Annotated in this window: 56 protein-coding genes and 1 riboswitch (1 of these 57 cut by a window edge); of the genes, 29 read left to right on the top strand and 27 right to left on the bottom strand. The window is 73.5% G+C overall.

Translation table 11 applies throughout. The annotated features are described in order from the left end of the window. Positions 1 to 155: the end of a FadR/GntR family transcriptional regulator gene (locus IG74_RS0131340; protein ID WP_030684232.1), read on the top strand. Its footprint begins 538 nt before the window's first position; the window shows 155 of its 693 coding nt (coding positions 539–693); its start codon lies off the left edge, out of view; its stop codon occupies positions 153 to 155. A gap of 12 nt (positions 156 to 167) precedes the next feature. Here IG74_RS0131340 and IG74_RS0131335 read toward each other — a convergent pair whose 3' ends face one another. The 3 genes from IG74_RS0131335 to fabG form a co-directional block, all read right to left on the bottom strand. Beyond that, positions 168 to 575 (bottom strand): hypothetical protein, encoded by a 408-nt coding sequence (locus tag IG74_RS0131335; RefSeq protein WP_030684231.1) that lies wholly within the window; start codon positions 573 to 575, stop codon positions 168 to 170. Between the two features lie 119 nt (positions 576 to 694). Beyond that, positions 695 to 1,468, bottom strand: a complete 774-nt coding sequence (fabI, locus tag IG74_RS0131330) for an enoyl-ACP reductase FabI (protein ID WP_030684230.1) — start codon at positions 1,466 to 1,468, stop codon at positions 695 to 697. Positions 1,469 to 1,473: 5 nt separating this feature from the next. Then, a complete protein-coding gene (gene fabG, locus IG74_RS0131325; protein ID WP_030684228.1) occupies positions 1,474 to 2,193 on the bottom strand; it encodes a 3-oxoacyl-[acyl-carrier-protein] reductase in 720 nt (239 codons plus the stop codon). Between the two features lie 242 nt (positions 2,194 to 2,435). On the opposite strand from fabG, the gene IG74_RS0131320 reads away from it, so the two are divergent. The 3 genes from IG74_RS0131320 to tyrS all read left to right on the top strand — a co-directional run bounded on the left by IG74_RS0131320 (position 2,436) and on the right by tyrS (position 6,772). Beyond that, positions 2,436 to 3,959, top strand: coding sequence for a TldD/PmbA family protein (locus tag IG74_RS0131320; protein WP_030684227.1), 1,524 nt, complete (start codon positions 2,436 to 2,438; stop codon positions 3,957 to 3,959). Between the two features lie 88 nt (positions 3,960 to 4,047). Beyond that, complete coding sequence (locus tag IG74_RS0131315; protein WP_030684225.1) at positions 4,048 to 5,442, top strand: TldD/PmbA family protein; 1,395 nt, start codon at positions 4,048 to 4,050, stop codon at positions 5,440 to 5,442. 61 nt (positions 5,443 to 5,503) lie between these two features. After that, positions 5,504 to 6,772, top strand: a complete 1,269-nt coding sequence (gene tyrS, locus IG74_RS0131310; protein ID WP_030684224.1) for a tyrosine--tRNA ligase — start codon at positions 5,504 to 5,506, stop codon at positions 6,770 to 6,772. Positions 6,773 to 6,887: 115 nt separating this feature from the next. Here tyrS and IG74_RS0131305 read toward each other — a convergent pair whose 3' ends face one another. Then, positions 6,888 to 7,163 carry a GlsB/YeaQ/YmgE family stress response membrane protein gene (locus tag IG74_RS0131305; protein WP_030684223.1) on the bottom strand — a complete coding sequence of 92 codons (276 nt, stop codon included), beginning with the start codon at positions 7,161 to 7,163 and terminating at the stop codon, positions 6,888 to 6,890. A 214-nt stretch (positions 7,164 to 7,377) separates the two neighbouring features. Here IG74_RS0131305 and IG74_RS0131300 point away from each other — a divergent pair, with 214 nt between their 5' ends. Together IG74_RS0131300 and IG74_RS0131295 are read left to right on the top strand one after the other, a co-directional pair. Then, positions 7,378 to 7,767 carry a DUF3099 domain-containing protein gene (locus IG74_RS0131300; protein WP_037826336.1) on the top strand — a complete coding sequence of 130 codons (390 nt, stop codon included), beginning with the start codon at positions 7,378 to 7,380 and terminating at the stop codon, positions 7,765 to 7,767. A gap of 179 nt (positions 7,768 to 7,946) precedes the next feature. Continuing rightward, positions 7,947 to 8,183, top strand: coding sequence for a hypothetical protein (locus IG74_RS0131295; RefSeq protein ID WP_030684221.1), 237 nt, complete (start codon positions 7,947 to 7,949; stop codon positions 8,181 to 8,183). A gap of 16 nt (positions 8,184 to 8,199) precedes the next feature. Here IG74_RS0131295 and moaA read toward each other — a convergent pair whose 3' ends face one another. The 3 genes from moaA to IG74_RS0131280 all read right to left on the bottom strand — a co-directional run bounded on the left by moaA (position 8,200) and on the right by IG74_RS0131280 (position 11,378). After that, positions 8,200 to 9,192 (bottom strand): GTP 3',8-cyclase MoaA, encoded by a 993-nt coding sequence (gene moaA, locus IG74_RS0131290; RefSeq protein ID WP_030684219.1) that lies wholly within the window; start codon positions 9,190 to 9,192, stop codon positions 8,200 to 8,202. A 159-nt stretch (positions 9,193 to 9,351) separates the two neighbouring features. Beyond that, positions 9,352 to 10,980, bottom strand: a complete 1,629-nt coding sequence (locus IG74_RS0131285) for a cation acetate symporter (RefSeq protein WP_030684218.1) — start codon at positions 10,978 to 10,980, stop codon at positions 9,352 to 9,354. Between the two features lie 29 nt (positions 10,981 to 11,009). Beyond that, complete coding sequence (locus IG74_RS0131280; protein ID WP_030684217.1) at positions 11,010 to 11,378, bottom strand: DUF485 domain-containing protein; 369 nt, start codon at positions 11,376 to 11,378, stop codon at positions 11,010 to 11,012. A 359-nt stretch (positions 11,379 to 11,737) separates the two neighbouring features. Here IG74_RS0131280 and IG74_RS0131275 point away from each other — a divergent pair, with 359 nt between their 5' ends. From IG74_RS0131275 to IG74_RS0131255, 5 genes are all read left to right on the top strand, one after another. After that, positions 11,738 to 13,321 carry a S8 family peptidase gene (locus tag IG74_RS0131275; protein WP_030684215.1) on the top strand — a complete coding sequence of 528 codons (1,584 nt, stop codon included), beginning with the start codon at positions 11,738 to 11,740 and terminating at the stop codon, positions 13,319 to 13,321. A 14-nt stretch (positions 13,322 to 13,335) separates the two neighbouring features. Further along, positions 13,336 to 14,886, top strand: coding sequence for a S8 family peptidase (locus IG74_RS0131270; RefSeq protein WP_030684213.1), 1,551 nt, complete (start codon positions 13,336 to 13,338; stop codon positions 14,884 to 14,886). Positions 14,887 to 14,982: 96 nt separating this feature from the next. After that, positions 14,983 to 15,549 carry a hypothetical protein gene (locus IG74_RS0131265; protein ID WP_030684212.1) on the top strand — a complete coding sequence of 189 codons (567 nt, stop codon included), beginning with the start codon at positions 14,983 to 14,985 and terminating at the stop codon, positions 15,547 to 15,549. Continuing rightward, positions 15,549 to 16,982 (top strand): CoA transferase, encoded by a 1,434-nt coding sequence (locus tag IG74_RS0131260; protein WP_030684211.1) that lies wholly within the window; start codon positions 15,549 to 15,551, stop codon positions 16,980 to 16,982. Before IG74_RS0131265 ends, IG74_RS0131260 begins: the two co-directional genes overlap by 1 nt. 90 nt (positions 16,983 to 17,072) lie before the next feature. Continuing rightward, positions 17,073 to 18,161, top strand: coding sequence for a CopD family protein (locus tag IG74_RS0131255; RefSeq protein ID WP_420709967.1), 1,089 nt, complete (start codon positions 17,073 to 17,075; stop codon positions 18,159 to 18,161). On the opposite strand, the gene IG74_RS0131250 is transcribed toward IG74_RS0131255, so the two are convergent. From IG74_RS0131250 to IG74_RS0131220, 7 genes are all read right to left on the bottom strand, one after another. After that, positions 18,130 to 18,867 carry a lysoplasmalogenase gene (locus IG74_RS0131250; RefSeq protein WP_199818908.1) on the bottom strand — a complete coding sequence of 246 codons (738 nt, stop codon included), beginning with the start codon at positions 18,865 to 18,867 and terminating at the stop codon, positions 18,130 to 18,132. The genes IG74_RS0131255 and IG74_RS0131250 overlap by 32 nt on opposite strands. Positions 18,868 to 18,917: 50 nt before the next feature. Further along, positions 18,918 to 19,817 (bottom strand): sterol desaturase family protein, encoded by a 900-nt coding sequence (locus tag IG74_RS0131245; protein WP_030684205.1) that lies wholly within the window; start codon positions 19,815 to 19,817, stop codon positions 18,918 to 18,920. Positions 19,818 to 19,931: 114 nt separating this feature from the next. Beyond that, positions 19,932 to 20,642 carry a VIT1/CCC1 transporter family protein gene (locus IG74_RS0131240; RefSeq protein WP_030684204.1) on the bottom strand — a complete coding sequence of 237 codons (711 nt, stop codon included), beginning with the start codon at positions 20,640 to 20,642 and terminating at the stop codon, positions 19,932 to 19,934. A gap of 24 nt (positions 20,643 to 20,666) precedes the next feature. Then, positions 20,667 to 21,899, bottom strand: coding sequence for an amidohydrolase family protein (locus tag IG74_RS0131235; RefSeq protein ID WP_030684202.1), 1,233 nt, complete (start codon positions 21,897 to 21,899; stop codon positions 20,667 to 20,669). Further along, the gene (locus tag IG74_RS0131230) at positions 21,896 to 23,182 is read right to left on the bottom strand and encodes an amidohydrolase family protein (RefSeq protein WP_030684201.1); all 1,287 of its coding nucleotides are present in this window, start codon (positions 23,180 to 23,182) and stop codon (positions 21,896 to 21,898) included. The genes IG74_RS0131235 and IG74_RS0131230 overlap by 4 nt, the downstream gene beginning before the upstream one ends. A gap of 11 nt (positions 23,183 to 23,193) precedes the next feature. Further along, on the bottom strand, positions 23,194 to 24,078 hold the full coding sequence (locus tag IG74_RS0131225) for an SDR family NAD(P)-dependent oxidoreductase (protein ID WP_030684200.1): 885 nt from the start codon (positions 24,076 to 24,078) through the stop codon (positions 23,194 to 23,196). Beyond that, complete coding sequence (locus IG74_RS0131220; RefSeq protein ID WP_030684198.1) at positions 24,078 to 24,875, bottom strand: acetoacetate decarboxylase family protein; 798 nt, start codon at positions 24,873 to 24,875, stop codon at positions 24,078 to 24,080. The genes IG74_RS0131225 and IG74_RS0131220 overlap by 1 nt, the downstream gene beginning before the upstream one ends. Positions 24,876 to 24,957: 82 nt before the next feature. Here IG74_RS0131220 and IG74_RS0131215 point away from each other — a divergent pair, with 82 nt between their 5' ends. The 4 genes from IG74_RS0131215 to IG74_RS0131200 all read left to right on the top strand — a co-directional run bounded on the left by IG74_RS0131215 (position 24,958) and on the right by IG74_RS0131200 (position 27,958). Next, positions 24,958 to 25,593, top strand: a complete 636-nt coding sequence (locus IG74_RS0131215) for a TetR/AcrR family transcriptional regulator (RefSeq protein ID WP_030684194.1) — start codon at positions 24,958 to 24,960, stop codon at positions 25,591 to 25,593. Positions 25,594 to 25,671: 78 nt separating this feature from the next. Continuing rightward, the gene (locus tag IG74_RS0131210) at positions 25,672 to 26,715 is read left to right on the top strand and encodes a DEDDh family exonuclease (RefSeq protein WP_051855715.1); all 1,044 of its coding nucleotides are present in this window, start codon (positions 25,672 to 25,674) and stop codon (positions 26,713 to 26,715) included. A 64-nt stretch (positions 26,716 to 26,779) separates the two neighbouring features. Next, complete coding sequence (locus IG74_RS0131205; protein ID WP_078869160.1) at positions 26,780 to 27,013, top strand: hypothetical protein; 234 nt, start codon at positions 26,780 to 26,782, stop codon at positions 27,011 to 27,013. A gap of 150 nt (positions 27,014 to 27,163) precedes the next feature. Further along, the gene (locus IG74_RS0131200) at positions 27,164 to 27,958 is read left to right on the top strand and encodes an SURF1 family protein (RefSeq protein WP_030684190.1); all 795 of its coding nucleotides are present in this window, start codon (positions 27,164 to 27,166) and stop codon (positions 27,956 to 27,958) included. A 51-nt stretch (positions 27,959 to 28,009) separates the two neighbouring features. Here the strand turns inward: IG74_RS0131200 and IG74_RS52300 are convergent, their stop codons facing one another. After that, positions 28,010 to 28,294 (bottom strand): hypothetical protein, encoded by a 285-nt coding sequence (locus tag IG74_RS52300; RefSeq protein ID WP_158857840.1) that lies wholly within the window; start codon positions 28,292 to 28,294, stop codon positions 28,010 to 28,012. 142 nt (positions 28,295 to 28,436) lie between these two features. Here IG74_RS52300 and IG74_RS0131190 point away from each other — a divergent pair, with 142 nt between their 5' ends. Both IG74_RS0131190 and IG74_RS0131185 read left to right on the top strand, forming a co-directional pair. Beyond that, the gene (locus tag IG74_RS0131190; protein WP_030684189.1) at positions 28,437 to 30,230 is read left to right on the top strand and encodes a glycoside hydrolase family 15 protein; all 1,794 of its coding nucleotides are present in this window, start codon (positions 28,437 to 28,439) and stop codon (positions 30,228 to 30,230) included. Positions 30,231 to 30,235: 5 nt separating this feature from the next. Next, a complete protein-coding gene (locus IG74_RS0131185) occupies positions 30,236 to 30,991 on the top strand; it encodes an SDR family oxidoreductase (protein WP_030684188.1) in 756 nt (251 codons plus the stop codon). A 245-nt stretch (positions 30,992 to 31,236) separates the two neighbouring features. Here the strand turns inward: IG74_RS0131185 and amaP are convergent, their stop codons facing one another. From amaP to IG74_RS0131160, 5 genes are all read right to left on the bottom strand, one after another. Further along, positions 31,237 to 31,815 carry an alkaline shock response membrane anchor protein AmaP gene (gene amaP / locus IG74_RS0131180; RefSeq protein ID WP_030684186.1) on the bottom strand — a complete coding sequence of 193 codons (579 nt, stop codon included), beginning with the start codon at positions 31,813 to 31,815 and terminating at the stop codon, positions 31,237 to 31,239. Between the two features lie 7 nt (positions 31,816 to 31,822). Then, positions 31,823 to 32,533, bottom strand: coding sequence for a DUF6286 domain-containing protein (locus tag IG74_RS0131175; RefSeq protein WP_030684185.1), 711 nt, complete (start codon positions 32,531 to 32,533; stop codon positions 31,823 to 31,825). Beyond that, positions 32,530 to 32,925: an Asp23/Gls24 family envelope stress response protein gene (locus IG74_RS0131170; protein WP_030684184.1), complete on the bottom strand. Its 396-nt coding sequence runs from the start codon at positions 32,923 to 32,925 to the stop codon at positions 32,530 to 32,532. Before IG74_RS0131170 ends, IG74_RS0131175 begins: the two co-directional genes overlap by 4 nt. A 3-nt stretch (positions 32,926 to 32,928) precedes the next feature. Beyond that, positions 32,929 to 33,114 (bottom strand): hypothetical protein, encoded by a 186-nt coding sequence (locus tag IG74_RS0131165; protein WP_030684182.1) that lies wholly within the window; start codon positions 33,112 to 33,114, stop codon positions 32,929 to 32,931. Positions 33,115 to 33,252: 138 nt separating this feature from the next. Beyond that, positions 33,253 to 33,747 (bottom strand): Asp23/Gls24 family envelope stress response protein, encoded by a 495-nt coding sequence (locus IG74_RS0131160; RefSeq protein ID WP_030684181.1) that lies wholly within the window; start codon positions 33,745 to 33,747, stop codon positions 33,253 to 33,255. 92 nt (positions 33,748 to 33,839) lie between these two features. Here IG74_RS0131160 and IG74_RS52295 point away from each other — a divergent pair, with 92 nt between their 5' ends. Next, positions 33,840 to 34,700, top strand: coding sequence for a hypothetical protein (locus tag IG74_RS52295; protein ID WP_030684179.1), 861 nt, complete (start codon positions 33,840 to 33,842; stop codon positions 34,698 to 34,700). A 33-nt stretch (positions 34,701 to 34,733) separates the two neighbouring features. Here the strand turns inward: IG74_RS52295 and IG74_RS0131150 are convergent, their stop codons facing one another. From IG74_RS0131150 to IG74_RS0131140, 3 genes are all read right to left on the bottom strand, one after another. Continuing rightward, complete coding sequence (locus IG74_RS0131150) at positions 34,734 to 35,546, bottom strand: enoyl-CoA hydratase/isomerase family protein (RefSeq protein WP_030684177.1); 813 nt, start codon at positions 35,544 to 35,546, stop codon at positions 34,734 to 34,736. Positions 35,547 to 35,685: 139 nt separating this feature from the next. Beyond that, positions 35,686 to 35,907: a helix-turn-helix domain-containing protein gene (locus IG74_RS0131145; RefSeq protein WP_030684175.1), complete on the bottom strand. Its 222-nt coding sequence runs from the start codon at positions 35,905 to 35,907 to the stop codon at positions 35,686 to 35,688. A 416-nt stretch (positions 35,908 to 36,323) separates the two neighbouring features. Further along, positions 36,324 to 37,922 (bottom strand): ABC-F family ATP-binding cassette domain-containing protein, encoded by a 1,599-nt coding sequence (locus IG74_RS0131140; RefSeq protein WP_030684174.1) that lies wholly within the window; start codon positions 37,920 to 37,922, stop codon positions 36,324 to 36,326. Between the two features lie 503 nt (positions 37,923 to 38,425). Between IG74_RS0131140 and IG74_RS0131135 the strand changes: the two genes are divergently transcribed. Together IG74_RS0131135 and IG74_RS0131130 are read left to right on the top strand one after the other, a co-directional pair. After that, positions 38,426 to 39,316, top strand: a complete 891-nt coding sequence (locus tag IG74_RS0131135; protein WP_030684173.1) for a neutral zinc metallopeptidase — start codon at positions 38,426 to 38,428, stop codon at positions 39,314 to 39,316. Positions 39,317 to 39,417: 101 nt separating this feature from the next. After that, on the top strand, positions 39,418 to 39,831 hold the full coding sequence (locus IG74_RS0131130) for a VOC family protein (protein ID WP_030684170.1): 414 nt from the start codon (positions 39,418 to 39,420) through the stop codon (positions 39,829 to 39,831). A gap of 37 nt (positions 39,832 to 39,868) precedes the next feature. On the opposite strand, the gene IG74_RS0131125 is transcribed toward IG74_RS0131130, so the two are convergent. From IG74_RS0131125 to IG74_RS0131115, 3 genes are all read right to left on the bottom strand, one after another. Further along, positions 39,869 to 41,380 (bottom strand): hypothetical protein, encoded by a 1,512-nt coding sequence (locus tag IG74_RS0131125; RefSeq protein WP_078869156.1) that lies wholly within the window; start codon positions 41,378 to 41,380, stop codon positions 39,869 to 39,871. An 88-nt stretch (positions 41,381 to 41,468) separates the two neighbouring features. Beyond that, a complete protein-coding gene (locus tag IG74_RS0131120; protein WP_030684168.1) occupies positions 41,469 to 42,596 on the bottom strand; it encodes an alpha/beta hydrolase in 1,128 nt (375 codons plus the stop codon). A 126-nt stretch (positions 42,597 to 42,722) separates the two neighbouring features. Continuing rightward, positions 42,723 to 43,448 (bottom strand): class II aldolase/adducin family protein, encoded by a 726-nt coding sequence (locus IG74_RS0131115; RefSeq protein WP_030684166.1) that lies wholly within the window; start codon positions 43,446 to 43,448, stop codon positions 42,723 to 42,725. 196 nt (positions 43,449 to 43,644) lie between these two features. Between IG74_RS0131115 and IG74_RS0131110 the strand changes: the two genes are divergently transcribed. From IG74_RS0131110 to IG74_RS0131075, 8 genes are all read left to right on the top strand, one after another. Next, positions 43,645 to 44,382 (top strand): lysozyme, encoded by a 738-nt coding sequence (locus tag IG74_RS0131110; protein WP_030684164.1) that lies wholly within the window; start codon positions 43,645 to 43,647, stop codon positions 44,380 to 44,382. A 213-nt stretch (positions 44,383 to 44,595) separates the two neighbouring features. Then, positions 44,596 to 45,858 carry an inorganic phosphate transporter gene (locus tag IG74_RS0131105; RefSeq protein ID WP_030684162.1) on the top strand — a complete coding sequence of 421 codons (1,263 nt, stop codon included), beginning with the start codon at positions 44,596 to 44,598 and terminating at the stop codon, positions 45,856 to 45,858. Between the two features lie 12 nt (positions 45,859 to 45,870). Continuing rightward, positions 45,871 to 46,098 (top strand): hypothetical protein, encoded by a 228-nt coding sequence (locus IG74_RS0131100; RefSeq protein WP_030684161.1) that lies wholly within the window; start codon positions 45,871 to 45,873, stop codon positions 46,096 to 46,098. A gap of 206 nt (positions 46,099 to 46,304) precedes the next feature. Then, positions 46,305 to 46,389, top strand: a riboswitch (cobalamin riboswitch). Positions 46,390 to 46,533: 144 nt separating this feature from the next. Continuing rightward, on the top strand, positions 46,534 to 47,493 hold the full coding sequence (locus tag IG74_RS0131095) for a cobalamin biosynthesis protein (RefSeq protein ID WP_030684160.1): 960 nt from the start codon (positions 46,534 to 46,536) through the stop codon (positions 47,491 to 47,493). After that, on the top strand, positions 47,490 to 48,998 hold the full coding sequence (locus IG74_RS0131090; protein ID WP_030684158.1) for a cobyric acid synthase: 1,509 nt from the start codon (positions 47,490 to 47,492) through the stop codon (positions 48,996 to 48,998). The genes IG74_RS0131095 and IG74_RS0131090 overlap by 4 nt, the downstream gene beginning before the upstream one ends. Positions 48,999 to 49,122: 124 nt before the next feature. After that, a complete protein-coding gene (locus IG74_RS0131085) occupies positions 49,123 to 51,144 on the top strand; it encodes a putative cobaltochelatase (RefSeq protein ID WP_030684157.1) in 2,022 nt (673 codons plus the stop codon). Next, positions 51,144 to 51,752 carry a cob(I)yrinic acid a,c-diamide adenosyltransferase gene (gene cobO, locus IG74_RS0131080; protein ID WP_030684156.1) on the top strand — a complete coding sequence of 203 codons (609 nt, stop codon included), beginning with the start codon at positions 51,144 to 51,146 and terminating at the stop codon, positions 51,750 to 51,752. The genes IG74_RS0131085 and cobO overlap by 1 nt, the downstream gene beginning before the upstream one ends. Continuing rightward, positions 51,746 to 53,101 (top strand): cobyrinate a,c-diamide synthase, encoded by a 1,356-nt coding sequence (locus tag IG74_RS0131075; protein ID WP_030684154.1) that lies wholly within the window; start codon positions 51,746 to 51,748, stop codon positions 53,099 to 53,101. Before cobO ends, IG74_RS0131075 begins: the two co-directional genes overlap by 7 nt. Before the next feature lie 56 nt (positions 53,102 to 53,157). Here the strand turns inward: IG74_RS0131075 and IG74_RS0131070 are convergent, their stop codons facing one another. Continuing rightward, on the bottom strand, positions 53,158 to 53,886 hold the full coding sequence (locus IG74_RS0131070; protein WP_030684152.1) for a ZIP family metal transporter: 729 nt from the start codon (positions 53,884 to 53,886) through the stop codon (positions 53,158 to 53,160). Positions 53,887 to 53,983: 97 nt separating this feature from the next. Between IG74_RS0131070 and cobC the strand changes: the two genes are divergently transcribed. After that, the gene (cobC, locus tag IG74_RS0131065; RefSeq protein WP_078869155.1) at positions 53,984 to 55,549 is read left to right on the top strand and encodes an Rv2231c family pyridoxal phosphate-dependent protein CobC; all 1,566 of its coding nucleotides are present in this window, start codon (positions 53,984 to 53,986) and stop codon (positions 55,547 to 55,549) included. Positions 55,550 to 55,570 lie beyond the last annotated feature (21 nt).

Below are 55,570 nucleotides of genomic sequence, written 5' to 3'. Positions count from 1 at the left end.
ACATCGGCAAGGAGCTGACGCCCGCGGCGTACATGGACCACGGCCGGCTGGTCGAGGCGATCCGCGCGCGGGACGGGGACGCGGCGGCCGCCGAGGCGGCCAGCTACCCCTACCTGTGCCACCCGGAGCGGCTCACCGACGGCACCGACGGCTGAGCGCCTCCGGCCTCAGCGCTGGTGGCTGATCCACACCGAGCGGACCTCTTTCCAGCAGCGGCCGGTGAGCCGCACCGTCCTGGCGGGCCCGGCCGTGACCGGTCGGCTGTCGCTGTCGATGTCCCACCACCGGTCGCACTCGATGTGCAGCCGCAGCCGGTCGGCCTCGGGGTACGGGTTGTGGCAGTACGCGACGACCTGGGAACGGACGACGTTGCTGCGGCACTCCGCGCCGAACGGCCGGTCCGCCGCGGCCGGACGCGGGGACGAGGCAGGGACAGCGCTCTCCGCGCTTTCCGCGCTCTCCGCGGCATCCGCTTGCTCCCGCGCACGCTGCGCGGACGCGTGGGACACGGCGTCGTACGGCAGGGTGATCAGGAGGGCGAGAGCGGCGAGCGCCGCACCGGGTGACCAGCGCACACTCCAGGGTGCGCGGCCCCACCCCGGCGCCGCCCGGCCAGCGGGGCCGAACGGGCGACGCCCCGCCCCCGCGCACTGCGGGAACGGGGCGTCGACGCGTCAGGGGTGAGCAGGGGTGATCAGGCACCCATCATGTGCACGCCGCCGTCGACGTGGATGATCTCGCCCGTGGTCTTCGGGAAGAAGTCCGAGAGCAGCGCGACGATGCCGCGGCCCGCGGGCTCCGGGTCGGCCATGTCCCACTGGAGCGGGGAACGGCTGTCCCAGACCTTGGCCAGCTCGCCGAAGCCCGGGATGGACTTGGCGGCCATGGAGCCGATGGGGCCGGCGGAGACGAGGTTGCAGCGGATGTTCCGCGGGCCCAGGTCACGCGCCAGGTAGCGGTTGGTGGCCTCGAGGGCGGCCTTGGCCGGACCCATCCAGTCGTACTGCGGCCAGGCGAACTGCGCGTCGAAGGTCAGGCCGACGACCGCGCCGCCCTCCTCCTCCGGCATCAGCGGCAGCAGGGCCATGGTCAGCGACTTCAGGGAGAACGCCGAGACGTGCATGGCCGTGGCCACCGACTCGAACGGCGTGTTCAGGAAGTTGCCACCGAGCGCGTCCTGCGGGGCGAAGCCGATGGAGTGGACGACGCCGTCGAGGCCGCCGAGCTCCTCGCGGACCACGCCCTCGAGGCGGCCGAGGTGCTCCTCGTTGGTGACGTCGAGCTCGATGACCTTGGCGGGCTTGGGCAGCTTCTTGGCGATGCGCTCGGTGAGCGTGGGCCGCGGGAAGGCGGTCAGGATGACCTCGGCACCCTGCTCCTGCGCGACCTTGGCAGCGTGGAAGGCGATGGAGGACTCCATCAGCACACCCGTGATCAGGATCCGCTTGCCGTCGAGAATTCCGCTCATGGTGATCAGTGACCCATGCCCAATCCGCCGTCAACGGGGATGACGGCTCCAGTGATGTACGAGGCGTCGTCCGAGGTGAGGAACCGCACCGTGGCGGCGATCTCCTCGGGCTGCGCGTAACGGCCGAGCGGCACCTGCGCCACGATGCCCGCGCGCTGCTCGTCCGTGAGCGCCTGGGTCATGTCGGTGTCGACAAAACCGGGCGCGACGACGTTGAAGGTGATGTTGCGTGACCCCAGCTCGCGGGCGAGCGAGCGGGCGAAGCCGACCAGGCCCGCCTTGGAGGCGGCGTAGTTCGCCTGGCCCGCCGAGCCGTAGAGCCCGACGACGGAGGAGATGAGGACGACGCGGCCCTTCTTGGCGCGCAGCATGCCGCGGTTGGCCCGCTTCACGACACGGAAGGTGCCGGTGAGGTTGGTGTCGAGGACGGACGTGAAGTCGTCCTCGGACATGCGCATCAGAAGCTGGTCCTTGGTGATGCCCGCGTTCGCAACGAGGACCTCGACGGGGCCGTGCTTCTCCTCGATCTCCTTGTAGGCCTGCTCCACCTGCTCGGCGTCGGTGATGTCGCACTTGACGGCGAGCACCCCGGCCGCGGTGAGGTCCTTGGGCGGCTCACCCGAGCGGTAGGTGATCGCCACCTTGTCGCCGGCGTCGGCGAACGCGCGGGCGATGGCGAGGCCGATGCCCCGGTTTCCTCCGGTGACGAGAACCGAGCGGCTCAAGGGATCACCCTTCTCCTTGACTGTGTGGTCTCTCGGAAACCTATCGGTCCCGCAGGCGATCCGGAGAATCGGCGTCCGACAGTGGCGCAGATGACTCGCTGTTGGATCCCTACAGAAAGGTATGGCCGAGCGGCCGGTTCGCACGCGATGATCGGACATGACCGGTGCCCGGGGGTGGCCGTGGACCGGAGCAGACGGCGGCGGACCGGAGCCGACCGCAGATGACAGCAGGGAGACGTTCCGTGCCTCATTCCATCGATGAAGCCTTCACGGCGCTGCCGCTGCGGGCGCTCGCCGACGCGGCGCTCGCCCGCGCGCGGGCGCTCGGCGCCGAGCACGCGGACTTCCGCCTGGAGCGGGTGCGCAGCGCCGCCTGGCGGCTGCGGGACGCCAAGCCCGCCGCGTCCCACGACACCACGGACCTGGGGTACGCGGTGCGGGTGGTGCACGGCGGCACCTGGGGCTTCGCCTCGGGCGTCGACCTGACCATGGACGCGGCGGCGCGCGTCGCCTCCCAGGCCGTGGCGATGGCCAAGCTGTCGGCCCAGGTCATCAAGGCGGCCGGGTCCGACGAGCAGGTGGAGCTCGCCGACGAGCCGGTGCACGCGGACCGCACGTGGGTGTCCGCGTACGAGATCGACCCCTTCTCGGTCCCGGACGAGGAGAAGACGGGGCTGCTCGCGGACTGGAGCGCGCGGCTGCTGGCCGCCGACGGGGTCGCGCACGTGGACGCCTCGCTGCTCACCGTCCACGAGAACAAGTTCTACGCGGACACGGCGGGCACGGTCACCACGCAGCAGCGCGTACGGCTGCACCCGCAGCTGACGGCGCACGCGGTGGACGAGTCGACCGGCGAGTTCGACTCCATGCGGACCGTCGCGCCGCCGGCCGGCCGTGGCTGGGAGTACCTGACCGGCACGGGCTGGGACTGGGATGCCGAGCTCGCCCTGATTCCCACGCAGTTGGCGGAGAAGATGCGCGCGCCGAGCGTGCAGCCCGGTCTGTACGACCTGGTGGTCGACCCCTCCAATCTGTGGCTGACGATCCACGAGTCCATCGGCCACGCCACGGAGCTGGACCGCGCCCTCGGCTACGAGGCGGCGTACGCGGGCACCTCCTTCGCCACCTTCGACCAGCTCGGCAAGCTGGCGTACGGCTCGTCCCTGATGAACGTCACCGGCGACCGGACCGCCGAGCACGGCCTCGCGACCATCGGGTACGACGACGAGGGCGTGGCCGCGCAGTCCTGGGACCTGGTCAAGGACGGCACGCTCGTCGGCTACCAGCTGGACCGGCGCATCGCCAGGCTCACCGGCTTCGAGCGCTCCAACGGCTGCGCGTACGCGGACTCCCCCGCGCACGTGCCGGTCCAGCGCATGGCGAACGTCTCGCTGAAGCCGGATCCGGCGGGCCTGTCCACGGACGACCTGATCAGCGGCGTGGAGCGCGGCATCTACGTCGTGGGCGACCGGTCGTGGTCCATCGACATGCAGCGGTACAACTTCCAGTTCACCGGACAGCGCTTCTACCGGATCGAGAACGGGCGGCTCGCCGGGCAGCTGCGCGACGTCGCCTACCAGGCGACCACCACCGACTTCTGGGGCTCGATGACGGCCGTCGGCGGCCCGCAGACGTACGTCCTCGGCGGCGCCTTCAACTGCGGCAAGGCCCAGCCGGGCCAGGTCGCCGCGGTCTCCCACGGCTGCCCCTCCGCCCTCTTCCAGGGCGTCAACATCCTCAACACCACGCAGGAGGCCGGGCGATGATCAACTGCGGCACCCACGGAATCGGCTGGGGGTCCGGGGGTTATCCCCCGGGAAAGCACCGTCTCAACACCACGCAGGAGGCCGGGCGATGAGCCGTCGTACGAGCAAGCCGCACGAGATCGTCGAGCGGGCCCTGGAGCTGTCCACCGCCGACGGCTGCGTGGTGATCGCCGACGAGGAGTCGACGGCGAACCTGCGCTGGGCGGGCAACGCCCTGACCACCAACGGCGTCACCCGGGGCCGCACCCTCACCGTGATCGCCACGGTCGACGGGGCCAAGGGCACCGCGTCCGGCGTCGTCTCGCGCTCGGCGGTGACGGCGGACGACCTGGAGCCGCTGGTGCGGGCCGCCGAGGCCGCGGCGCGCGCGGCCGGGCCCGCCGAGGACGCGCAGCCCCTGGTGACCGGCGCCCCGGCCGCCCCGGACTTCATGGACGGGCCCGCCGAGACGTCCTCGGCCGTCTTCGCGGACTTCGCGCCGGCGCTCGGCGAGGCCTTCGCCCGCGCCCGGGCGGGCGGCCGCGAGCTGTACGGCTTCGCCAACCACGAGCTGACCACCAGCTACCTGGGGACGTCGACGGGCCTGCGGCTGCGCCACGACCAGCCGAGCGGCACCCTGGAGCTGAACGCGAAGTCCCCGGACCGCACCCGCTCGGCCTGGGCGGGCCGGGCCACGCGCGACTTCAAGGACGTCGACCCGGCGGCGCTCGACGAGGAGCTCGCGCAGCGCCTGGCCTGGGCTCAGCGGCGCGTGGAGCTGCCCGCCGGGCGCTACGAGACGCTCCTTCCGCCGACCGCGGTGGCCGATCTGCTGATCTACCAGCTGTGGTCGTCGGCGGCCCGGGACGCGGCGGAGGGCCGCACGGTGTTCTCCAAGCCGGGCGGCGGCACCCGCGTCGGCGAGCGGCTCGCCCCGCTGCCGCTCACGCTGCGCAGCGACCCGAACGAGCCGGGCCTGGAGGCGGCGCCCTTCGTGCTCGCGCACGCCTCGGGCGACGACGCGTCGGCCTTCGACAACGGCCTGCCGCTCACCCCCACCGACTGGGTGCGCGACGGTGAGCTGAAGCACCTGATCACCACGCGGCACAGCGCCGCCCTGACCGGTCTGCCGGTGGCCCCGGCGATCGACAACCTCATCCTTGAGGGCGGCTCGGACCGCTCCCTGGACGAGATGGTCGCGGCCACCGAGCGCGGCCTGCTGCTGACCTGCCTGTGGTACATCCGCGAGGTCGACCCGGCGACGCTGCTGCTCACGGGCCTGACCAGGGACGGCGTGTACCTGGTGGAGAACGGCGAGGTGGTCGGCGAGGTGAACAACTTCCGGTTCAACGAGTCGCCCGTGGACCTGCTGTCGCGGGCCGGTGAGGCGGGCCGTACGGAGAAGACGCTGCCGCGCGAGTGGGGCGACTACTTCACCCGGGCGGCCATGCCCGCGCTGCGGGTCCCGGATTTCAATATGAGTTCGGTCAGCCAGGGCGTATAACCTCGTAGACCGCACCCCTGAGGTGCACGTACCGATTCACTCCCGAGGAGACAAGAGACCTGTGACGGACATCGTCGACGAGCTGAAGTGGCGGGGACTGTTCTCCCAGTCCACCGACGAAGAGGCACTGCGCAAGGCGCTCGCGGACGGTCCCGTCACGTTCTATTGCGGCTTCGACCCGACCGCGGCCAGCCTGCACGTCGGGCATCTGGTGCAGGTCCTGACCGTGCGCCGCCTCCAGCTCGCGGGCCACCGCCCGCTGGCCCTGGTGGGCGGCGCCACGGGGCAGATCGGCGACCCGCGCCCGACGGCCGAGCGCACCCTGAACGACCCGGAGACGGTCGCGGGCTGGGTGGGCCGCCTGCGGGCGCAGATCGAGCCGTTCCTGTCCTTCGAGGGCGAGAACGCCGCGGTGATGGTGAACAACCTGGACTGGACCGCGGGCATGTCCGCGATCGAGTTCCTGCGGGACATCGGCAAGCACTTCCGCGTGAACAAGATGCTCACCAAGGAGTCCGTGGCCCGCCGCCTGGAGTCGCAGGAGGGCATCAGCTACACCGAATTCAGCTACCAGCTGCTCCAGGGCATGGACTTCCTGGAGCTGTACCGGCGCCACGGCTGCGTGCTGCAGACCGGCGGCTCCGACCAGTGGGGCAACCTCACGGCGGGCATCGACCTGATCCACCGCCTGGAGCCGGACGCGGCGGTGCACGCCATCGCCACGCCGCTGATGACCAAGGCGGACGGCACCAAGTTCGGCAAGACCGAGGGCGGCGCCGTCTGGCTCGACCCGGAGATGACGACGCCGTACGCGTTCTACCAGTTCTGGCTGAACGTGGACGACCGGGACATCTCCCGCTACCTGCGCATCCTCTCCTTCCGGACCCGCGAGGAGCTGGAGGACCTTGAGGCGCAGACGGCGGAGCGTCCGCAGGCACGGGCGGCGCAGCGCGCGCTCGCCGAGGAGCTGACGACGCTGGTGCACGGCGCCGATCAGTGTGCCGCCGTGATCGCCGCGTCGAAGGCGCTGTTCGGCCAGGGCGACCTCGCCGATCTGGACGCGGCGACGCTGGCCGCGGCGCTCTCCGAGCTGCCGCGCGTGCAGGTCGCCGAGCCGGGCCCGGTCGTGGACCTGCTCGCCGAGGTCGGCCTGGTGGCGAGCAAGTCGGCCGCGCGCCGCACGGTCAAGGAGGGGGGCGCCTACGTGAACAACGTGAAGGTGCCGTCCGAGGACGCCGTCCCGGCCCGCGAGGACCTGCTGCACGGGCGCTGGCTGGTGCTGCGCCGGGGCAAGAAGAACCTGGCGGCGGTGGAGGTCACGGCCGGCTGACCCCGGTCGTCCACGGCTGACCTCAGCCGATCAGCCGTACGCGGCAGACCTCAGCCGTACGCGACGGAGGGGCCGGTCCCTGCGGACCGGCCCCTCACGCGTGTCCGCCGCGGCGTCACGTCGTCTGTCTATTGCCCTTGACGGCCTTGTACAGCATGTCGCCCACCGCCACGACCACGAGCGCCGCGCCGAGCTGGAGCGCGTGCCGTCCCCAGTCGATGCCCTTGGTCTCGTCGATGCCGAATCCCGCGGCCATCCAGTTGCCGAGCACGCCGCCGATGATGCCGAACACGGTCGTCAGCCAGAGCGGACTGTGCTGTTTCCCCGGCAGGATCGCCTTGGCGAGCAGGCCGAGCACAAAGCCCACGATGATCGCCCACAACCAGCCCATAGCTGCCTCCTCAAGCGGCCCGACATGAGCATTACGCTCAGTGTCGGTCCATCCTCCGTACGGCGCATGTCGGGCTCCGCCATACGTGGCGCGACGCACCCGGAACGAGGAGGCGAGGCCGGACCCGGTCTACGCGACTGCGCAGGTGCGGCGTAACGTGTGAAGGGTCCAGGCCGGGGAGGGCCTGGCGCGAACGGGCAGGCGGTGGAATGTGATGCGGAAGCAGAACGACGCTCAGGTCTTCCGGATCACAGGGGCCAGGCAGGGCCTCGCGGACGACGTGCGGGGCCGGCAGCGGCGCTATGTGATCTCGATGTCCGTCCGCACTGTTTCGGTCATTGCCGCCGCGGTGCTCTGGAACGTCGAACGGCACGTCGCGCTCGTCGCGCTGGTGCTCGGAATACTGCTGCCGTACGTCGCGGTGGTGATCGCCAACGCCGGGCGTGAGAACGCCCCTTCGCTTCCGTCAACCTTCGTACCGGCACCGTCGCGGCCGATCCTCGCCGCCCCCGCACCCGTCGACCGGAGCGCGGAACCCGTCCCGGAGGACCCGTCGGGTGCCGCCCGCGACGAGCCGCGCGCGCCGTCACGGGAACAGGGCTGACCGACGACGTTACGCCAAGCTCAAGAAAAGCTCAGATCAATCATGTAGTTCCGGTGCCAGGCGGCCGCTTGGCCGTGACATACTTCGTACGCGCTCCGCATCCCCCGTCGGAGCGACAGACCGACGCCGGGCAGCTCCCCCCGTGGCTGCTCGGCGTCGCCTTGTTTGGGATGACTTACGTGATCGACGAAACCCCCGTCTGCTCCGCCAAGGGCTGCCGTGCGGCCGCCGTGTGGGTGCTTGCCTGGAACAACCCCAAGCTCCACACCCCCGAGCGCCGCAAGACCTGGCTGGCCTGCGAGGACCACCGCGAGCACCTGTCCCAGTTCCTCGGTGTGCGGGGCTTCCTCAAGGACGTCGTCACGCTGCCGGAGTGGGACGCCGCGCAGGGCTCCGGGGACGGTCCGGCGGCCTAGCGCCGGGCGCGGGGCGTCAGCCGCCGATCGCCGACATGGGGCGCTCGGGCTGGAGGAACGACGGGTCGTCCAGACCCGAACCCGCCTTTTTGCCCCACATCGCAAGCTTCCAGATGCGGGCGATCTCGTCGTCCGTACTGTCGTCCGCGCGCAGGGCGGCGCGCAGGTCGGTCTCCTCCGTGGCGAACAGACAGGTGCGGACCTGTCCGTCGGCGGTGAGCCGGGTGCGGTCGCAGGCCGAGCAGAAGGGACGCGTCACGGAGGCGATCACGCCGACGCGGTGCGGTCCGCCGTCGACGACCCAGCGCTCCGCGGGTGCGGAGCCGCGCTGCTCGGTGTCCTCCTCGGTGAGGTCGAAGCGGGTGCGCAGCGAGGCCAGGATGTCACCGGCCGTGATCATGCCGTCGCGCTTCCAGCCGTGCTGGGCGTCCAGGGGCATCTGCTCGATGAAGCGCAGTTCGTAGTCGTGCTCGACGGCCCAGGCCAGGAGGTCGGGGGCCTCGTCGTCGTTGAGCCCCGGCATCAGGACCGTGTTGACCTTCACGGGGGTGAGGCCCGCGGCGCGGGCGGCTTCGAGGCCTTCGAGGACGTCGCGGTGGCGGTCGCGCCGGGTGAGGGTCTTGAAGACGTCCGGGCGCAGGGTGTCCAGCGAGACGTTGACCCGGTCGAGGCCCGCGGCCTTGAGGGCCTTCGCGGTGCGCTTGAGGCCGATGCCGTTCGTCGTCAGGGACGTCCTGGGGCGCGGTTCGAGGGCGGCGCAGCGCTCGACGATGCCGACGAGGCCGGGGCGCAGCAGCGGTTCGCCGCCGGTGAAGCGGATCTCTTCGATGCCGAGGCGGGTGACCGCTATGCGGATCAGGCGGACGATCTCGTCGTCGGTGAGGAGGTCGGGCTTGGCCAGCCACTGCAGGCCTTCTTCCGGCATGCAGTACGTGCACCGCAGATTGCACCGGTCGGTCAGTGAAACCCGCAGATCGGTGGCCACTCGGCCGTACGTGTCGATGAGCACGTGGGCCCCCTCCCCGGTCCGGATCGGTGGTGCGTCTCTGTAGTACGCCCTTTGACCATGAGCCTACGTGACGGGACTGACATCGACAGAGGCCGTTTCCACAGGACGGACGCGGCCGCGTCGTAGGGATCTACGACGCGGCCGCGCGACGGCTTCGGGTCAGTGGGCGCCGGTGCCCGTGAGGGAGCGCACCTCCAGCTCCGCGTACTTCTCCTTGTCGGGCTCCTCCTTGGAGAGCATCGTGCCGAGCCAGCCGAGCAGGAAGCCGACCGGGATGGAGATGAGGCCCGGGTTCTCCAGCGGGAACCAGTGGAAGTCGACGCCCTTGAACATGGAGGTCTTCGCGTTGCCGGAGACCACCGGCGAGAAGAGCACCAGGACGACGGCGGTGGTGAGGCCGCCGTAGATCGACCACAGGGCGCCCTGCGTGGTGAACCTCTTCCAGAACAGGCTGTAGAGGATCGTCGGCAGGTTCGCGGAGGCGGCGACGGCGAAGGCGAGGGCCACCAGGCCCGCCACGTTCAGGTCGCGGGCGAGGGCGCCGAGGGCGATGGAGACCAGACCGATGAAGACGGTCGCCCAGCGGGCGGCCTTGATCTCCTCCTTCTCGGTCGCTTTGCCCTTCTTGATGACGTTGGCGTAGATGTCGTGCGCGAACGACGAGGACGAGGCGAGGGTGAGGCCCGCGACGACCGCGAGGATGGTGGCGAACGCGACGGCGGAGATCGTGGCGAGCAGGATCGCGCCCCAGTTGGAGTCGGTGCCCCCCAGATGCAGCGCGAGCAGGGGTGCGGCCGTGTTGCCCGCCGGGTTGGAGTCGGTGATCTCCTTGGGGCTGATCAGGGCGGCGGCGCCGAAGCCGAGGGCGATCGTCATCAGGTAGAAGGCGCCGATGATGCCGATGGCCCAGTTCACGGACTTCCGGGCGGCCTTGGCCGTGGGCACCGTGTAGAAGCGGATGAGGATGTGGGGCAGGCCCGCGGTGCCGAGCACCAGGGCGATGCCGAGCGAGATGAAGTCCAGCTTGGACGTCGACGTGGCGCCGTACTTGAGGCCGGGCTCCAGGAAGGGCGCGCCCTTGCCGCTGTTCTCGGCGGCGGAGCCGAGCAGGTCGGAGATGTTGAAGTCGAACTTCAGCAGGACCAGGAAGGTCAGCAGGAGCGCGCCCGCGATGAGCAGGACGGCCTTGACCATCTGCACCCAGGTGGTGCCCTTCATGCCGCCGATGGTGACGTACACGATCATCAGGACGCCGACGAGCGCGACGATGCCGACCTTGCCGCTGTCGCTGGTGATGCCGAGGAGCAGCGAGACGAGGACGCCCGCGCCCGCCATCTGCGCGAGCAGATAGAAGATCGACACGACGATGGTGGAGGTGCCCGCGGCGGTGCGCACCGGGCGCTGGCGCATGCGGAAGGCGAGGACGTCGCCCATCGTGTAGCGCCCGGAGTTGCGCAGCGGCTCGGCGACGAGCAGGAGCGCCACCAGCCAGGCGACCAGGAAGCCGATGGAGTACAGGAAGCCGTCGTAGCCGAACAGGGCGATGGCGCCCGCGATGCCGAGGAAGGACGCGGCGGACATGTAGTCGCCGGAGACGGCGAGGCCGTTCTGGAAGCCGGTGAACTGCCGTCCGCCGGCGTAGAAGTCGGCGGCGCTCTTGGTCTGGCGGCCCGCCCACACGGTGATGACGAGGGTGGCGACGACGAAGATCGCGAAAAGGGTGATGATCAGCGGCCGGTGCTCGCTGGCCTGGCTGGCGGCGAGCACGGTGGCGTGGGTCTCGGGCACGGCCGTGGCGGTCGAAGCGCTCAGGGTACTCACGCGCCGCCCTCCATCCGGGACTTGATGGCGTCCGCGCGCGGGTCGAGCTTGGCGGCGGCGTGGCGCGAGTACCACCAGGCGATGAGGAAGGTGGTGAGGAACTGCGCGAGGCCGAGCACGAGCGCGACGTTGATGTTGCCGACCACCTTGGTGCCCATGAAGCCACCGGCGTAGTTCGAAAGCAGGACGTACACGAGGTACCAGGTGATGAACGCGATGGTGAGCGGGAACGCGAACGAGCGGTGCGCGGCGCGCAGTTCACCGAACTCCGGGCTCTGCTGCACTGCGACGTACTCCGCTGTGGAGGGCGTCGAGCGGGTGGGTTCTGGGCCGCCCTTCGACGGTGGCGGTGCGTCGGTGGCCACGGAGTCTCCTCGTGGTACGGGGGTGGTGGGGACGGATACGGAAGCGGTCTGGTCCATGTGCTCTGCTCTCGAAGTGACGCGGATCACGTGGGCCGAGGATGGTGATGTTAGGCCCAGGGGACGTGATCCGACAGGGGGTTGATATTGCGTCCGTGCACTGTTCAACGTCACGACGGCGCGCCCGGAGCGGCTCGAACGGGCGCTTTCCCGGCCTTTTGCAAGAAGTCATTGCTGGCCCGGGAGCACTGGGGATAGCTTCACCCTGCACAACTAGTCATGCACCTGGCACCACCCGTCAGCACCTGCCCGAGCACCAGCAGTGTTCGGGCAGTTCCGTATCCGGATGATGTGGAGAACCCATGGCTCATCTGCGCTCCTCGCGCTCTTCCCGGTCCAGACGGCTCACCCTCGCGCTGCCGCTCGGCGTCGCCCTCGCCGCGGCGGTCGGCTTCGGTCCGGGCGCGACGGCGGCCCCGCTCGACGCGCCCGGCTCGCCGGTCGCGCAGGCCGTCCAGGCGCCCGCTGCGGGCAAGCTGGCGTACGTCGTGAACACCCGCACCGACGCCAAGACCATCGCCTCCGTGAAGAAGGCGATCGCCGCGGCCGACGGCACGGTCGTGGTGACGTACCGGAAGATCGGCGTGATCGTCGCGCACTCGGCCAACCCGGACTTCGGCAAGCAGCTGCGGAAGGTGCGCGGCGTGCAGTCCGCGGGCGCGACCCGCACGGCCCCGCTGACGGCGGCCGGCACGACCGAGGAGGGCGCGCCCGCCTTCCTGTCCAAGGACCAGGTGGACCGGGCCAAGTCGGGCCAGCAGAAGGCCGGTTCGGGCAGGGCCGCGGCCGAGCCGCTGGAAGGCGACCAGTGGGACCTGCGGGCCATCGGCGCCGACAAGGCCGCGCAGATCAACCCGGGCAGCAAGAAGGTCACCGTCGGCGTCATCGACACCGGCGTCGACGACACCCACCCCGACCTCGCGCCCACCTTCTCCGCCAAGCAGTCCGCGAGCTGTGTGGGCGGCAAGGCGGACACCTCGCCCGGCGCCTGGCGTCCGGCGAAGAAGGAGCACTACCACGGCACGCACGTGGCGGGCGAGATAGCCGCCGCCCGCAACGGCATAGGCGTCGCCGGGGTGGCACCCGGCGTCAAGGTCGCGGGCATCAAGGTGGCCGACCCGGTCAGCGAGCTGTTCTACCCGGAGAGCGTCGTCTGCGCCTTCGTGTTCGCCGCCGACAACGGCATCGAGATCACCAACAACAGCTACTACGTGGACCCGTGGCTGTACAACTGCAAGGACGACCCGGACCAGCGGGCCATCCTCGACGCGGTCAACCGGGCCCAGCTCTACGCCCAGCGCAAGGGCACCCTCAACCTGGCCTCCGCGGGCAACTCCAACCACGACCTGGACGCGGACGAGATCGTCGACGAGTCGAGCCCCGACGACTCCACGCCGGTCAAGCGCACCATCGACCCGCACAAGTGCCTCGACGTGCCGACCCAGCTCCCGGGCGTCGTCACGGTCAGCGCGACCGGCGTGTACAAGGCCAAGTCGTACTACTCGACGTACGGCAACGGCGTCGTCGACATCGCGGCCCCCGGCGGCGACCGCCGCTACCAGAAGCCGACGGACACCCCGTCGAAGGACGGCGGCATCCTCTCCACGATGCCGGGCGGCGAGTACGCCTGGCTGCAGGGCACCTCGATGGCGTCGCCGCACGCCGCGGGCGTCGCGGCCCTGCTGAAGTCCACGCACCCCAAGGCGGGCCCGGCCCAGCTGCAGAAGCTCCTCAAGAAGCAGGCGGACAACCCGGGCTGCCCGGACAAGCCGTACGACCCGGACGGTGACGGCAAGGTCGACGCGGTCTGCAAGGGCGACAAGAACCGCAACGGCTTCTACGGCTACGGCATCGTCGACGCGCTCGACGCCGTGACGAAGAAGTGAAGGGGAGCACCTACGTGACCAGGCACTCCGCATCCTTCGGGCGCCGCGCGCTCGCCCTGCCGCTCGGCGTGGCCGTGGTGTCCGCGCTCGCCTTCCTGCCGGGCACGGCGTCGGCGCAGCCCGACGCGCCGTCCGCCCCCGCCGCGCAGGCGGCGAAGGCCGACGGTTCGGCCATGAGCTACGTCGTCAACGTCCGCAAGGGGCACGGCGACCGGACGTCGAAGTACGTCAAGAAGGCCATCGCCAAGGCGGGCGGGGACGTCGTCATCGCGTACGACCGGATCGGCGTCATCGTCGTGCACTCCTCGGACCCGGACTTCGCGAAGAAGATCCGCGGGGTCAAGGGCGTGCAGTCGGCGGGGGCCACGCGCACCGCGCCGCTGTCCGCGCAGACCAGCGACGACATCGACGCGGCGCGGCCGCTGTCCGCCAAGGAGGCCGAGGCCGCCGCGGGCACGGCGGCCGACGGCCAGGACGAGCTGGAGCCGCTCCAGTGGGACCTGCCCGCCATCAAGGCGGACCAGGCGCACAAGGAGTCCCTGGGCAGCCCGAAGGTGACGGTCGGCGTCCTCGACTCCGGAGTCGACGACACGCACCCGGACATCGCCCCGAACTTCGACAGGAACGCGTCCGCCAGCTGCCTGGGCGGCGTGCCCACGCAGAAGGACAACGCGTGGCGGCCGGTGGCCAAGGAGAGCGACCACGGCATGCACGTGGCGGGCACCATCGCCGCCGCGAAGAACGGCACGGGCATCACCGGTGTCGCGCCCGGCGTGAAGGTGGCGAGCCTGAAGGTGGCCGAGCCGGCGACCGGCCTGTACTACACGGAGGCCGTCGTCTGCGGCTTCGTGTGGGCGGCCGACCACGGCGTCGACGTCACCAACAGCAGCTACTACACCGACCCGTGGCTGTTCAACTGCCGTACGGACGACGATCAGCGGGCCCTGGTCGACGCGGTCGGCCGCGCCAGCCGGTACGCGGAGCGCAAGGGCGCCGTGAACGTGGCGGCGGCGGGCAACGCCAAGACGGACCTCGCCCAGGACGAGATCGTCGACAAGTCGAGCCCGAACGACACGACGCCGGTCGAGCGCACCATCAAGACCGCGGACTGCTTCGACCTGCCGTCGCAGCTGCCGGGCGTCGTGACGGTGTCCTCCACGGGCGCGAAGGGCCTCAAGTCCTCGTTCTCCAACTACGGCAAGGGCGTCATCGACATCGCGGCCCCCGGCGGCGACTCGACGGCGTTCCAGAAGCCGCAGCCGCCCGCCACCAGCGGTCTGATCCTGTCGACCCTTCCGGGCGGCAAGTTCGGCTACAAGGCGGGCACGTCGATGGCGTCGCCGCACGCCGCGGGCGTGGCCGCGCTCATCAAGTCGACGCACCCCAAGGCCTCGGCGGCCCGGGTGAAGGCCCTGCTGTACAAGCAGGCCGACGCGACGGCGTGCACCAACCCCTACGACATCGACGGCGACGGCAAGGTCGACGCGGTGTGCGAGGGGAGCAAGAACAAGAACGGCTTCTACGGCGTGGGCATGATCGACGCGCTGGACGCCGTGCGGAAGTAGCGAAGCAGCCCCTTACGGGAGCAACTGGGACCGCCGGGAGGCGGTCGGGGCCGGGCGGTTGCGGACCGCCCGGCCCCTCGCGAGAGGATGCCGCTCATGTACGCCTACCGAGACTCGTCATTCGTCCACGAAGGCCCCGAGCAGTGGCGCGCCGAGCCGGTGCGCCCGACGTGGCAGCTGGTCCTGCGGTTCCTGGTCACGGTGGTCGTGCTGCCGGTGTGGTGGCTGCTGCTGCTCGTCCTCGCCGTGGTGGCCTTCGTGATCGCCCTGTTCGCGGAGATCCTCACCGTGATCCCGGGGTTCGAGAGCGGCGCCGACCGCGTCATGGACCGGGTCCTGGGGCTGATCTCGATCTGGCCGCGCTGGACCGTGACCTGGCCCGAGCTGCGGCACGAGGGCGACGCCGCCTTCTACCGGGCGCGGGTCGACGGATATCTCGACACCTGGACGAAGCGGGCGTCGAAGCCCAAGGAGGACAAGAAGCCCAACCCGCCGACGGAGTGCGAGGTGCCGCTGCGCAAGTACCGGGGCGTGGGCGGCGGCTACGTGGTCGAGGCTGCCACCGCGCGCGGCTGGGAGCTGCGGCCCTCGGACCCCGCGGACGAGATCCGGCTGTGGTGGTCGGCGGCCTCGGAGCCCGGGGCCACGGGACCGACCCCGTAGTGCGGGCCTCGTACGCCTGGGCGGCGCTCGGTGGTGCCCCGGAGACGTTGGCGCACCTCTCCCCGGTGGTGCGCGACGACACCCTGATCGCGCGGCTTCCCGTGCGCGCCCTCGCGCGGGCCTGCGTCGGTGTCTGCGCGCTCGCGGCGGCCGAGCTCGCGGCCCTGCGCACGGGGCGGTCCGTACCGCACGCGCGCGTGGACGACGGTGCCGTGGCCGCCGCGTTCACCAGTGAACGGCAACTGCTCGTGGACGGGCGCGCGCCGGTCACCTTCGCGCCCCTGTCGCGGTTCTGGCGTACCGCCGACGGTTGGGTGCGGACGCACGCGAACTACCCCCATCACCGGGAGCGCCTGCTCGCCGCCCTCGGTCTTTCAGAGAGCGCGGCGACCGTGGACTCGGTGGCAGCGCGGCTCGCGGCGCTGCCCGGCGTCGAGATCGAAGACATGGTGTACGCCGCCGGTGGCCTGGCCGTCGCGCTGCGCACCCCGCGGGAGTGGGCCGCGCACCCGCAGGCCGCGGCCGTGGCGCGGCTGCCTCTCGTGGAGCGCGAGCGGCTCGACGGCGGCGCGCCGCGCACCCTGCCGCCGCTGTCCGACGGCCCGCCGCTCCCCTTCGGCCCGCTGCTTCCCGCGTCCGGGGTGCGCGTCCTCGACCTCACCCGGGTCATCGCGGGCCCGGTCGCGACCCGCACGCTCGCGCTGCTCGGCACGGACGTGCTGCGCGTGGACCCGCCGCACCGCCCGGAGCTACCCGACCAGCACGCGGACACGGGCTTCGGCAAGCGCTCCACGACCCTCGACCTCGGCGGCCGCGCGGGCCTGCGGACGTTCGAGGAACTGCTCGCCGGGGCCGACGTGGTGGTGACCGGCTACCGGCCCGGCGCCCTCGACCGGTTCGGGCTCTCCCCCGAGGCGCTCGCCGAGCGCCGCCCGGGTCTGGTGGTGGCGCAGCTGTCGGCGTGGGGCGCGCGGGGGCCGTGGGCGCACCGGCGCGGGTTCGACAGCCTGGTGCAGGTGGCGACGGGCATCGCCGCCCTGGAGGGCTCGCAGGAGCAGCCCGGCGCGCTGCCCGCGCAGGCCCTGGACCACGGCACGGGCTATCTGCTGGCCGCGGCGGTCCTGCGGGCGCTCACCGAGCAGCGCACCGACGGCGCGGGCGGCACGCGGGTGGCGCGGCTCGCGTTGGCCCGCACGGCGGCGTGGCTGACCGGAGCGGTGGACGGTGACGACACCCTGGGGTGCCCGACGGACGACGGGACAGCCGCCCACGGCCCCGCGGTCGAGTACGACCCCACGGACCGGCTCGCTCACACGGACAGCCCCCTCGGGCGGCTGCGCCACGCCCTCCCTCCGGTCGCCTTCACCGGCGGGCCGGTGAACTGGGCGCGCCCGCCGGGCCCTTGGGGCGCGGACGCACCCGTGTGGCGCTGACCAGGGCCCGGCGGGCGGAAAGGCAGCACTCCAGTTGTTTGCCCGGACTTGCCCCGGAGTGGGATGACTGGTGAAGATCGTGTAGTGACCATACGACCGTCCGTGGAAACCGGAGACTCCCTGGCGGCGGGCGCCCGCGCGGCGGCGGAAGGCGAGGCCTCGGGAGAGGCGGACACCGCCCCGCGCGCGGAGCGCCGTGCCGCGCGCCGCCGCCCGTCGCCGGGCCGGGCCCTCGCCCTGCTCGTGCTCGTGGCCGTCGCCGCGGTGGTACCGCTGTTCGGCCCCGCGGCCGTGCTCGACGGTACCGGCGAGGCCGAGGCGCCCGGCACGCAGGGCATCACGTTTCTGCGGACGGTCCTGTTCGCCGCGCTGTGCGTGCAGCTGGGCGAGGTGTTCCTGCGCCGCGTCGCGCGCCGTGTGCCCGGGGCGCCGATGGCGTCGGCGCCGCCCGCGTGGGGGTGGTGGGCGGCGGGCGCGGGCTTCGTCGCGGCACTGGGTCTCGCGTCGGTGGTGGCCAGCGGCAATCTGGTGCCGCAGCAGCCGTCGGACCTGGACGTCGGCGGCCTGTACGCGACGCGGGACGGCCGCCTCGCGCTCCTTGAGGTCAACGCGTTCGTCGTGGCCGCGCTGTGCGCGCGGACGCGCCGCCCGGACAGCGCGGTCCTGCCGCTGGCGGCGGTGGTCGTCGCGGAGGCGCTGCGCGCCCACCCGCCCACGGAGGACGCCGCCCTGGTGGGCTCCGGCCTGACCCTGGTCCATCTGACGTGCGCGGCGCTGTGGGCGGGCGGCCTGCTGTACGCGCTGCGGATCCTGTGGCGCTGGCGAACGTCCGCCCCGGAGGCGGCCGTTGCTGTACTGGGTCTCTACGCGCGCGTGGCCGCCGTCCTGTTCGCCGCGATCACCGCGACCGGGATCCTCAGCACGCTGCGCCGGATGCCGCCGGACACGGTCGCCGACCAGCTGACGACGACCGCGTACGGCCGCACGATGCTCGCCAAGCTGCTGCTCGTGGCCGTCGTCGCCGTCCTCGCGCTGCTCGCCCGGCGCCGGCTGAAGCGGCACTCCGGAGGCGACAGGACCGCCGCCTACACGCCCGCGCGCGCCGAGGTGTTCGTACTCGGCGCGGTGGTCGCCGTGTCGGCGCTGCTCACCGCCGTGCCGCTGCCGATCCGCTGGTGAGGACGGAGCGGGCCAGGAGGGCCTGGGCCGCCAGATAGGTGAGCATGATCCAGAAGTCGGGCCGCGGGGCCTGCGGCCAGTCGGCCACGTCGGTCGCGATGAGCGTGTCCGACAGCAGGAACAGCGCGCCGCCCGTGGCCGCGGTGAGACCCAGGGTGGTGGCGCCGCCCGCCATCGCCGTGAGGAGCAGGCTGTAGCCCGCGACCGGGATCCGCATGTCGGCCGGCAGGTCGGGCCAGAGCAGCGCCACGGTGACGCCGAGCGCCGCGCCGTAGGCGAGGACCAGGCCCGCGCCCCGGGCCCGGGGGTGGCCGGTGCCGTGCCGCCGGAACAGGGCGAGGTAGCAGACGTGGCCCGCCGCGAAGGACACCATTCCGGCGAGGAACGCGGGGTCGGCGTCCGCCAGGAGGAGGGTGTCGCCGCCCCAGCCGAAGGCCAGCGCTGCCACGAGGAGGCGGGGGCCGCCGCTGAACACCACGTAGAGGGCCAGCGTCGGCATGAGGAGGGGCTTCAGGACGGTGTGGGCGAGGTCGGAGCCGGCCGCGACGCCTGCCAGGTCGCCGAGCGCGGCCAGGGCGAAGGCGGCGAGGGCCCAGGGGGCGTAGCGGTTCCGCCCCGCGGAGGTCTCGTCGTCGCTGCGGGGCGGTGTGGGCTGTGCCCACCCCTCCCCAAGCTCTCGGCTCCGCTCGAGCGGGGGATGCCCCACTCGCCCTGCGGAACGATTGCCCACAGGGGAGACGGGGCGTGGGCGCGTCGTCATGCCGCGCGCTCCGGCGTCCTCTGTTCCTGTCCGACGGCCGGAACCTTCACTTCCGGTGGTGGTGTCGGTTGCCAGCCCGGGCCCCGGAACAGGTGGCCCGCTCGCGCTCGCCAACTCGTCGCCTTCCTCAGGTCCTTGGCGATGGCCGCGTACTCGTGGGTGGCCACGCGCAGGGGGTTGTACGTGGTGATGTCCTTCGTCAGGCCGTAGACGGGGCGCTCCGTCTCCGGGATCCAGGAGCGGAAGATCCGGTCCCAGACGATCAGGATGCCGCCGAAGTTGCGGTCCAGGTAGCCGCCCTGGGACGCGTGGTGCACCCGGTGGTGCGAGGGCGTGTTGAAGACGTACTCGACGGGCCGCGGCAGCTTGCCGATGCGTTCGGTGTGGACCCAGAACTGGTAGACCAGGTTGGCCGACGAGCAGAAGGCGACGGCCGCCGGGTGCACGCCCAGCAGGATCATCGGCACGTAGAACGGCCACACCGTGAGGGACGTCCACGGCTGGCGCAGCGCGGTCGTCAGGTTGAACTTGCGGCTGGAGTGGTGCACCACGTGGCAGGCCCACAGGATGCGGATGACGTGGTGCCCCCGGTGGGACCAGTAGTAGAAGAAGTCCTGCGCGAGCAGCATCAGCGGCACCGTCCACCACAGGACGGGCACGCGCAGCGGCGTCAGGGCGTACAGCGCCGAGTAGATCGCGACGATCGGGACCTTCCACAGCAGGTCGAAGACGAGGCTGCCGAGCCCCATGGTGACGCTGGTGGCCGCGTCCTTCGTCTCATACCCGGCCGCGTCCTCGTCGGGATGCACGCGGACGCTCACCATCTCGACGACGGTGAGCAGCACGAAGGCCGGGATCGACCAGAGCACCACATCGGGCAGGTTCGGGGACGACATGCCGTCACCGTAGGCGCGCTCCCGGGTCGCTGCCTAGAGGTTGTTACCGACAAGTATTACCGTCGGTACGCGCGGAGTTGTTGGCGATCTTCGCCATTGCCCCGCGGGCCCCGGTCACACTCCGGCCGCTCCGAGGAGCGCTCCCGCCGCATGGGTCACCGCCATCGCGAGGGCCCCGCCCAGCACGTTCCTGAGGACCGCGGGACGTGCCTTCGCCGCGCCCAGGCGGGCGCTCGCCAGGCCCGTGAGGGCGAGCGCCGCCAGGACCGAGACGACGGTGACGGGCAGGCGCCAGGAGGCGGACGGCAGGACGATCGCGAGCAGCGGGAGCAGGGCCCCGACGGTGAACGCGAGGAAGCTCGCCCACGCTGCGTGCCAGGGGTTGGTGAGCTCGTCGGGGTCGATGCCGAGCTCCACGCGCGCGTGGGCGCGCAGCGCGTCCCGCTCGGTGAGCTGCTGCGCGGCCTCGCGGGCCACGGCACGGCTGAGCCCGCGCTCGGCCAGGAGGTCGGTCAGCTCCGCCAGTTCGGCCTCCGGCTGCTCGCGCAGCTCGCGCTTCTCCTGGGCCAGGGCGGCCTTCTCGGAGTCGCGCTGGGTGGACACCGACACGTACTCGCCCGCCGCCATGGACATGGAGCCCGCGAGCAGGCCCGCGAGGCCCGCCGTCAGGAGGGTGCCGCGGTCGTCGGTGGCCCCGGCGACGCCGACGACGAGGCCCGCGGTGGAGACCACGCCGTCGTTGGCGCCGAGCACGGCGGCCCGCAGCCAGTTCAGGCGCGACCCCAGGGCGCCGCCGTGCGCTTCCTCATGCGTGGCTTCCGTCACAGGGGGAGCATGGCACCGCCCGCGTCACCAGACGCGGACCGACCCTCCCGGGGCGAACACCGGACTCGTGGCGTCGGCCGGAGGCTCCTTGAGGGGTTCGGCGAGCTCCGCGGCCGTGGGGCCGACCTCGGCCGCGAGGGCGTCGAGGCGCTCCACGTCGAAGCCGTACACGCGCGCGGCGTTGCCGCCGACCATGGCCGCGACCTCCGCGCGCGGCAGCCCCGCGTAGGCGGCGCGCAGGCCCTCCCTGGAGTACGGGTACGTGCCCTCGTCGTGCGGGTAGTCGCTGCCCCACATGACCTTGTCCAGGCCGATGCGCTCCCGCAGCGCCGCCTCGTGCGGGCGCATGAAGCTCGCGCCCACGAAGCAGTTCTCCCGCCACACCTGCGACGGGCCCTTGCCCATCTGGCCCGCGAGCCCGGCCCCGAACTTGGACTCGGCGGTGTCCGTCCGCGTCGCCGCCGCGACCAGCCGCCCGTGGTAGTAGTCCAGCATCTCCAGGACGCCCGGGATCCAGCCCGAGCCCTGTTCGGTGAGGACCAGGCGCAGGCCGGGGTGGCGGCGGAAGGCGCCGCCGAACATCAGGTGCCACAGCGCCCGGTGCGAGAACCACGTCGTCTCGACCATGAACACCGCGCGCGCCGCGGGCTCCTCGCCGAGCGGCGGCGACGCCGAGCCCGCGTGGTGGTTGACCGGCACCCCGAGCTCGGCGCAGACCGCCCAGATCGGGTCGTACACGCGCGCGTGCAGCTCGGGCAGGCCCGAGCCCGGCGGGGTGCCCGGGAGCAGCAGGCCGCCGGTGAGTCCCGCCGTGACCGACCGGCGGATCTCCTTGACGGCTTCGTCGACGTCGTTGAGGAGGATCTGGAAGACGCCCGCGCGGCGGCCCCGCGCGGCCGCGCAGAAGTCGGCGAGCCAGCGGTTGTGGGCGCGCAGGCCCGCCCAGCGCAGCGCGTACTCCTCGCGCGTCGGGGCGGGTGCCATGAGGGACGCCGAAGGGAAGAAGGGCGGGATGGTGTTGGGGAAGACGACCTCGGCGACGATGCCGTCCCGGGCCAGCTCGGCGAGCCGGCGCTCGGAGTTCCAGTTGCGGTCGGCGGTGTCGGCGAGGAGGTCCTCGTGCGGATTGACGTACGTGGCCGCCCAGGCGTCGAAGTCCTCGTGGTGGCGGGACTCCAGGTACGGCTTGTAGTCGAGGAGGTCGGCGCCCGCGTGGCAGTCGGCGGAGATGACGGTGTAGCGCTCGCTCTCGGTCATGGGTTCACCCCTAGCGTCGGGAAGTCGTGGCCGGTCAGCCAGTGGCGGCCGACCTCGCGCGAGCGCGCCCAGGAGGCCCTAACGGCGCCTTGGTCGGGGTCCTGGCCCAGGTCGGCGGGGGTCGGCCCGATGCGGCGTGCCAGCGGGGCGAGCCGCGCGGTGTCGAAGCCGAACACCTCGGCGGCGGCGAGGCCGAGGATGCGCCGGGTCTCCGCCACCGGGATGTCGTGGAAGGTCCCGCGCAGCCACGCGCGCGTGTCGGGCCAGGTGCCCTCGGGGTGCGGGAAGTCGCTGCCCCACAGGATGTTGTCGACGCCGATCTCGTAGCGCTGGGCGAGCTCGCGGCGCTTGGTGTTGGTGGCGCAGACGAACACCTGCCGGTCCAGGTACTCGTGCGGCGGGCGCGTCAGCTCGGCGAACGGCGACAGCTTCTTGCCGCCGTGCGCGCCCAGGTAGAGGCGGTCCATGAACCACAGGAGGTTCGGCAGCCACCAGCAGCCGGACTCCGCGACGCCGAAGCGCAGCCCCGGGTGGCGCTCGAACACCCCGGACCACAACAGGAACCACAGGGGCCGCGCGGGCCACCACGTCACCTCGGAGACGTAGATGCCGAGGTGGTCGCCGTACTCGTGCCGGGGCGCGGCCCCGGAGTGGGTCAGCACCGGCATCGCGCAGGCGGCGGCCGCGGCCCACACGGGGTCGTAGCGGCGGTCGTGGTAGGGCGCCTTGTCGACCCACATGGAGGGGATCAGCAGCGCGCCGAGCCCCGACTCCTTGGCCCGGTGGACCTCGGCCACCACCCGGTCGGCATCTCCGGTGACGGGCAGCAGTGCCACGCCGCAGTGCCGCTCGGGGTGCTCGGAGACGAAGTCGGCGAGCCAGCGGTTGTGCGCCTGCGCGCCCGCCATGCCGAGGTCGGGGTCCTGGTCCCCGGAGAGGCCGAGGCCGACCCCGAAGGGCGCGGCGGTCCTGCTGTCGACGGCGTCGGCGTCCGGGAAGACGACCTCGGCGGCCACGCCGTCGCCGTCCAGCTCCTTGATCCGCTGCCCGGCGTCCCAGCCGCCCCTCAGGCCCTCTTCGTTGTCGCTGAACCACTTCGCGGCGAAGGCCTCGTTGCGGATGCCCAGGCGGGTCATCTCCTCGCGGCGCCGGTCGCGCCCGGCGAGGAAGTCGTCGAAGGCCCGGTGGTGGCGGGCCTCCAGGTAGGGCCGGTACTCCTCGGTGGGGAGCCCGGCGTGGCAGTCGGACGAGACGATCAGGTACGGGTCGGTGGCGTCGTCCACGGCGCACCCCTTCAGTCCAGGATGAAGCTCTCCAGGTAGTCCGGCGCGGAGCGCTCCAGCATCGACTGGGAGCGCGCCCTGATCTGCCGGTCGGTGTGCTCGCTCGGCGGCAGCAGCCAGAAGCGGTCCGCCCTGATGCCGTCGGCGACGAAGTCCGCGACCTCCTCCACGGGCGTGAACCGCACCTCGTGCCCGGCCGCGCGCATCGCCGCCTCCCACTGGTCGAGGCTGCGGTAGGGGGTCTTGCGGGGGCGGGTCTTGGCGTACCGCTCGGGCCGGTTGCGGTGGGCCTCCCACAGGCCGGTGCGCAGCATGTGGGGCCCGGGGAAGAGCACGGACGCGCCCACGCGCGCGTGCTCCGCCCGCAGATGCGCGTACAGGGACTCCGTCATGGTGACGACGGCGGCCTTCGTGACCGCGTACACGGAGGCCGTCGGCAGCGGCGCGACGCCGCCGTCCCCGGAGGACGTGTTGACGACGTGCCCCGGCTCTCCCCCGGCGATCATCCGGGGCAGGAACGCCTGGATGCCGTGGAAGACCCCCCACACGTTGACTTCGAAGGCCCACTTCCAGTCGTTCGGCTCGTGCTCCCACATGCGGCCCTCGGCACCCGAGCCGACCCCGGCGTTGTTGCACAGGACGTGCACCGCGCCGAACCGCTCGTACGCGTCCTCGGCGAGCGCGTGCACCTGCTCGCGCACGCCGACGTCGACCACGCGCGCGTGGACCGTCGCCCCGGCCGCGCGCAGCCCGTCCGCCGCCTTTTGGAGGGCGCCCTCCTCCACGTCGGCGAGCACCACCGTCAGGCCCTCCGCCGCGAACCTGCGCGCCAGGGCGAGCCCGATGCCGCCGGCCGCGCCGGTGACGACGGCCACCTGTCCCGTCGCGAGCTCCATCAGGCGCTGCCCTCCGGAGGCCCGTCGAGCACCTGCCGGGCGTCGTCGTAGCGCTGGTGCGCGTACGGCAGGAGCGCCTCGGCGCTGACCCGCTCGACGACGGTGCCCCGCTGGTCGCTGGTCTTCTCGCCGAGGGTGATCTCCACCAGGCGGTGCACGGGCAGGTCGGCCACCGGGTCGTACATCGACTCGCGCAGGACCACGTCCCCGGTGATCCGCTCCAGCTTGCGGACCTTCTCGTTCCGTACGCAGTGGACCAGGACCGGCTCGGCGTCGAAGCCCGTGCCGTCCACCGCGGGCAGGAACTTGAAGTAGAAGTCGGTCCTGCGCGTGGGCTCCGGCAGCGGCAGCGGGCCGCTGACCCCGCCGCGCACCTCGACGAACGCGATGCCGTGCCGGGCGAGCGCCGCGCGGACGACGAGGCCGTCGCGCTCGACCGTGACCTCGCCGAGCTTCTTCGGCTCGCCGAACACCTCGCGGCCGCCGATCAGGGCCCGCTCGTGGGTCATCGGCATCACCAGCGGGTACCAGCCCGCCACCGCGCCGTGCTCGGCGGCGACGGCGACCGACCCCGCGCCCAGGGGGTAGCCGGGCAGCTCGACCTTGCTGATGGTGACGCGCACCAAGGGGCGCGCGGTGGGCTTCAGGGGCGGCGGCAGGACCGCGGCGACCGCGTCCGGGTCGCTCTCCCAGAGGGCCACCACGCCCGTGGACCAGATCTCCGGGAGCCGTGCGTGCGCGGCCCGTGCCGCGGTGAGCTCCGCCTCGGTGCGCGCGCCGTAGCGTACGCGTGCCATGTCGTACCGCCCTTCGTTGACGAACCGTCAGAGGTGTGCGGCGCCTTGCGGGAGGTTCTGTAACACAGTTACAACAGACCTCGTGAAGGGTAAAGAGACGCGGACCCACCTGGACCGGGAACAGGTCCTCCAGGCCGCGGCGGGCCTCGTCAAGCAGCACGGACCGCGCGCCCTGACCATGCGCAAGCTCGCCGCCGAGCTCGGCACGGCCGTGACCTCCATCTACTGGCACGTCGGCAACCGCGAGTCGCTCCTGGACGCCCTTGTCGAGCGCACCCTCGCCGACCTCGGCGAGATCCGGCCGCGCGGCCGCACCCCCGCGCAGCGCGTGGTCTCCGTCGCGCGCGCCCTGCGCCACCAGCTGCGCGACCACCCCCATCTGGTCGCGATGGTCCACGAACGGGGCCTGACGGACCGCATGTTCCTGCCCGCCCAGCGGGTCCTGGTGCGCGAGCTGCACGCGGCGGGCCTGCGCGGCGCCCGCGCGGCCGACGCCGTGCGGGCCGTGCAGGTCCACGTCGTCGGCCACGTCCTGGTGGAGCGCAACCGCGAGCGCGCGCCCGTGCAGCGCCCCGGCGAGCACCAGCTGTGGGACGCGCGCACCTCCGACGCCGACCCCGCGCTCGCCCGCGCCCTCACGCGCCCCCTCGATCCGGAGCGGCTCTTCACCCTTTCGGTCAGGGCCCTGGTGACGGGTCTGCTCGGCCCGCCGCCGTGACGCGGAGGGCCGCGCGGCCGGGGCACGTCGGTGGCCCACGGGCGTGACTGTCAGTCGTGGCCCGTATCCTCATGGACCATGCTCGAAGACCGCACGCTCGCCGCGTCCGCAGACTCCTGGCCGACCGCCTACCCGTCGGGGTACGCGGTCGTCGACGTGGAGACCACAGGGCTGTCCAGGGACGACCGGATCATCTCCGCGGCGGTCTACCGGCTGGACGCCCGGGGCGAGGTCGAGGACCACTGGTACACGCTGGTGAACCCGCAGCGCGACCCGGGCCCGGTGTGGATCCACGGCCTGACGAGCGACCAGCTCGCCGACGCCCCGCTCTTCGCGGACATCGCCGAGGAGTTCGGCGAGCGGCTGCGCGACCGCGTCCTCGTCGCGCACAACGCGGTCTTCGACTGGTCCATGATCGCCAGGGAGTACGCGCGCGCGGAGCGCACCGCGCCCGTCCGCCAGCGCCTGTGCACCATCGCGCTCTCCAAGGAGCTCGGCCTGCCGCTGCCCAACCACAAGCTGGAGTCGCTCGCCGCGCACTTCGGCGTGGTCCAGCGCCACGCCCACAACGCCCTGGACGACGCGCGCGTCCTCGCCGAGGCGTTCCGCCCGAGCCTGAACGCGGCGGCCGGCGCCGGGGTGCGCCTTCCGCTCCTGGAGTGCCGCCCGCTGACCGAGTGGGTCGACGGCTCGGCCCGCATCGGCCGCCAGGCCACCGGCTCCCCCGCGTACGAGTCGGGGTACCGCGCGCAGAATTGGCGCGCCTCCCGCAAGCGCCCGGCCTGCCCCCACCCGAACCCGGGGCGGTACGAGGAGGGCAAGCCCCTCAAGCAGGGCATGCGCGTCGCCTTCTCCGGCGACACCTCCGTGGACCGCGAGCTCCTGGAGGACCGCGCCTTCGAGGCGGGCCTGCACATCGCGACGAGCGTGTCCCGGCTCACAAGCCTGCTCGTCACGAACGACCCGGACTCGGGCACGTCGAAGACGACGAAGGCGCGGGCGTTCGGCACGCCGGTCATCGACGAGGCGGCCTTCGGCCAGCTGCTCCAGGACGTGGCCCCGGCGGACGGCACGGCCGCGGGTGCCGCCCGCGCCGCGGAGCCCCCGGCGTCAGACGGGTGATTGCCGGGCGACTCGCCCGCCCGCCGCTCGCCCCGCACCGCCGCCGGGTCCCACCCTGTGGCGCATGGCACGTTGCGAGGTCTGCGGAAACGACTACGGCATGTCCTTCGAAGTCCACGCGCAAGGCGCGGTGCACGTCTTCGACTGCTTCTCCTGCGCCATCCACCGCATGGCGCCGATCTGCGAGCACTGCCGGTGCCGCATCATCGGGCAGGGCGTCGAGGCCGACGGGCACTGGTACTGCGGGGCGCACTGCTCGCGCGCGGAGGGGCGGGTGGGCATCGTCGACAAGGTGTGACGGCCGACGCAGGTGCGGCGGCAGACGTACGCGCGGCCCCCTGAAGGCTCCTGAAGCTCCCGGTGGCCCTTGAAGCTCCCCGAACCCCTTGAAGCCCTCGACGGGACCCTCCCGTCGGGGGCTCCGTCGTACACAGGTACCGTCAAGGGCGTGTACCGCTTCTTGTTGTCCCGCCAGTGGGTGATCCTCACTCTCATCGGGATCGTCCTCATCCCCGTGATGATCGAGCTGGGCTTCTGGCAGCTGCACCGGCACGAGGCCCGCGTGGCGCGCAACGACAAGATCGCCCGGGTCATCGACGCCGAGCCGGTGCCCGCCGAGCGGCTCACCGCGCCCGGCCGCGAGGTACCGGACTCCGCCGTCTACCGCCGGGTGACGGCCGAGGGCACGTACGACACCAAGCACGAGGTCGTCGTCAGGCGCCGCACCAACTCCGACGACGAGGTCGGCTTCCACGTCCTGACCCCGCTCGTCCTGCGCGACGGCAAGGTGCTCCTGGTGAACCGGGGCTGGATCCGCGCCGACGGCCCGCAGACCGCCTTCCCCAAGATCCCCGCCCCGCCCCGGGGCCGGGTCACCGTCACCGGCCGCCTGATGGCCGACGAGACCTCGGCGGCCAGCGGCATCAAGGACGTCCGCGGCCTGCCCGACCGCCAGATCATGCTGATCAGCAGCGGCCAGCAGGCCCACGCCCTGGGCAAGCCGGTGCTCGGCGGCTACATCACGCAGACCGCGCCGGACAACCCCGACAACTCCCCGCAGCTCGTCGCCGCGCCCGACCACAGCAGCATCGGCGCCCACATGGCGTACGCGATCCAGTGGTGGCTGTTCGCGGCGGGCGTGCCGGCCGGGTGGATCGTCCTGGTCCGCCGGGAGGTGCGGGACCGGCGCGAGGCGGCGGCCGCGGAGCAGGCGACGCCCGAGGCGGCCGCGACGGCCGCCTGACGCGCCTTCGGCCCGCCCTTCGCCGACGCCGCGCCGCCCACCGGGCGGTTCCTAGTCCCCGCACCTCTCCCACGGGTCCGGGGTGCCGTGCGAGAGCACCAGGCCGTACGAGTCCACCAGCTCGCAGTCGTTCTGCTGGGTCCACTGGTAGGCCAGGACGGACCAGACGGCGACCGCGACCACCGCCACCACGCCCGGCACGCTCCAGCGGGACCCTCCCCCGGGCCCGCCGCCGCCCCCGCCGCCGGGTGGCGGCCCCTGCGGCGGCTCCTCGGGAGGCTCCCAGCCCGGGCCGTCGTAACCGCGGGGCCGCCATCCGCCCTCGTTGTTTGGCATGCTCACGAGTATTGCCCAGGGGCGCCCCCGCGTCCCGCGCTCGGACGAAGCCGGAAGGGGCCAACCGCGCGCGGCCGGGCCCCGGTTGCCCCCGCCGCGACGGACCGGATTGGCGACTCCACGAACCGGGAAGCCGTCCCCCGTGCAGCGACCCATCGAGGACTACGCCCTCATCGGCGACCACCAGACCGCCGCCCTGGTGGCGCGGACCGGCTCCATCGACTGGCTGTGCCTGCCCCGCTTCGACTCCGCGGCCTGCTTCGCCGCGCTGCTCGGCGAGGACGAACACGGCCACTGGCGCATCGCGCCACGGGGCGCCGACACCTGTTCGCGCCGCGCCTACCGGCCCGACACGCTCGTCCTCGACACCGAGTGGGACACCCCGGACGGCACGGTCCGCGTCACCGACTTCATGCCGCAGCGCGACCGCGCCCCGGACCTGGTGCGCGTCGTCGAGGGCGTCGAGGGCGAGGTGACCGTGCGCAGCACGCTGCGCCTGCGCTTCGACTACGGCTCGGTCGTGCCCTGGATGCGCCGCTCCCACGGCCAGCGGGTGGCGGTCGCGGGCCCCGACGCGGTGTGGCTGCGCGCCGAGCCCGACGTCCGCGCCTGGGGCCGCGCGCACGCCACGCACGCCGAGTTCACCGTCCGGGCGGGCGAGCGGGTCACGTTCGTGCTCACCTGGCACCCCTCGCACGAGCCGCGTCCGCCGCTCATCGACACCGAGCGGGCGCTGCGCGACAGCGTCGACGACTGGCGGGCCTGGGCGGCGCGCTGCCGCTACGAGGGGCCGCACCGCGACGCCGTCGTCCGCTCCCTGATCACGCTGAAGGCCCTCACGTACGGCCCGACCGGCGGCATCGTCGCCGCGCCCACCACCTCCCTGCCGGAGGAGATCGGCGGCGTCCGCAACTGGGACTACCGCTACTGCTGGCTGCGCGACTCCACGCTCACGCTCGGCGCGCTGCTCACCGCCGGGTACCGCGAGGAGGCCGAGGCGTGGCGCGACTGGCTGCTGCGCGCGGTCGCGGGCAACCCGGCGGACCTCCAGATCATGTACGGCCTCGGCGGCGAGCGGCGGCTGCCCGAGGCGGACGCAGGATGGCTACCGGGGTACGCGGGCTCGGCGCCGGTGCGCCTCGGCAACGCGGCCGTGTGCCAGCGCCAGCTCGACGTGTACGGCGAGGTCGTCGACTCCCTGTGGCTCGCCCGGCACGCGGGCATGGCGACGCGGCCGCACGGCTGGCGCATGCAGCTCGCGCTCATGGAGTTCCTGCGGAAGGTGTGGCGCGAGCCGGACGAGGGGCTGTGGGAAGTGCGCGGCCCGCGCCGTCAGTTCGTGCACTCCAAGGTGATGGCCTGGGTCGCCGCCGACCGCACCGTACGCAGTCTGGAGGAGCGGCCGGACCTCGACGGCGACGCGGACCGCTGGCGGCGGCTCCGCGACGAGATCCACGACGAGGTCTGCGCCCGCGGCTACGACGCGGACCGGGGCACGTTCACGCAGTCGTACGGGTCCAGGGAGCTGGACGCCGCCGTGTTGCTGATCCCGCGCGTGGGCTTCCTGCCGCCCGACGACCCGCGCGTCCTCGGCACCATCGACGCCGTCCGCGAGGACCTCGGCACCCGCGAGGGCTTCGTCCGCCGCTACAGCACCGACGGCGTCAAGGTCGACGGGCTGCCCGGCCACGAGGGCGTCTTCCTGGCCTGCTCGTTCTGGCTCGCCGACGCGCTGCACCTGGCCGGCCGCACGAAGGAGGCCCGCGCGCTCTTCGAGCGGCTCCTGGACCTGTGCAACGACGTGGGGCTGCTGGCCGAGGAGTACGACGCGGCGGAGCGCCGCCAGTTGGGCAACTTCCCGCAGGCGTTCAGCCACGTGGGTCTCGTCACTACCGCCTTTTCCCTGTTCGGCCCGGACCCGGGCACGGCAGGATAGGACGCATGGATCTTGGCCTGAACAACCGTGTCTACGTCGTCACCGGCGCCACCCGCGGCCTCGGCAACGCCACCGCGCGCGCCCTCGTCGAGGACGGCGCGAAAGTCGTCCTCACCGGCCGCGACGAGAAGACGGCCGCCGCCGCGGCCGCGGAGCTCGGCCCGAACGCCGTCGGCGTCGGCGCGGACAACGCCGACCCCGCGACGCCCGCCCGGCTCGTCGCCACCGCCCGCGAGCGCTTCGGCGGCTTCGACGGCATCCTCGTCAGCGTCGGCGGCCCGCCGTTCGCCTTCGCCGCCGACGCCACGGACGAGCTGTGGCAGGCGTCGTTCGAGTCGGTGTTCCTCGGCGCGGTACGGCTCGCGCGGGCCGCGGCGGCGGAGCTCGGCGAGGGCGGCGTCATCGGCTTCGTCCTGTCCGCGTCCGTGTACGAGCCCATCCCCGGCCTGACCATCTCCAACGGCCTGCGCCCCGGCCTCGCCGGGTTCGCCAAGTCCCTCGCGGACGAGCTGGGGCCGCGCGGCATCCGGGTCGTCGGGGCGCTGCCGGGGCGCATCGACACGGAGCGCGTGCGCGAGCTGGACGGGCTCACCGCCGATCCGGAGGCGTCGCGGCACGCCTCCGAGTCGGGCATTCCGCTGCGGCGCTACGGGGCTCCGGAGGAGTTCGGGCGGGCGGCCGCGTTCCTGCTGTCGCCCGCGGCGTCCTACGTCACCGGGGTGATGCTCCCGATCGACGGCGGCGCCCGCCACAGCTTCTAGCCCCGGGCTCCGGCTGCCGTCCCCGGCCCCGCCGCTACCGCGGCGGGATCTCTCCCACCCTCCCACCCGTGCCACCCAAGCCACCCGGCCGAGCCCCGGCCTAGCGGCTCGCACGCTGTCGTCCGGCTGACAGGTCAAGCCCGTCCGGCGTTTGAGGACGAGGCGCGGAGCGCCGAAAAGGGCGGGGGCGCGGGGGCGGCAGCCCCCGGATCGGGAAGGGGCGGGCCTGGGGCGCACCGCGAGGGCTAGCTCACCCGTTCCGGGCCGTGTTTGGCGGCGCGGAGCTGGACCGTCGCCGGGAGGCGGGCCAGGCCCGCCGAGTCGCGGGCGTGGGCCAGGGCCTCCAGGCACAGCCGGTGCAGCGCGTCCTCCGGCACCGCGTCGGGCTCCAGGACGAGCCCGACCCGCGCCTCGGGCGCGTTGCGCCGCCCGGTCAGCAGGACCCGCGCCCGCCCCACCCCGTCGAGCGCGGCGGCCTCGCTCTCCAGCGCGCTCTCCAGCGCCCGGCCCCGCAGCAGCGCCCCCTCGCCGTCCCCGGTCTCGACCAGGACCTCCGCGAGGCGCCGCCGCCGCAGCTGGGCGGTGAACCACCACAGCGACAGGAGCACGAGCGCGGCGAGGACTCCGATGACGGTGGGCCACCACCAGCCGCGGTCCCGCCACCGGGTCCGGTCCGCGGCGCTGAGCAGCACGTCGTGCCGCCCGTCGTGCACCCACCAGGACGGCGGCCCGGCGCCGAGACCGACGGCGAGGACGGCCCCGCCGAGCACGACGAGACCGAGGCCGACGAGGCCGAGCAGAACGCGGTTCACCGTACGCGGCATGGCGCGTTCACCCCTTCTTTCCGGGCCGGGCGACGTGGACGGAGAGCGTGGGCGGGCTGCCGAGCCCGAGTCCCCGGATGCCGTCGGCCAGCGTCCGGTCCAGGTCGCCGCGGACGTCGTCGAGGGCGCGGAAGTGCGACTCGGCGCGTACGTCGACCTTGGTCCTGGTCATGCGGACCCGGACCGACCGCACGCCCGCCACGTCCAGGGCCCGGTCGCGCAGCACGGTCGCGGCGGCGGCGCGGTCGAGCCCGGCGCGCACGTCGGCGTGCCCGCGCCGCATGGGCAGGACGGCCCGCAGCCCCGGCGTGGCCGCGAGCAGCAGCAGCCACAGGCCGACGGCCACCGCGCCCGCGGCACCGGCGAGCACGGCCGTGCTGTCCAGCGGCCGTTCCGCCAGCTCGCGTGCGAGGTCGCGCCGCCAGCGCATCGCGGGATGGTCGGCCCGTACCGCCACGACGTCGTACAGGAGAAGCCCGGAGCCGCCGAGGACCAGCAGCGCGAGGAGCGCGGCGGGCACGCGGCGCGCGGACCAGAAGCGGGGGGTCCCGTCGTCGCCGGGGGCCAGGGTGGGGTGCGCTTCGTAGGAGGCCGCGGACGTCCACTGCTCCGGCCCCGCCGCCGGGTCCGTGCCGTCCGGGGCCCGCTCGACGACGGGCGCGGGCCGGGCCGGGCGGGGGCCCTTGTGGGCCTCGTGCGGATCGTGGGGCTCGCTCATCGGGTCCTCCCCTGTGCCGCGGCCCGCGCCTGCGCCGAGTGCAGCCGCTCGACCTGGACCGCCACCTCGGGCACTTCCATGCCCGCCAACGCCTCTACCCGCTCGGTGACGTGACGACGCACGGCCGCGCACTGGCCGCCGATGTCACTGGGGTAGTCCAGCTCCAGGCTGATGTGGACGCGGGCGGCCCCGGACGGGGCCTCCCCGGCCCGCGCGGAACCGTGTCCGCGGGCCAGGACGCTGACCGTGGCGTGCGGCGGAGCGGCCCCTTCGGGCAGCGTCCACAGCGCTTCCCGCGCGGCCCGTGCGGCGATCTTCGCGATGACGCGGTCGGCGATCCGGGTCGCGCCGCGCTCGGCGGGCGCGACCTGCCCCACGACCTCCGCCGCCACCGCTCACCGCCGCCGGTCGCCGCGCGGACGGAAGAAGTCGCCGGGTTCCAGGTCCCCTTCGAGGAACCGCCCGGCGACGAAGCCGATGGCGCCCAGGGCGGCCACGAGCAGGAAGGCCCCGAACCCGCCGAAATACCCGGCGAAGCCCAGGGCCATTCCGGCGATCATGCCGATGACGGCCATGCTCATCGTGCGCTCCTTCGCTCCTGCGCGGGTGCTGTTGAGGCTGTTCCCGCTGGTGACGCCCCTGACTCCGAACGGTGCGGGCCGCGGGTCGCGCGCGGGGCGCCGCGCGCCGCCCGTGGCGTGGGGTCCGCGCCGTGCGCGCTACTGCAGCCGGGGCTGTTCGTCGTCCTCGTCGTCCGGCAGCTTCACGTCGCTGACCGCGATGTTCACCTCGACCACTTCGAGGCCGGTCATGCGCTCGACCGCCGCGATGACGTTCTCCCGCACGGCCCGCGCGACATCGGCGATCGACACGCCGTACTCGACGACGACCTCCAGGTCGAGGGCCGTCTGCACCTCGCCGACCTCGGCCTTCACTCCGCGCGTGACGGACTTGGAGCTGCCGGGCACCCGGTCGCGCACGGCCCCGAAGGTCCGGGCGAGGCCGCCGCCCATCGCGTGGACGCCGACCACGTCACGGGCGGCGAGTCCGGCGATCTTCTCCACGACGCCGTCCGCGATGGTGGTGCGCCCGCGGGTCGACGGGTCACCGCCGCCGCGCCGTGCCGACCCGCCCCGGCCCCCGGACTCGTCGGGCGAGTCGTGTGCGCCCTTGTCGAGCGTCTGGGGCGTCCTGTGCTCTGAGGTGTCGGTCATCGCCGCGGTCCTTTACGACAGGGGATCTGCTCCTCGAACCACACTAAGCGCGGCCTCGCGCCCGCGCGCCAGGGATGCGGCAGGCTGGAGCGATGACGGGTGACGGATGGGCGTCGGCGGTACGGCGCCAGCTGGGCCTCGGCCGGGTGCTGCCCCTGGGCGGGGCGGGGGACGGCGCGTGGTTGACGGAGGCGGCGGCCGCGGCGGTGCTGCGCCGGGCGGCCGAGCGGGTGACGGGGGCGCGTCTGACGTCCGTGCGCGTGGCCCTGGCCGATCCGGACGCCGCGTGCGCCCCCACGGTCCCGGCGCCGCCGAGCGCGCTGCCGCCGGGGCCGCTGCGGATCAGCGGGGAGGTCGCGGCAGGCACGGCCGAGCCGCTGCCCGCGGTGGCGTCCCGGCTGCGCGCGGCCCTCGCGACGGCCGCGGCGGACCGGCTCGGTCTGGTGATCGCGACGGTGGACCTGCGGGTCACGGCACTCTTCGACGCGCAGGACGAGCAGGACGGGCAGGACGGGCAGGACGAGCCCAGCGGGCCCAGTGGGCCCGGTGGGCCCGGTGAGCCCGGTGGGCCCGGTGAGCCCGGTGGGCCCGGTGAGCCGCATGAGCAGGACGAGCCGCCGGGCCCCGCCGAGGACTCCTCCACCAACTCGCCCGCGGACTCCCCCGAGGACCGGATCGCCCGGGCCGTGCTCGCCGTGCCGGGGGTGACCCGGCTGACCGGCGCCTTCGGCGGTCTGGGGCGCGCGGTCCAGGTGCGGGAGCACGAGCCGCCGGACTCCCTGCCGCGCCGCCACGTCCAGGTGGAGCTGGCCGTGGCGGCGCACCCGCGGGCCCTGGACGTGGCCCGCGCGGTGCGTGCGGCGGTGGGGGGCGCGCTGTCGGACCGGCCGTCGGTCGCGGTCCTGGTGACGGCGGTCGACGAGCCGGGGCAGGACGGCGCGCACCCGGACTAGGCGCCCAACTCCCTTACCAAAAGGGGCAGTTGCTCAGTCGCCGAGCCCGGCGAGGTCCCGCAGCCTGCGGGCCTGGGCCGCGCGCTCGGCGGTGCGCTGCTCCTCGTACGAGCGGCCGGTGACGCCCTGGAGCAGGGCCTTGGTCTCGATGACCGCGTCGCGCGGGGCGGCGAGCAGTGCGGCGGCCAGGTCCCGCGCGGTGCCGTCGAGCTGGTCGCCGGGCACGACGATGTTGGCGAGGCCGACGCGCTCGGCCTCGTCCGCGTGCACGAAGCGGCCCGTGGCGCAGATCTCCAGGGCGCGCGCGTACCCGACGAGGGAGACGAGGGGGTGCGTGCCGGTGAGGTCGGGCACCAGGCCCAGGCTGGTCTCGCGCATGGCGAACTGCACGTCGTCGGCGACGATGCGCAGGTCACAGGCCAGCGCGAGCTGGAAGCCCGCACCGATCGCGTGCCCCTGCACGGCGGCGACGGACACGATGTCGCTGCGCCGCCACCAGGTGAACGCCTCCTGGTACTCGGCGATGGTCGCGTCGAGGGCGTCGTCCGCACCGCGTGCCAGATCGAGGAACGACGGCTCGCCGTCGAAGCCCTCGGGCGTGAACGCCTGCCGGTCGAGCCCCGCGGAGAAGGACTTGCCCTCGCCGCGCAGCACCACGACGCGGACGCTGCCGGGCAGCGCCCGTCCGGCCTCGGACAACGCCCGCCACAGCGCGGGCGACTGGGCGTTGCGCTTGGCCGGATTGGTGAGGGTCACCGTGGCCACGGCGTCCTCGACCGTGAGGCGTACGCCGTCCTTGTCGAGAACCGGTGCCGCCGCGCTCTGTCGGCTGTCGGGCGAAGCCATCAGTGCCTCCGATGGGTGCAGTCGTCGGTCGGGACGCCTGGGGGCGCCCCTAAGTGACTGCACAGTAACCACCCGGCCGGACGAACGGCCGACCGGGTGGTCACCCTCGGGCCACGAGAGCCGCGGACAGCGGCGGGTGTCAGACGGAGGCGGCCTTCTTGCCTCGCGTCGCACCGCCGCGGCCGCGCAACACGACACCCGACTCAGTGAGCATCCGGTGCACAAATCCGTACGAACGGCCGGTCTCTTCGGCCAACGCCCGGATACTCGCACCGGCGTCGTACTTTTTCTTCAGGTCTGCCGCGAGCTTGTCGCGCGCGGCGCCGGTCACCCGGCTGCCCTTCTTCAGAGTCTCGGCCACCCGTGCCTCCTCATGGGAAGTGCGCTCTGGACTTCTCATGATCACCCCTACCGAGCCTCCTGGCCACCCATTCGGCAAGGTCCATGTGACTTGATTCGCAGTGCGGAAGCGGGCCGTCACGAGCGGAATTAACGATTCCGCACGCTTCGATCCATACCGCCGAATGGGTTCTGCCAGGAAGCGGCAGGTCAGAGGCGTGCCCGGAGAACGGGGGCGCACCGGCCGCGCGCGGCCGCGAAATACGTGTATCGCACATCTCGGTATGAGGACGTCTCACACAGATGAAGGATCACGGATCGGCCGAATGATCCATACGGAGTGGATCAGTGATTCGATCATGCCCGCCGGAACCATCTGGAGCGGTGCACGTCAAGAGGGCCCCCGTCGGACGTGCCGGCGAGGGCCCCTGGTGGACGTCAGGCGAGGGCGACGAGGTCCGCGTAGTCCGCGCCCCACAGGTCCTCTACGCCGTCCGGGAGCAGGATGATCCGCTCCGGCTGGAGCGCCTCGACGGCGCCTTCGTCGTGCGTGACGAGGACGACCGCGCCCTTGTAGGTGCGCAGCGCGCCGAGGATCTCCTCGCGGCTGGCCGGGTCGAGGTTGTTGGTGGGCTCGTCGAGGAGGAGCACGTTCGCGGACGAGACGACCAGGGTCGCGAGCGCGAGCCGGGTCTTCTCACCGCCGGAGAGGACGCCCGCGGGCTTGTCGACGTCGTCCCCGGAGAAGAGGAACGAGCCGAGCGTCTTGCGCACCTCGACCAGGTCGAGGTCGGGGGCCGCCGAGCGCATGTTCTCCAGGACCGTGCGGTCGGGGTCCAGGGTCTCGTGCTCCTGCGCGTAGTAGCCGAGCTTGAGGCCGTGGCCCTCGATGACCTGCCCGGTGTCGGGCTTCTCGGCGCCGCCGAGGAGCCGGAGCAGGGTGGTCTTGCCCGCGCCGTTGAGGCCGAGGATGACGACGCGCGACCCCTTGTCGATGGCCAGGTCGACGTCGGTGAAGATCTCAAGGGAGCCGTACGACTTCGAGAGTCCCTCGGCCATCAGCGGGGTCTTGCCGCACGGCGAGGGCTCGGGGAAGCGCAGCTTGGCGACCTTGTCGCTCTGGCGCACCTCTTCGAGGCCCGCGAGGAGCTTGTCGGCGCGCCGCGCCATGTTCTGCGCGGCGACGGTCTTGGTGGCCTTGGCGCGCATCTTGTCGGCCTGCGAGTGCAGGGCGGCGGCCTTCTTCTCGGCGTTCTGCCGCTCGCGCTTGCGGCGCTTCTCGTCGGACTCGCGCTGCTGCTGGTAGAGCTTCCAGCCCATGTTGTAGACGTCGATCGTGGAGCGGTTGGCGTCCAGGTAGAACACCTTGTTGACGACCGTCTCGACGAGGTCGACGTCGTGGGAGATCACGATGAAGCCGCCCCGGTACGTCTTCAGGTAGTCGCGCAGCCAGACGATCGAGTCGGCGTCCAGGTGGTTCGTCGGCTCGTCCAGGAGCAGCGTGTCCGCGTCCGAGAACAGGATCCGGGCCAGCTCGATGCGGCGGCGCTGACCGCCGGAGAGCGTGTGCAGGGGCTGGCCGAGCACGCGGTCGGGGAGGTTGAGCGCGGCGGCGATGGTGGCGGCCTCGGCCTCGGCGGCGTACCCGCCCTTGGTGAGGAACTCCGTCTCCTGGCGCTCGTACTGCTTCATGGCCTTGTCGCGGGTGGCGCCCTTGCCGTTCGCGATGCGCTCCTCGTTCTCCCGCATCTTGCGGAGGAGTACGTCGAGGCCGCGGGCGGAGAGGACGCGGTCGCGGGCGAGCACGTCGAGGTCGCCGGTGCGGGGGTCCTGCGGGAGGTAGCCCACCTCGCCGGAGCGGGTGATGGTGCCCCCTGCCGGGGCGCCCTCACCGGCCAGGCACTTGGTGAGCGTGGTCTTGCCCGCGCCGTTGCGGCCGACGAGACCGACGCGGTCGCCCTTGGCGATACGGAACGTCGCGTTCTCGATGAGGATGCGGGCACCGGCACGCAATTCGATACCGGAGGCGGTGATCACGGTCAGACTCCTGGGCGGGTAAGGACGGCGGAAGCGGGCGGAAGACAGGGCGACATGCGCGCGCGGGGCGCGCCGCTGAGCCGTCTAATGCAGGAGGAGAATGGCCATAGGGCAATTCTACCGGGGGTCTGCAACCGATTTTCCGCCGCTCCCGGGCAGCCCGGTGCCCAGCGGGGTTCAGCGCCCGCTGGCTTCGGCCGGGGCGCGGCCCGCCCGGCGGACCGTCCCGCGCGCGGGTCCAGTGGGTCCGACCGCTGTCGCTGTGGCCGTCGTCCACGCGCGCGTGGACGACGAGGTGGTCTCCGTAGGGGGCCGGTCGCGCATCCCGGGCCGCGGTGACGGGGCGCCGTCACGGGCCGGGCCGGGTCGCCCGTTTGGACCTCTGTCCGGCGCCGGGAGGCGGACGGCGTACCAGGATGAAGTGGCCGGAGGCCCGCGTGGCCGGATCCCGGCGCAGGGCGGCGGGACGTCGTCCCGGACGCGAGGCAGAGGGTGGTGCGCCCATGCAGTTCGACGACGACGCGAACCTGGACACCTCCGAGGTGCAGGACGTGCGCGGCAGCCGCATTCCGGGCGGCCGGGCGACCGTCGGCGGCGGCATCGCCGGGATCATCGCGCTGTTCCTCGGCCTGTTCTTCGGCGTCGGCCCCGAGCAGCTCGGCCTGAGCGACTCCGGTGACGAGCCCGCGGTCTCGTCCTCGTCACTCGCGCAGGTCCAGCAGAGCTGCCGCACCGGCAAGGACGCCAACGCCAAGGAGGACTGCCGGATCGTCGCCGTGGTCAACAGCGTCCAGGACTACTGGCGCCAGGAGTTCCCGCGCCGCCAGGGGCAGTACGCGCCCGCGCGGACCGTGTTCTTCACCGGGCGCGTGGGCACCGCGTGCGGCGCGGCGTCGTCGGCGGTCGGCCCGTTCTACTGCCCCGGCGACCGGCAGGTCTATCTGGACCTGGGCTTCTTCAACGAGCTCCGGACCAAGTTCGGCTCCAGCGGCGGGCCGTTCGCGCAGGCGTACGTCGTGGCGCACGAGTACGGGCACCACGTGCAGAACCTGATGGGCACGCTGGGCCGCGCCCAGGACGGGCGGACCGGCGAGAACAGCAACGCCGTGCGGGTCGAGCTGCAGGCCGACTGCTACGCGGGCGTGTGGGCGCACAACGCCACGCGGACGCCCGACGAGTCGACGGGCAGGCCGCTGATCACCCGGCTCACGGACGACGACATCCGCGACGGTCTTGACGCGGCGGCCGCCGTCGGCGACGACCGGATCCAGGAGCGCTACCAGGGCCGGGTCACGCCCGAGTCGTGGACGCACGGCTCGGCGCAGCAGCGCCAGCAGTGGTTCTACCAGGGCTATCGCACGGGCGACATGGCGCAGTGCAACACCTTCCGCTGAGCGGCCCGCGGCGGCCGGGGCCGTTGTCGGACCCGGGTGCCATGCTGGGAAGCGCGTCACGGATACGGCTTCGGCCCGGCGAGCGGTGAGGAGCGAGCGACATGGCAGGCACGGTCAGGGGTCGGCCGAGCATCTTCCCGACGCTGCTGTACGCGGACGCGAAGGCGGCGATCACCCAGCTCACGGAGGCCTTCGGCTTCACCGAGATGAGCGTGTACGAGAGCGAGGACGGCACGGTCCTGCACGCCGAGCTCAGCTACGGCAACGGCGCGGTGATGCTCGGCTCCAAGGGCCACGGCGGCGTCTTCGCGGAGACGATGCAGGGCTCGGGACCGACCGGGATCTACGTCGTCGTGGACGACGTGGACGCCCACCACCAGCACGCCGTGGAGCACGGCGCGGACATCCTGATGCCCCCGACGGACCAGGACTACGGCTCCCGGGACTATCTGGCCCGCGACGCCGAGGGCAACGTCTGGAGCTTCGGTACGTACGCCCCCGAGACAGCCGGCTGACCGGCCCCCGCCGTCCGGGCCCGTGCCGGGGCGGGCGTCACACTCCCCCGGTGTGCACCTGGAACGCGGCGCGGCGCACGGCCTTGGCGAGGGCCGGGTCCGGGTGGGCCGCGGCGAGCGCGACGAGGACCTGCACGGTGCGCGGGTGGCCGACGGTGCGCACCTCGTCGAGCAGCGCGGGCACGGTGGGCTGCGGCGCGGACTCCAGGTGGCGCACGAGGAGTTCGGCCTCGCCGTGGTCGGCGACGGCGGCCGCCGTGTCGACCCACAGCCAGGTGGACTCCTCGCGGGTGAGCACCAGGTGGACGTCCTCGGGGTCGGTGCCCTCGTGCTCGGCGAGCCACAGCAGGGCGTAGGGCCGCAGCGAGGCCACGTCGGCGACGGCGCGCACGTCGGGCTCGGCCGGGGCGCCGACCACGCGCAGCGCCTCGAAGGCGAGCCCGCGCAGCAGGGCGTCCTCGCCCCGGGCGGCGTCGAGGAGTTCGGTGACGGCGCTGCCCGCGTCCCGGGCGGCGAGCCAGGCGCGGTACTCGGCGCGGGCCGCGTTCGGCCGCAGGCGGGCGCAGCCGCGGAGCATGTCCTCGGCGGACTGCTCGATGTTGCCCGCCGGGCTCTGCGCGGCCACGCAGATCTGCTCCAGCTTGACCCACACCGCCCAGCTGCCCAGGGGGGTGAGCGTGGCCTGGCCGTCCGCGCAGGTCAGCGCGTCGACGGCGGCCAGGGCGCGCAGGGCCCAGGCGAGCAGGTCGGCCAGCGGGACGTCGTGGGCGTCGGCCGGATCGGCGGGGCCCGGGTCGGTGGCGCGGCCCGGATCCTCCTGGGGGCCGTACGGGATCTCGCAGCGCTCCGTGCGCAGCTCGCGGACGCGCTGGTCGAGGAGGTCCAGGAGCTGCGGCACGGGCACGGGGCCCGCGGACAGCTGGAGGAAGGACAGCAGCTGCGGAACGGCCTCGACGGTCTCCGCGACGGTGGCGGGCGGCAGTTCGGCGGGCGCCGGGTGGACGAGCGACCAGGCGTCGAAGAGCGCGACCCAGCCGCGCAGGACGGCCGCGTCGTCCCGGTCCCAGGCGCGCAGCCGCCAGCCGGGGCGGGCGGCGGTGCCGTGCACCTCGACGAGGCCTGCGAGGCGGGCGGCGTCCCAGTCCGCGCGCAGCTGGTGCACCGTCACGTCCAGGTCCGCCGCGGCCCGTTCGGCGGCGGCGTCGGACAGGGCGCCGGTGGTGCCGGCCGGGGCCGTGGCCTGGGCGGTGCGGTCGGCGGCGCTGAGGCGGGCCGTGCCGGGCGCGGGACGCAGGGCGTTCTCGGCCCAGCGGGCGGCGCGGACGGCGCCCGCGAGGCCCGCGCGCGCCATGCGGGCGAGTTCGGCGGGCGCGGGGGTGCCCTCGGGGGGCGGAGGCGCGGGGCGACGCGCTCGGCGCTGGGTCACCGCGCCGGGGCCGCCGAGGGGACCGCGGCCTTGACCACGCTCGGCCTCCGCTCGCCTTTCGGCCCGGGGCGACGGGGTGCGGACGAGGTGGAGCCGGGAGTCGCGCGGGATACGGGACGTCACAGGAGCAGTCTTCCTGTTGACGGTCCGAAAACCCAAACGGAATCCCGGATGACCGCCCTGAGGACGGCGGCCGTGCGGTACGGGAGATTCACATGAGGGGGGTGAGGAAGCGGCGCAGCGCCTCTTCGTAGCGGGCCGGGTCGGCGTTCCACATGGCTCCGTGGGGCGCATCCGGAACGGTGTGCAGGGTCACCAGGTCGGGGCGGGCCGCGGCGAGGCGACGGGACAGGTCCCAAGGGGCGACGGTGTCGCCGGGGCCGTGCGCGAGGAGCGTCGGCACCCGCAGCGCGCCGGGGTCCGCGCTCTCCACCACGCGGTCGCCGCGCAGTCCGGTGCGGCCCTGCGCGGCGCGCACGGCGAGCGGCAGGAGCGGGGCGGGGGTGCCGCGCGCGGTGGCGAGGGCCCGCAGCGTGACCTCCCAGTCGAGCACCGGCGAGTCCAGGACGAGCCCGGCCACGCGGTCGCGCAGGGCGGAGTGCGCGGCGGCGCGCAGGGCCATGGCGGCGCCGGTGGACCAGCCGTGCAGGACGACGCTGCGCGCGCCGTAGCGCACGGCGTAGCGGATGGCGGCGTCCAGGTCGCGCCACTCCGTCTCGCCGAGGTGGCCGAGGCCGTCCGGGGGGCGCGGGGCGCCCGGGTCGCCGCGGTAGCCGAGGGCGAGGACCGGCAGCCGCTGGGCGCGCAGGAAGTCCAGGACGACCATGGGGTGTGCGCGGGTGGTGCCGAGGCCGTGCACGGCGATGACCCAGGTGTCGCGGGTGCCGGGCACGAACCACGCGGGCAGCGCGCCCAGTTCGCCGGGGATCTCCACGTCGGCGTGCTCGATGCCGAGGGCCGAGCGGGGGTCGCCGATGTGGACCTGCGGGGTGAGCCAGACCTTGGCGCCGGGCTCCAGGGTGCCGTGGGTGACCCGGTCCAGGCGGCGTACGACGGTGTCGGCCGGATGGGGGGACGCCTCGACGACCGGTCCGACGACGGCGTGGCAGTCGGGGCCCGTCAGGCCGTAGACGCCGGGGCGCCGGGACGCCAGGGAGCGGGTCAGGGCGACCTGGCCCGCTGCGGTGGCGTGCACGGTCAGGCGCTGCTCGGTGGGCAGGGGGCGGTTCGCCGGGGTCTTGAGGGCGGCGTCGCTGGCGTAGCGGCCCGCCGCGATGGCCGTCAGGGCGGCCGTGGTGGCGGCGGTCACGGCTGCGGCCGTTGCTTTGGCTGGGCGCACGGGTCCAGTGTCCGTGGGGGTGGGCGGTGCGGCCAGTGGGCGTGGGCCTCGCGGGTGCGCCCCGCCCCCCGGAACCGGGAGCTCCACCCCCAAGGCCCCGGTTCGTCGGCGCTTCGCGCCTCGTCCTCAGGCGCCGGACGGGCTTGTCTTTGCCTGCCCGTAATTGCTCAGCTTCCGGCCCGCCTCGCTCACCTGGTCAGCAGTCAGGAGAGAGGGCGTGCGGCCCGGTACCGCGCTGGCCGTCAGCCACAGGTGGCACATCCACTCCAGTTGGGCCGTGCGGTCGTAGGCCTGGGTGAGGGTGTCTCCGTAGGCGACGGTTCCGTGGTTCTGGAGGAGGCAGGCGGTGCGGTCGCGCAGGGCGTGGAGCATGTGCGCGGCCAGCTCGTCGGTGCCGTAGAGGGCGTAGGGGGCGACGCGGACCGGGCCGCCGAGGGCGCCGGTCATGTAGTGGACGGCCGGGAGCTCGGCGACGAGCGTGGAGACGGCGGTGGCGTGCACGGCGTGGGTGTGGACGACGGCTCCCGCGCCGGTGGCGCGGTAGATCTCCAGGTGCACGGGCAGCTCGCTGGTGGGGCCGAGGGTGCCGAAGAGGCGCTTGCCGTCCAGGTCGACGCCGACCGCGTCGGCCGGTCCGAGGCGGTCGTAGGGGACGCCGCTCGGGGTGACGAGGACGGTGTCCCCGACGCGAACGGAGACGTTGCCCGATGTGCCCACGACGAGGCCGTCGGTCACCGTCCTGCGCGCGGTCGCCACCAGTTCGTCCCACGCCCGGGCGACCTCCTCCCCGGCCGCGCCGCCCGCCGTGCCCCGTCCGTGTTCCTGCGGCTGCTCCTGTCGCTGCTCAGTCATGCCGTGATCCTGCCAGGGCGCGGCTCCGAAAGGACCGGTCCGGCAGCGGCCGCTCGCACGCGTACGCCCCGGCCCACGGGCCTCTTTGGGCTGATTGACCCCGATCGACACGCTTGGCAGACGAGGAAACGTTCTTAGGTGAATCTTCCAGTACTCTCTGGGGGATTTGTCACACACGTTGCCATCTGGGGGAAGAATGGCCCGTGATCACAAACCGTCCCGTCGTCGCGCCCACGCCCTCGCCGCCTCCGTCGCGGCCCTCGCGATCGGCGGGACAGCGCTCGCCGAGGTGCCGGTGTCGGCGGCGGGCAGGCCGCGGGGGCACGACGTGTCCTCGCACCAGAAGAACGTCGACTGGCCCGGGGCGAAGGCCAAGGGCGCGCGCTTCGTCTATGTGAAGGCCACCGAGTCCCACACCTACCGCAACCCCTATTTCCGCCAGCAGTACGACGGCTCCCGCGCGGCGGGGCTCGTCCGCGGCGCGTACCACTTCGCGCTGCCGCACCGGTCGTCCGGCGCGACGCAGGCGGCGCACTTCATGCGGAACGGCGGCCAGTGGACGCCCGACGGCTGGACGCTGCCGCCCGCGCTCGACATCGAGCACAATCCGTACGGAGGCCGGAAGTGCTACGGCCTGAGCAAGGCGAGAATGGTGGCCTGGATCAAGTCCTTCAGCGACGAGGTCAGGCGCCGCTCGGGCCGCATGCCGGTGATCTACACGACCACGAAGTGGTGGAACGACTGCACCGGCGCGAGCCGTGCCTTCGGCGGCCACCCGCTGTGGCTCGCCCGCTGGTCGGCCGCGCCGGGAACGCTGCCGAGCGGCTGGTCGTCCTGGACCTTCTGGCAGTACGCCGACCGCGGCAGCCTGCCGGGTGACCAGAATCTCTTCAACGGTTCGACGGCACAGCTCAGGCGGTTCGCACGGGGCTGAGCGGAATCCCGCGAAGGCCCCTCGGACGGCCTAATTCCGGGCCCGCGCCGGGCCCTCGCCGCCCCACCGGCGCGTGCTCCGGTGTATGCCGGAAGGACGTGGAGCGACACCTTCCCCGGGAGGGTCACCACCAGGCCCTGCCCAGTTCACTTTCCGTTCACTCAGGTTGCCTACGGTCCACGAGCCACTGACGTCCAACAGAAGCCTGGGTAAATGGAAAACATCACGCTTCTCCTCGGGATCGTGATCGTCACCGCTCTCGTGTTCGATTTCACGAACGGTTTCCACGACACAGCCAACGCGATGGCCACGACCATCTCGACTGGCGCTCTCAAGCCCAAGACGGCGGTGGCCATGTCCGCCGTGCTGAACCTCGTCGGAGCGTTCCTCTCCGTCGAAGTCGCCAAGACCATCTCCGGCGGCATCATCAACGAGGGCGGCCTGAAGACAGAGGTGATATTCGCGGCCCTGGTCGGCGCGATCCTCTGGAACCTGCTGACCTGGCTCCTGGGTCTGCCGTCCAGCTCCTCGCACGCCCTGTTCGGCGGCCTCATCGGCGCCGCCGTGATGTCCATGGGCTGGTCGTCGGTGAACGGCGGCACGGTCGTCACCAAGGTGCTGCTGCCCGCGATCGCCGCCCCGCTCGTCGCCGGCATCGCCGCCTCGCTCGCCACCCGGCTCACGTACCGGATCAGCAGCAAGACGGACGAGAAGGCGACCTCCAAGGGCTACCGCGCCGGGCAGATCGCCTCGGCGGGCCTCGTCTCGCTCGCCCACGGCACGAACGACGCGCAGAAGACCATGGGCATCATCACCCTCGCCCTGATCACCGGCGGCGTCCTGAACCCCGGCGCGAACCCCCCGCTGTGGGTCATCGTCTCCGCCGGCGTCGCCATCGCGCTCGGCACCTACCTCGGCGGCTGGCGGATCATCCGCACCATGGGCAAGGGCCTCACCGAGCTGGCCCCGCCGCAGGGCTTCGCCGCGCAGACCTCCGCCGCGACCGCGATCCTCGCCTCCTCGCACATCGGCTTCTCGCTCTCCACCACCCAGGTGTGCTCCGGCGCCGTGATGGGCGCGGGCCTGGGCCGCAAGGGCGGCGTGGTCCGCTGGTCCACCGCCACCCGGATGTTCGTGGCGTGGGGCCTGACGCTGCCCGCCGCGGGCCTGGTCGGCGCGGGTGCCGAGCTGCTCACCAAGCAGGGCGACTGGGGCGTCGCGGCCACGGCCGCGCTGCTCGTCGGCGGCTCCGCCGTCATCTGGTCCCTGTCCCGCCGCGAGCCGGTCGACCACACCAACGTCACGGCCGACGAGATCGGCTCCGCCCGCGACACCGAGCCCGCGGGGGTCGTGACCACCGCGATCGCCGCGGTCACGCCGCCCCCGGCCGGCCCGCTGGCCGCGGCCTCCGTGGCCGCCGAGCCGTCCGAGAACACCGCGTCCGTGGCGGACCCCGCCCGGCCCGCCACGGTCTAAGGAAGCAGCAGTATGAAGATCGACTGGGCAGCTCTCGGCTCCGTCTTCGGGGTCAGCCTCGTGGTGACCGTCGCCCTCGTGGGCCTGTTCACGCTCGGCGTCGTCGGCCTCTCCAAGCAGGAGCAGGCCCGCACGGCCGGCGGCGGCTCGGCCGCGCTCGGCCCGCGCGTGGGCGCGTACGCGTGCTTCGCGCTGTGCGCGGCGGCGGTGGCGTACGGGATCTACCTGATCGTCGTCTGACGACGGTCCGCATACGCAAGAGAAGGGGACGGCCCCCGGTGACCTCACCGGGGGCCGTCCCCTTCTCGCTGCCCTCGGGTCTTTCCCGCGGGGGCGCCGACGGCGCGTGGGCGTGGTCCTCGCAACACTGCCCCGTCGCAGGTCAAACGCGAGTTGACGGGCGCTGAGCGGCATGGTGGACTGCCGAGGCCAACTACGGCGGCAGCAGAGGAAGTCCGGTGCGAATCCGGCGCGGTCCCGCCACTGTCACCGGTCGGGCGCCACGCGCGCCCTCCCGGAAGCCAGGAACTCTCGCCGCCTGTCACGTCGAACCAGGGCGCGGACACCCTGAGTGAGGACACATCGCCATGCGCGGCCGACCGCCGTTCCCTGCCAGGGCTCCCTTCGGGCCGAGCGTTCCCCTTGGCGTCCAGCGCGAGACGGCGGGCTGAACCGATGCGTGCTGCCGATCGCGACTTCGCGTACGGCGCCGCCGCCGGACTCCTCGGTGACCTGCTGCTCGGCGACCCCCGCCGCGGGCATCCGGTCGCCGCGTTCGGGCGGGCGGCGGGCGCCGTCGAACGCGTCCTGTGGCGCGACCACCGCGGGTGGGGCGCGCTGCACACCGCCGTGTGCGCCGGGGGCGCCGTCGCCGTGGGAGCCATCGCCGCGTACGCCGGACGCCGCTCGCGGGCCGCGTCCATCGGTCTGACCGCCGCCGCGACCTGGGCCGTGGTCGGCGGCACCTCGCTCGGCCGGGAGGCCCGCGCCATCGGCGGCGCGCTGGCCGCGGGGGACGTGGACGTCGCCCGGGAACGGCTTCCGCACCTGTGCGGCCGCGACCCCGAAGCCCTGGACGCGGACGGGATCGCGCGGGCCGTCGTGGAATCCGTCGCCGAGAACACCTCCGACGCCGTCGTGGGCGCGCTGGTGTGGGGTGCCGTCGGGGGCGTGCCGGGGCTCGTCGGGTTCCGTGCCGTCAACACGCTGGACGCGATGGTCGGGCACCGGTCGGCCAAATACCTGCGGTACGGGTGGGCTTCCGCGCGCCTCGACGACGTCGCGGGCTGGCCGGGCGCACGGCTCACCGGTCTGCTCGCCGTCGCCGCCGGGGGCGCGCCCCGGCAGGCCCTGCGGGCGTGGCGGCGCGACGCGCGGCTGCATCCGAGCCCCAACGCCGGCGTCGCGGAGGCCTCCTTCGCGGGGGCGCTCGGGGTGCGGCTCGGGGGAACGCTGTCCTACGGGGGGCGGGTCGAGGAGCGGCCCGTGCTGAACGGGGAGGGACGGGAAGTGGTCGTGGACGACATCGATCGGGCCGTGCGGCTGTCCCGGCGGGTCGGATGGCTGGCCCTAGGAGTGTCGGTGGGCACGCACCTGGTGCGGACACGGCGGAAGAAGAAGGGGTGGACCCTGTGAGCGGCGGGCTGCTTGTCGCCGGTACGACCTCCGACGCGGGCAAGAGCGTCGTCACCGCCGGGATCTGCCGGTGGCTGTCCCGCAAGGGGGTCTCCGTCGCGCCGTTCAAGGCGCAGAACATGTCGCTCAACTCCTTCGTCACCCGCGAGGGCGCCGAGATCGGGCGCGCGCAGGCCATGCAGGCGCAGGCCGCCGGGGTCGAGCCGTCCGCGCTGATGAACCCGGTGCTGCTCAAGCCCGGCGGCGAGAAGTCGAGCCAGGTCGTCCTCATGGGCAAGCCGGTCGGCGAGATGAGCGCGCGCGGCTACCACGGCGGGCGGCAGCAGGCGCTGCTCGACACCGTCGTGGGATGCCTGGAGGAGCTGCGGGGCACGTATGACGCCGTGATCTGTGAGGGGGCGGGCAGTCCCGCCGAGATCAATCTGCGGCGCACCGACATCGTGAACATGGGGATCGCGCGGGCCGCCCGCTTCCCCGTGGTGGTCGTCGGCGACATCGACCGAGGAGGCGTCTTCGCCTCCTTCTTCGGGACCGTCGCGCTGCTCAGCCCCGCCGACCAGGAGCTGGTGGCGGGGTTCCTCGTCAACAAGTTCCGCGGTGACGTGTCGCTGCTCGAACCGGGGCTCGACATGCTGCGCGGGCTCACCGGACGGGACACCTTCGGCGTGCTGCCGTTCCAGCACGGGCTCGGGATCGACGAGGAGGACGGGCTCCGGGTGTCGCTGCGCGGCGCCGTGCGCGAGTCCGTCGTCGCGCCGCCGCACGGCGAGGACGTACTGCGCGTCGCCGTCTGCGCGGTGCCGCTGATGTCGAACTTCACCGACGTGGACGCGCTCGCCGCCGAACCCGGCGTGGTCGTGCGGTTCGTGGACCGGGCCGAGGAGCTCGCCGACGCCGACCTCGTCGTCGTACCGGGAACGCGCGGCACCGTGCGCGCCCTCGCCTGGCTGCGCGAGCGCGGGCTCGCGGACGCCCTCGCGCGCCGGGCCGCCGAGGGGCGTCCCGTACTCGGCGTCTGCGGCGGCTTCCAGGTGCTCGGCGAGCACATCGAGGACGACGTGGAGTCCCGCGCGGGGGCCGTCGACGGACTCGGGCTGCTGCCCGTGCGCGTGCGGTTCGCGCGCGAGAAGACCCTGGCGCGGCCCGTCGGGCAGGCCCTCGGCGAGCGCGTCGAGGGGTACGAGATCCACCACGGCGTCGCCGAGGTCCTCGGGGGCGAGCCCTTCTTGGACGGGTGTCGCGTCGGCGAGGTGTGGGGCACGCACTGGCACGGGTCCCTGGAGAGCGACGCGTTCCGGCGGCGCTTCCTCACCGAGGTGGCCCGCGCGGCCGGGCGCCGCTTCGTGCCCGCGCCGGACACGAGTTTCGGTGCCCTGCGCGAGGAGCAGCTGGATCTGCTGGGCGACCTGATCGAGGAGCACGCTGATACGGAGGCGCTGCTGCGGCTCATTGACGGCGGGGCGCCCGTCGGCCTTCCCTTCGTGCCGCCGGGGGCGCCGTCGTGACCCTGTCGGGGGCTCCCCGAGCCCGCCCCGTCCCGAAACTGGGGGCCGCGCCCCCAGGCCCCCGAAATTGCCGCTTCGCGGCTCGTCCTCAAACGCCGGACGGGCTGGAGATGGAGGTCGCCGCGTGACTACCCCTTACCCCTTCACCGCGCTCGTCGGTCAGGACGACCTGCGGCTCGCCCTGCTGCTCAACGCCGTATCGCCCGCCGTCGGCGGCGTCCTCGTACGGGGTGAGAAGGGCACCGCCAAGTCCACCGCCGTGCGGGCGCTCTCGGCGCTGCTTCCCGAGGTGGACGTCGTGGCCGGGTGCCGGTTCTCGTGCGCCCCGCACGCGCCCGACCCGGCGTGCCCGGACGGGCCGCACGAGCCCGGTGCCGGCACCTCGCGGGCCGCGCGCATGGTGGAACTGCCCGTCGGCGCGTCCGAGGACCGGCTCGTGGGGGCGCTCGACATCGAGCGGGCCCTCGCCGAGGGCGTGAAGGCCTTCGAGCCGGGGCTCCTCGCCGACGCGCACCGCGGGATCCTGTACGTCGACGAGGTCAACTTGCTCCACGACCACTTGGTCGACCTGCTCCTCGACGCCGCCGCCATGGGGGCGTCGTACGTCGAGCGCGAGGGCGTCTCCGTGCGGCACGCCGCCCGGTTCCTGCTCGTCGGGACCATGAACCCCGAAGAGGGCGAGCTGCGGCCGCAGTTGCTCGACCGGTTCGGGCTCACCGTGGAGGTCGCCGCGTCCCGCGAGCCCGAGCAGCGCGTGGAGGTCGTGAAGCGGCGCCTTGCGTACGACGACGACCCGGAGGGGTTCGCGGGGCGCTGGGCCGAGGACGAGACGGCCGTGCGGGCGCGCATCGTGGCGGCGCGGGCGCTGCTCCCCCAGGTGCGCCTCGGCGACGGCGCGCTCCGGCAGATCGCGGCGACCTGCGCGGCGTTCGAGGTGGACGGCATGCGCGCGGACATCGTGATGGCCCGTACGGCGACCGCGCTCGCCGCCTGGGCGGGGCGCGAGGACGTGCTCGCCGAGGACGTGCGGCAGGCCGCGCTGCTCGCGCTGCCGCACCGGCGGCGGCGCAACCCGTTCGACGCGCCCGGCCTCGACGAGGACAAGCTCGACGAGACCCTCGACGAGTTCGGCGGCGACGACGGCGGTGACGACCCGGGCCCCGACGGCGGCGGTGGCGGTGGCGGCGGTGTGCCGCCGCAGGACCAGGGTCCCGACGCGCCCGCCGAGGGCGGTGCGCCCGCTCCCGGCGAGGCCTCCGACGGCGGGCAGCCGCAGTCGCAGGACGCGGGTGCCGGTGCCGGTGAGCAGCAGCCGGTGCGGGCGGCCGAGCCGTTCCGCACGAAGGTGCTGAGCGTGCCCGGGCTCGGGGACGGCACGGCCGGGCGACGCTCGCGGGCGCGCACCGAGCACGGCAGGACGACCGGGTCCCGGCGGCCGCAGGGGGCCCTGACGAAGCTGCACCTGGCGGCGACCGTGCAGGCCGCGGCGCCGCACCAGCGGGCCCGCGGCCGGGCCGGGCGCGGCCTCGTCGTGCGCAGGGACGACCTGCGGCAGGCCACCCGCGAGGGCCGCGAGGGGAACCTCGTGCTCTTCGTGGTGGACGCCTCGGGGTCGATGGCGGCGCGCAAGCGCATGGGCGCCGTGAAGGGCGCCGTGCTCTCGCTGCTGCTCGACGCCTACCAGCGGCGGGACAAGGTGGGGCTCGTGACGTTCCGGGGCTCGGCCGCCGACGTGGCGCTGCCGCCCACGTCGTCCGTGGACGCCGCCGCCGCGCGTCTGGAGTCCCTGCCCACGGGCGGGCGTACGCCGCTGGCGACCGGGCTCCTCAAGGCCCACGAGGTGCTGCGGATCGAGCGGCTGCGCGATCCGGCGCGCCGGCCCCTGGTCGTGGTGGTGACGGACGGCCGGGCCACCGGGGGACCCGAGCCGGTGGCGCTCGCCGGGCGGGCCGCCCGGCTCTTCGCGGCCGAGGGGGTCGCCTCGGTGGTCGTGGACTGCGAGGCGGGGCCCGTGCGCCTCGGGCTCGCCGGGCAGCTGGCCGGTGAACTGGGCGGCACGGCCGTGACGTTGGACGAACTGCGGGCGGACAGCATCGCCGGTCTCGTACGGAACGTGCGGGCAGGTAACGAGAGGAAGGTCGCGTAATGCCGAAGGGGCAGCCGAACGTGGTGCCGGAGGACGGCCTGACGACGCGTCAGCGCCGTAATCGTCCGCTGGTGATGGTGCACACGGGCGTCGGCAAGGGGAAGTCCACGGCCGCGTTCGGGATGGCGCTGCGCGCCTGGAACCAGGGCTGGCCGGTCGGGGTGTTCCAGTTCGTCAAGTCGGCGAAGTGGAAGGTCGGCGAGGAGAACGCGCTGAAGGTCCTCGGGGCCAGCGGCGAGGGCGGGCGCGTCGACTGGCACAAGATGGGCGAGGGCTGGTCGTGGATCCAGCGCGAGCCCGCCGCGGGCGAGCCGAGCCACGAGGAGAAGGCCCGCGAGGGCTGGGAGCAGGTCAAGCGGGACCTGGCGGCCGAGACGTACCGCTTCTACGTCCTCGACGAGTTCGCGTACCTGCTGCACTGGGGCTGGGTGGACGTGGACGAGGTCGTGGCGGTCCTGCGGGACCGGCCCGGGACCCAGCACGTGGTGATCACGGGGCGCAACGCCCCGGAGAAGCTGGTCGAGTACGCCGACCTCGTCACCGACATGTCCAAGGTCAAGCACCCGATGGACGCCGGTCAGAAGGGCCAGCGGGGCATCGAGTGGTAGCACGTGTCGTCATCGCGGCGCCGTCCTCCGGGAGCGGGAAGACGACCGTCGCGACCGGCCTGATGGCGGCCTTCACGGAGGCGGGGCTCGCCGTGTCGCCGCACAAGGTCGGGCCCGACTACATCGACCCCGGGTACCACTCCCTCGCCACCGGGCGGCCGGGGCGCAACCTCGACGCCTATCTGTGCGGCCCCGACCTGGTGGGGCCGCTGTTCGCGCACGGCTCCGCGGGGTGCGACCTCGCGGTCGTCGAGGGCGTGATGGGGATGTTCGACGGGGCCGCGGGGCAGGGCGAGCTCGCGTCCACCGCGCACGTCTCCAAGCTCCTCCGTGCGCCGGTGGTCCTGGTCGTGGACGCCTCCTCGCAGTCCCGTTCGGTGGCCGCGCTCGTGCACGGCTTCGCGTCCTGGGACCCGGAGGTGCGGCTCGGCGGGGTGATCCTCAACAAGGTGGGCTCCGACCGGCACGAGGAGCTGCTGCGCGAGGCCCTGGACTCCTCCGGGGTGCCGGTGCTCGGCGCCCTGCGGCGGGCTCCCCAGGTGCGCGCGCCCTCCCGGCACCTGGGTCTCGTACCGGTCGCCGAGCGGCGGGCAGAGGCGCTGGCCTCCGTGGCGGCGCTCGCCGAGCAGGTGCGGCAGGGGTGCGACCTGGAGGCGGTCCTGGCGCTCGCGCGGAGCGCGGGGGCGTGGTCCGGGGAGGCGTGGGAGCCCGGCCGACAGGCCCCGTCGCCCGTGGTGCGGGCGCAGCGGCCCGTCGTCGCCGTCGCCGGCGGGGCCGCGTTCTCGTTCTCGTACGCCGAGCACGCCGAGCTGCTCGCCGCCGCAGGGGCCGACGTCGTCGGCTTCGACCCGCTGCACGACGAGCGGCTGCCCGAGGGGACCGCGGGGCTCGTCATCGGGGGCGGGTTCCCCGAGGTGTACGCGCCGGAGCTGTCCGCCAACGAGCCGCTACGCAAGGCCGTGGCCGACCTAGCGGCCGGTGGGGCGCCGGTCGCCGCCGAGTGCGCGGGGCTGCTGTACCTCACCCGGGAACTCGACGGGAAGCCCATGTGCGGAGTGCTCGACGCCCGGGCGCGGATGGCGGAACGCCTGACGCTCGGCTACCGGGAGGCGGTGGCGGTGTCCGACAGCGTCCTCGCCCCGGCGGGCACGCGGATGCGCGGCCACGAGTTCCACCGCACCGTGGTCGAACCGGGCGCGGGCCCGGCGCCCGCCTGGGGCCTGCACGCCCCCGAACGGCGGGTCGAGGGCTTCGTGCGGCAGGGCGTCCACGCGAGCTATCTGCACACGCACTGGGCCGCCGGGCCCGGGATCGCCCACCGGTTCGTGGAGAGGTGCGCCGCGGGATGAGCCGCGGCGGACCTGCGCGGGAGGCGGGGCGGGACGTTGTGGCGGTGGCGGGCGGCTCACTCCGCCAGGCCCACCACCAGCCAGATGAAGCCGGCGCCCGCCACCGTGCACAGGAGCGTGGAGCGCGCCGGGTGGTCGTGGTGCGCCTCGGGGAGGATCTCGGCGGCGGCGAGGTACAGGAGCGCGCCGCCGAAGAAGCCGAGATATCCGCCGAGCAGTTGCTCCGGAATGGTGAACAGGAGCGTCGAGGCCGCGCCCACGACGGGGGCGACGGCGTCCGCGAAGAGCATCGCCACGGCCCGGCGGCGGGCGTTCCCGTACAGCTTCGTGATCGTGTACGTGTTGAAGCCGTCGGCGAAGTCGTGGGCGATGACGGCGAGCGCGACGGCCGCGCCCATGCCGCCGCCCACTTGGAAGGCGGCGCCGATCGCGACGCCGTCCATCACGCTGTGCCCGACCATCGCGGCCGCCGCCGTCATACCCACCTCCGGCACGCGCCCGCCGTGCTCCTCCCCGCCGTGGGCCGCCTGCCGCAGCGCGAGGAGCCGCTCCACCACGTGCGCGAACAGGAAGCCCGCGACCGCGAGGAGCAGCGCCGCGGGCACCCCGAACACCGGCCCGCCCGCCGCCTCCAGGGCCTCCGGCAGCAGGTCGAGCCCGACCACGCCGAGCATCAGGCCGCCCGCGAGGCCGAGCACCAGATGGCGCCGGTCGGTGACCCGCCCCGCCGTCCAGCCGCCTACCAGGGTCATCACGAACGCGCCGAGCGCCACGAACACCGCCATGCGCCCTTGCTAGCCGATCGGCCCGGCAACCGCTAACCGGTCCCGCGCCGCACCACCCGTGCGGCCGCACCCGCCGTCCCCACGAGAGGAGCCCACCATGGCCGACCGCCCGGCGGGCCGCGCCCCCGAGCCGCGGCCGCCCTCCGTCGTCGTGGGGGTCGGCGCGGGCCGGGGCGTCCCGGTCGACGAGGTCCTCGGTCTCGTACGGGGGTGTCTGCGGGAGGCGGGGCTCTCGCCGCTGTCCGTACGGGAGTTGGCGACCGTCGACGCCAAGCGGGACGAGCCCGGCGTCGTCGGGGCCGCGGCGCGGCTCGGGGTGCCGCTGGTGACGTACCCGGCGGACGAGCTGGCCCGCGTCGCGGTGCCGAACCCGTCCGGCGCGGCGCTCGCCGCCGCCGGTACGCCGTCCGTGGCGGAGGCGTCGGCGCTCGCGCGGGGCGGTGAACTCCTCGTCGCCAAGCGGAAGTCGGCGCGGGCGACCTGTTCGGTCGCCGCCCTCGCCCCCGAGCCTCCGGCTCCGACTCCGACTCCGACTCCGACTCCGGCTCCGACTCCGACTCCGACTCCGACTCCAGTAACGAAGGGCACCGTCATCACGGCCACGAACATGAGCACGGACATCACGGCGGGTGGCGACGTCGATCTGCGGCACCACGGCGACGCGGAGGTGCGCGGGCGGGCCGACCTCGTCGACCTGGCCGTCAACGTCCGCTCCGACACGCCTCCTTCCTGGCTGAAGCAGCACATCGCCGCCTCGCTCGACGGTCTCGCCGCCTATCCGGACGGCCGGGCGGCGCGGGCCGCCGTGGCGGCGCGGCACGGCGTGCCGACGGAGCGGGTGCTGCTCACGGCCGGTGCCGCCGAGGCCTTCGTGCTGCTCGCGCGGGCGCTGCCGGTGCGGCGGCCGGTGGTGGTGCATCCGCAGTTCACGGAGCCGGAGGCGGCCCTGCGGGACGCCGGGCACACCGTGGAGCGGGTGCTCCTGCGGGCCTCGGACGGCTTCCGGCTCGACCCGGCGGCGGTCCCCGACGACGCGGACCTCGTGGTCGTGGGCAACCCGACCAACCCGACGTCGGTCCTTCACCCCGCCGCCGGCCTGGCCCGCCTCGCCCGCCCGGGGCGGGTGCTCGTGGTGGACGAGGCGTTCATGGACGCGGTGCCCGGTGAGCGGGAGGCGCTGGCCGGGCGCGTCGACGTGCCCGGGCTCGTGGTCCTGCGCAGCCTCACCAAGACGTGGGGCCTCGCCGGTCTGCGCATCGGGTACGTCATCGCCGAGCCGGACACGATCGCCGCCCTGGAGCGGGCGCAGCCGCTGTGGCCGGTGTCGTCGCCCGCCCTGGCGGCGGCCGAGGCCTGTGTGTCGCCGCGCGCGCTCGCCGAGGCGGGGCACGTGGCGCACCGGGTCGCCGCCGAGCGGCAGCACCTGGTGGCCGGGCTCCGGGCACTGCCCGCGGTGGAGGTGGCGGGTCCCGCCGAGGGGCCGTTCGTCCTGGTCCGGATGGCCGGGGCGGCGACCGTCGTACGGGAACGGCTGCGGGAGGAGGGGTTCATGGTGCGGCGCGGCGACACGTTTCCTGGCCTGGGGCCTGACTGGATGCGGGTCGCGGTGCGCGACCGCCCCACCACGGACGCCTTCCTCCGGGCCCTCCCCCGGGCCCGCTGACCTCCTGGGCGGGCCTCTCCC

The sequence above is a fragment of the Streptomyces sp. NRRL B-1347 genome (assembly GCF_000720325.1).
Taxonomy (GTDB): domain Bacteria; phylum Actinomycetota; class Actinomycetes; order Streptomycetales; family Streptomycetaceae; genus Streptomyces.
This window is presented reverse-complemented; position numbering and strand designations above follow the sequence as displayed.

Coding starts and splice junctions, on each gene's coding strand:
- IG74_RS0131220 (WP_030684198.1), bottom strand. CDS start 24,875: ATGGCACGCGTACGCTACGGCGCGCGCACCGAGGCGGAGCTCACCGCG.
- IG74_RS0131095 (WP_030684160.1), top strand. CDS start 46,534: ATGCGTGCTGCCGATCGCGACTTCGCGTACGGCGCCGCCGCCGGACTC.
- IG74_RS52300 (WP_158857840.1), bottom strand. CDS start 28,294: ATGCCAAACAACGAGGGCGGATGGCGGCCCCGCGGTTACGACGGCCCG.
- IG74_RS0131130 (WP_030684170.1), top strand. CDS start 39,418: ATGGCAGGCACGGTCAGGGGTCGGCCGAGCATCTTCCCGACGCTGCTG.
- IG74_RS0131235 (WP_030684202.1), bottom strand. CDS start 21,899: ATGACCGAGAGCGAGCGCTACACCGTCATCTCCGCCGACTGCCACGCG.
- IG74_RS0131315 (WP_030684225.1), top strand. CDS start 4,048: ATGAGCCGTCGTACGAGCAAGCCGCACGAGATCGTCGAGCGGGCCCTG.
- IG74_RS0131210 (WP_051855715.1), top strand. CDS start 25,672: ATGCTCGAAGACCGCACGCTCGCCGCGTCCGCAGACTCCTGGCCGACC.
- IG74_RS0131160 (WP_030684181.1), bottom strand. CDS start 33,747: ATGACCGACACCTCAGAGCACAGGACGCCCCAGACGCTCGACAAGGGC.
- IG74_RS0131305 (WP_030684223.1), bottom strand. CDS start 7,163: ATGGGCTGGTTGTGGGCGATCATCGTGGGCTTTGTGCTCGGCCTGCTC.
- IG74_RS0131205 (WP_078869160.1), top strand. CDS start 26,780: ATGGCACGTTGCGAGGTCTGCGGAAACGACTACGGCATGTCCTTCGAA.
- IG74_RS0131165 (WP_030684182.1), bottom strand. CDS start 33,114: ATGAGCATGGCCGTCATCGGCATGATCGCCGGAATGGCCCTGGGCTTC.
- IG74_RS0131100 (WP_030684161.1), top strand. CDS start 45,871: ATGAAGATCGACTGGGCAGCTCTCGGCTCCGTCTTCGGGGTCAGCCTC.
- fabI (WP_030684230.1), bottom strand. CDS start 1,468: ATGAGCGGAATTCTCGACGGCAAGCGGATCCTGATCACGGGTGTGCTG.
- IG74_RS0131135 (WP_030684173.1), top strand. CDS start 38,426: ATGCAGTTCGACGACGACGCGAACCTGGACACCTCCGAGGTGCAGGAC.
- IG74_RS0131150 (WP_030684177.1), bottom strand. CDS start 35,546: ATGGCTTCGCCCGACAGCCGACAGAGCGCGGCGGCACCGGTTCTCGAC.
- cobO (WP_030684156.1), top strand. CDS start 51,144: ATGCCGAAGGGGCAGCCGAACGTGGTGCCGGAGGACGGCCTGACGACG.
- IG74_RS0131185 (WP_030684188.1), top strand. CDS start 30,236: ATGGATCTTGGCCTGAACAACCGTGTCTACGTCGTCACCGGCGCCACC.
- IG74_RS0131175 (WP_030684185.1), bottom strand. CDS start 32,533: ATGAGCGAGCCCCACGATCCGCACGAGGCCCACAAGGGCCCCCGCCCG.
- amaP (WP_030684186.1), bottom strand. CDS start 31,815: ATGCCGCGTACGGTGAACCGCGTTCTGCTCGGCCTCGTCGGCCTCGGT.
- IG74_RS0131275 (WP_030684215.1), top strand. CDS start 11,738: ATGGCTCATCTGCGCTCCTCGCGCTCTTCCCGGTCCAGACGGCTCACC.
- IG74_RS52295 (WP_030684179.1), top strand. CDS start 33,840: ATGACGGGTGACGGATGGGCGTCGGCGGTACGGCGCCAGCTGGGCCTC.
- IG74_RS0131245 (WP_030684205.1), bottom strand. CDS start 19,817: ATGTCGTCCCCGAACCTGCCCGATGTGGTGCTCTGGTCGATCCCGGCC.
- IG74_RS0131070 (WP_030684152.1), bottom strand. CDS start 53,886: ATGGCGGTGTTCGTGGCGCTCGGCGCGTTCGTGATGACCCTGGTAGGC.
- IG74_RS0131115 (WP_030684166.1), bottom strand. CDS start 43,448: ATGACTGAGCAGCGACAGGAGCAGCCGCAGGAACACGGACGGGGCACG.
- IG74_RS0131110 (WP_030684164.1), top strand. CDS start 43,645: ATGGCCCGTGATCACAAACCGTCCCGTCGTCGCGCCCACGCCCTCGCC.
- IG74_RS0131300 (WP_037826336.1), top strand. CDS start 7,378: ATGCGGAAGCAGAACGACGCTCAGGTCTTCCGGATCACAGGGGCCAGG.
- IG74_RS0131265 (WP_030684212.1), top strand. CDS start 14,983: ATGTACGCCTACCGAGACTCGTCATTCGTCCACGAAGGCCCCGAGCAG.
- IG74_RS0131105 (WP_030684162.1), top strand. CDS start 44,596: ATGGAAAACATCACGCTTCTCCTCGGGATCGTGATCGTCACCGCTCTC.
- cobC (WP_078869155.1), top strand. CDS start 53,984: ATGGCCGACCGCCCGGCGGGCCGCGCCCCCGAGCCGCGGCCGCCCTCC.
- IG74_RS0131225 (WP_030684200.1), bottom strand. CDS start 24,078: ATGGAGCTCGCGACGGGACAGGTGGCCGTCGTCACCGGCGCGGCCGGC.